Below are 43826 nucleotides of genomic sequence, written 5' to 3'. Positions count from 1 at the left end.
AGGCTAAGTTTTTACTAAAAATAGCAAAAATATTCCTATTCATAGAAATTGAAAGATTTATTCAACAGTCTTTAATATCTAATTATTTTTTTTAATCTTCAAATACTGCTTTACTTATAGGATTGTACGGATTACGAGTCCAAGAAAGTTGATGCTTGGTAAGTTAGTAAAATTTAGTAATATTTTCAAATTGCTCTGGGGAAAACTATAGGTGTTTATAATATTGATACTAACGACGTAACATATAAGAGTTTTACAAGTTAATATAGGATGGGCCACAACTACAGGAGCTGCCGATTTTAATGGTATGGGAGATGATGTTTTTACCGGAGGATGGTATATAGGTGGAAACTATTCTTTAAACCTTGCAGAAAGAAACACTAACTTTAATGTTGGTTATGGCCAAACATACAATGCTGCTGCTGTGCCTATGCCCATACCAGCTAGCCCTTTTCAAGATGGTTTATCAGCATCAGGAGTTAAAAATCAATTAGTTTTTTCTGCTCAACGTGCTTACTTTGACAATAATGTCTTATTTGGACCAGAATGGGCATATCAGAAATTTTATGATGGCAACAAGATGAACACTATTACTTTAGATATTGCTATATATTTATAAAATTCATCTAAATAATCTTAGCTAATAAAAAAGTTTAAAACTTTTGACTCTTTATTATTATCTTCCATTTCAATAATCTTAATCTCGTCCTGCCAATTACGAATCCATGTAAGTTGACGTTTAGCAAGTTGGCGAGTTGCTACTATGCCTTTTTCAACAAATTCATCATAGCTAATATCTCCATCAAGATACTCCCATGCCTGGCGATAACCAACACTCCTAATAGCTGTAGTGTCTTTTGTTAGTTTCGGATTTTTTCTTAGTTCTTGTACTTCATCTAAAAAACCATAATCTAACATTTGCTTAAATCTTAATTCAATATTTTTATGAAGTATTGATCTATCATTTGGGACTAAAGCACAAAGTTTTAGCTCATTTTCTAGAGCACCAATTTTTGTAGTTTTAACAAGCTCAGAATATTTCTGACCACTTATCATAATCACTTCAAGAGCTCTAAATATTCTCTGTTGATCATTAGAATTTAATTTTTGCGCCGACTCAGGATCCATTTTTTTTAACTGTTGATAAAGATACTGTAATCCTTTTGCTTTTTTCTCTAACTCTAATGTTTTCCTTATCTCAGAGTTACTTTCTGGCAGATTTGACAAACCTTCTATTAAACCTTTGAAGTAAAGCATAGTTCCACCAACTAGCAAAACTTCTTTATCTCTAGACCATATTTCTTTCTTAAGCTTATTAACACTTGATATAAACTCTGCTACGGAAAAATTATCCGTAGGCTCTATTATGTTTATAAGATGATGTTTTATGCCTGCTTGCTCTTGTAATGTTGGTTTAGCAGTACCAATATTCATGCCTTTATAAACAAGTGAAGAATCAACACTTATTATTTCAGCATTAATTTTTTTAGCAATAGATATTGATAGAGATGTTTTACCTGAAGCGGTTGGTCCAGCTATAGCATAAATTGATTTATTCATTTAGATACTTTTATAATCTACTTTAACAGGAATTTCTTTTTTAAGAGCTTGTAAATAAAAATTTAACTCTTCTTGTTTATATGCATTAATTACCTGACTAGGAATATCATTTTTCTTATCTGACTTAATCGGCTCAACTTTTGTAACTTTATAAATATAAATATCACCATTACTATCTTGATAAAGATGGTATTGATCATTATTATTAAATAAAACATCACTACTAAAGCCTTTAGAGAAACCTTTTGTTTCAGAATCACTATGTATAGTAGTATTGCTAAAACTTTGGCTTACTTTTTTATTATTTTCTAGATTAGCTAATAATTCTTGTGAATTTTGTATTGCTAACTCTTGTGACTTTTGATCAAGATATGCTTTTGTCACAGTGTCTTTGACTTCATTAAATGTCTGTTGTGTTGCTAATTTTGAATTATCAACCTGATAGATTAAAAGCTTATCATTAGATACAGGGATGCTTGAATATTTACTATTATCCATAAAGAATAAACTATTCTTAATTCCATCCAATGAAGAAGAAGCATTGTTAGTAATACTTGCTGTCTTTGCTTTACCTAACTTAGTTTCTAATTTACCAAATTTAATACTATCAACACTGTTAGCAAAAGAATTAAATTGCTCTAATGCTTCTCTATTCTGAATAATCTTAGTAATAGTCTGTTTGGTTTTATCATCAAATTTTGTGAATAAATCTTGGTGAGTATTAAAATAGTTTATTAATACATCTTCACTAATCTTTTCCTTAGAGATAAAATTATCTTTTGAGATTATAAAGTAGCTAACTTTTTTACTCGCTGGACTAACATATTCAGCTTTATGATTATTATAATATTTCTCTAACTCTTGTGTAGTAGGCTTGATCTTTTCTTTTAAAGAACTAGGAGATATCTTAATATACTCTATTTGTTTATCTACAGAATAAATACTAGATAATGATTTATTCTCATAATCAGTTAAGAATGAAGTCTGTGCTATAGTTTGCGGTATTATTGTAGCTTGTATATTCTGAGTTATTAATTGCTCTAACTTATCCATACCCCCAACATATCCAACTACTTGTTTTAGCTTATCACTAGAGAATTTTCCATTATCATCAAAAAACATTGGATTATTAAAAATAGCTGATTGTAATGCAAGCTTAGATACTGCTATATTCTTTTGAGCTGCTGCTAAAATTAAATACTGATTTATCATCTGTGACAAAATTTGAATTTTTTGTTCTTTAGTCTTAGCACTTTGAGCATATTGTTGGAATTGTTGATAACTTATTTCATTATCTCCAACTTTAGCAACATAAGAACTACTACCTCCCATATTTGTAAAAAAGAAACTCATTCCAGAAATTACAAATATGAAACTTACAGAAATAACTATTATCCAAGTAAATGGTCCTTTTAGTCTGTCATTAAAAGACTGTAACATTTTTAAACCTCAAAACTAATAACTCTAATTAAATTTATAAATATTATAGATAAAAAAAAGGCATACTGTTAAGCATGCCCTTTAAAAAACTTAATTTTTCAAAAGTTTTTTTATTTTACTGCATCTTTAAGACCTTTACCAGCCTTGAAGCTTGGAACTTTAGAAGCAGCAATTTGAATTGTCTCACCTGTTTTAGGGTTTCTACCTTCTCTAGCGCTTCTTTCTTTAACTTGAAAAGTACCGAATCCTACAAGTGTTACGCTGTCACCTTTCTTAAGAGCTTTAGTTATCGCTTCAATAGTAGCGTCTAAAGTACTCCCAGCAACTTCTTTAGTAACATCAGCTTCTTTAGCTATAGCACTTACTAGTTCACTCTTGTTCATCTTTAAAACTCCTTTTGTTTTATAAATCGATATATACCAATTAACTTTATAACACTAAAAATATATGGTTTCAACATAAAAATACTAAAAAACCCTCTCTAAAACCTCTTTTATGTTATTTACGGGGGTTATTTCGAGTTTTTCTGTAATTTCTTTATCAACCTCTGCAAGGTTTTTAACATTCTGTTGAGGTATTAAAACTTCTTTAATCCCACCTCTCAAAGCAGCTAAAAGCTTCTCTTTTAAGCCTCCTATAGGTAGTACATCTCCACGTAATGTTACCTCACCTGTCATTGCGATATCATTTCTTACCGGTTTATTTGTATATACCGATACTAAAGCTGTTGTCATTGCAATACCAGCACTTGGCCCATCTTTAGGAGTTGCTCCCTCAGGTACATGAATATGAACATCTTTTTTCTCATAAAAATCATCTTCTAATTTATAATCTTTAGAGATCGAGCGCATCACACTAAATGCAGCATCTATAGATTCTTTCATAACATCTCCTAAGCTACCTGTATATTTAACTTTACCTTTACCAGGCATAGCTAAAGCCTCAATAGTTAAAAGCTCTCCGCCCACAGATGTCCAAGCAAGACCAGTAACTTGACCCACTTTTGCTTTAGCATTCTTAACACCATAATCAAACTGATGAACACCTAAATATTCTTCAAGATTATTATGAGTTATTGAAACTTTACCATGTTCAGGATCTTTAAGAAGGTTCTTAACAGCTTTACGACAAATTCCATCTATCTTTTGCTGTAAATTTCTCACCCCTGCTTCTCTAGTATAATATCTAATTACATCTAAGATAGCTTTTGGCGTAAAAGTAATTTCTTTCTTAGTTAGACCATTATTATCCAAAGACTTTGGCACAAGATATTGTTTAGCAATAGCTTGCTTTTCAAGTTCTGTATACCCAGACAAATGAATAATCTCTAATCTATCTCTTAATGCTGGATCAATATCTAAAGAGTTTGCTGTAGCAACAAACATTACTTTTGATAAATCATAATCTATTTCAAGATAATGATCATTAAAAGTACTATTTTGCTCTGGATCTAATACTTCTAGCAATGCCGCTGATGGATCACCTCTAAAGTCAGAAGAAATTTTATCAATTTCATCTAGTAAGAAAAGAGGGTTCTCAGTTTTAGATTTAATTATCTTTTGGATAATTTGTCCTGGCATAGAACCAATATAAGTACGACGATGTCCTCTAATTTCAGATTCATCACGAACTCCGCCTAATGCCATACGCACATATTCACGTCCTGTTGCTCGGGCTATAGATTGTCCAATTGATGTTTTACCAACTCCTGGAGGCCCTACTAGACATAATATAGGAGCTTTAGTATTACTATCTCTTTTTATTTGAACAGCTAAATGCTCAAGTATTCTTTCTTTTACTTTTTTTATACCATAATGATCTTTTTCTAACACTTTCTCAGCTAAATTAATATCTTTTTTAACTTTGGCTCTTTTACCCCAAGGTAACGAAAGAATAGTCTCAATATAGTTTCTTGATACAGCTGATTCTGAAGAAGATGGTGGCATTGACTTAAGCTTTTTAAGCTCTTTTAAACACTTTTCTTTTGCCTCTTCAGACATTTTTGTATTTTCAATTCTTTTTTTAAGCGCAGAAACTTCAGACTCCTCATCGGCCTCTCCAAGCTCTTTATAAATAGCTTTTACTTGCTCATTTAGATAATATTCACGTTGATTTTTATCAACTTGTGATTTTACTCTATCTTTAATTTTAGCCTCAAGCTCAAGTATTTCTAATTCTTCATAAAGACATGAAAGTAACAATAGTGCCTTTTGCTTTATATCGGATGCTTCAAGGATCTTTTGTTTCTTAACAATTTCTGAATTAAGGATTGTTGCTACCTCATAAATAAATTTATGTGGCTCTTCAGTATTAATTAAAGTAGCTAGAGTTTCTTTAGAAACTTTACCACTAATATCAACAAACTTCTTAAGCGAATCAGAGATTGACACTAATATAGCTTTTAACTCTTTATCAATACGATCAGGATTATAATTATCATCAATATATAAACTATCTAAACTTGCATAAATACAATCATTTTCAAGTGTATATTTAGATACTAACCTTTTTGCGATCCCCTCAACAATAACTTTTAAACTACCATCAGGAAGTTTCATGATCTGAACAATCTTAGCTAATGTTGCTATTTCATAGATATTATCTATAACATCGCCTGAGCTAGAGCCATTTTTTTGGGTTGCTAATAAAATATAATTATTATAATTATTTGATGCCTGTTTAACTGCTTCTATTGACTTTTTACGCCCAACATTAAGTGGAATAGTCATTAATGGATATATAACCACATCTCTTAGAGGGATAACAGGAACAACATTTAAGATTTCTGACATAAACTTACTATACTCCTGTAAATTATTTTAGACTATATCTTTTAATTGCTTTTGCTCTTTTGTTTTACTTACTAATACAGGCTCTTCATGTTCTAATATAACTTTGTCATTAATAATAACTTTTTCAATATCTTGTGAAGATGGTATATGAAACATCAACTCAAGTAGAACATTTTCAAGGATAGTTCTTAAACCTCTAGCACCTGTTTTTTTAGTAATTGCTTTTTTAGCTATCTCTACAAGAGCTTCATCTGTAAACTCTATTTCAACATCATCAAACTTAAATAATTTAATATATTGTTTAATAAGAGCATTTTTAGGTTCTTTTAATATTTTAACCAAGTCTTCTTCTTTTAACTCATTTAAAACTGTAACTATTGGCAAACGACCAATAAGTTCAGGAATAAGACCAAACCTTGTTAAATCTTCACTCTCAACTTTTTGCATTAGCTTTTCAGTATCAAGATTATTTTTTTGTCGGATAACATCAGCATTAAAGCCAATACTTACTTTATCCATTCTATGTTTAACAACTCTCTCAATACCTGCAAAAGCTCCTCCACAAATAAATAAGATATTAGAAGTATCAACCTGGATCATATCTTGATTAGGATGCTTTCTACCACCTTTAGGCGGAACAGACGAGACAGTACCTTCAATAAGCTTAAGTAATGCTTGCTGAACACCTTCACCAGATACGTCACGTGTAATAGATGAGCTTTCTGATTTTCTTGCAATCTTATCTATCTCATCAATATATATAATCCCTTTTTCTGCTTTAGCAACATCAAATTCAGCATTTTGCAATAGACGTACAATAATATTCTCAACATCATCTCCAACATATCCAGCTTCTGTGAGAGTTGTTGCATCTGCAATAGCGAAAGGAACGTTTAATTGTCTTGCTAAAGTTTGGGCAAATAATGTTTTACCAGAACCTGTAGGACCTATTAATAAGACATTACTTTTTTTAAGCTCTGTATCATCATCCTGAGTAACCTCAGATGTAATTCTCTTATAATGATTATACACAGCAACAGATAAAACCTTTTTAGCATTATCTTGGCCTACAATATAATCATCAAGGTATTTTTTTATTTCTATTGGTTTTGGCAACTTATCAAAAGTGATATCTTCTATAGTATCACCGCTTGTAGTGCTCTTAATTTTACTTGCACATTTACTCACACATTCATTACAAATATTACCATCTCTACCAGAAATAATACTTTTAACTTCTTGTTGCGATTTACCGCAGAAAGAACAATATAGAATTTTAGCCATATTTAAAATTAGACTTCCTTTATTTTATTTGATTATTGCATCACGAGATTCAATAACATGATCGATCAAACCATACTCTTTTGCTTCTTCTGCCATCATAAAATTATCTCTATCAGTATCTTTGACTATAGTTTCAAAATCCTGGCCAGTATGATGTGCTAATACTTTATTTAATCTTTCTTTAATACGTAAAATATTTTTAGCATGAATCTCAATATCAGATGCTTGACCTCTAAAACCACCTAAAGGCTGATGAATCATAATCTGTGAACTTGGCAAGCTATATCTTTTACCTTTTGCACCACCTGCTAATAAAAGTGATCCCATACTAGCAGCCAAACCAATACAAATAGTATTTACATCTGGTTTAATGAACTGCATAGTATCATAAACACCCATACCTGCTGTAACCATTCCTCCTGGAGAATTTATATAAAAATAAATATCTTTATCAGGATCTTCTGATTCCAAAAATAAAAGTTGTGCGATCACTAAATTAGCTGAATGATCATTTACCTCACCATTTAAAAAAACTATGCGTTCTTTTAATAGTCTTGAATAAATATCAAAAGCTCTCTCACCACCAGCAGTTTTTTCAACAACTGTAGGAACTAAATTATTAGTTATCATTTATAACCTCTCTTTATAAGCTAGCTTAGAATCCAGCTTGTTGAGCCTGCATATTCTCTTTTATAACTTCAAAGAAATCTTCAGCTTTTTCTGAAACTTGCGCTTGCTCTAATACCCAATCAGTAAGCTTATTTTCAATAACTAAAGCTTTTAGATTAGCAATTTCTTTTTCATTTTTCTTAATTTGCTCTTTAGTTTTTTCTGGCTCTTCATAAGCTTGAACCATTTCATCTAATAAGCTATCAACTTCTTCATCTGTAGCTTCAAACTTTTGAGACTTCATAACACTATCAAGCACTAAACTTGTTTCAACTTTTTGTTTCGCATTAGCTTCGAACAGATTATCAGGTAGTTGATTAACATCAAAACCTTGAGCACCACCCATTTGCTTAACTAAGTTTTGCTTAGCAGCATCAATTTCTCTTTTAATTAAAGATTTTGGAGTCTCAAACTCTGCAATCTCTCTTAAGCCTTTGAAAACTTGCTCTTTTACTTTTCTTTGTAAGATGAATTTAAGCTCACGTTGCATATTCTCTTTGATTTCATTCTCAAAAGAGTCAACCCCACCTTTCACACCAAACTTCTTAACAAACTCTTCGTCAACTTCTGGTAGCTCAGCTTGTTGAATCTTCTTAACTGTAATATCAAAAGTAGTTTCTTTACCTGCAAGGTCTTTATTTTGGTAATCTTCAGGGAATGTTACAGTGATAGTTTTTTGCTCATCTTTGTTCATACCGATGATACCATCTTCAAAACCTGGGATCATTTGACCAGAACCAATCACAAGCTCTTGATCATTTGCTGAACCACCTTCGAAAATTTCACCATCTTTTTTACCAACAAAGTCAATAACTACTTTATCGTCTTTCTCAACAGCTCTTTCTACTTCTTTGAAAGTCGCTAACTGTTTTCTTAAATTCTCAATCATTTTCTTAACTTCGCCATCACCTAGTTCAACTATTGGCTTTTGAACTTCAATTTTTTCAAAACCAGTTACTTCAAACTCTGGGAAAAGCTCAAGATTTGCTACAAATTTAAGAGGTTGACCTTCTTTATTCTCTTTAAGATCAACTTCTATACCAGCAACAGCTAACTTTTCATCTTGAATAGCTTTTGAATATTTCTGAGGAATTACATCAGAGATAACTTCCATACGAATTTGCTCACCATACTTTTTCTTAACCATACCAGCTGGTACTTTACCTGGTCTGAAACCATCCATCCTGATAGTTTTTGCAGTTTGGTTAACTCTTTTATTTACTTCAGTATCAACTTCATTTGCTGGAACTTCAATTAGTAATGAGCAATTAATCCCTTCTTTTTTCTCTACAGTAACTTGCATTATTAGGTTTTCCTTTTATTTATTTAACAATTTTCTAGTAGCAAATTTTAACTTTCATCTATTAGATTGTCTATATCTTTATTATCAAATATATGACAAGCTAAAGCTTTTGTTGTAAAATCTAGCTATTTCTAATAAAACTAATACATCTATGGTAACCATTATTATAAGTACTTGTCTACTAATAACGCCATTTATAATAGCTTTTTTACACTCAAGTATCATTTACAACAAACATTATGCTAATGTCTATGCAAACTACTTTATTGCTTTTAATATAAGTCTTATGTCACTTATAAATAGTTATGCTTATTTAGTATATGGAGACAGTATAAGTAAATTTCAAGGATGGATTTTTACTCCAGCTGTTTTTCAGATAGGAATTTTCCAATTATGCTTGTTTTTATTTTCAATTTTAGCACTTTTAAAAAACTCTCAATTTAAAGCTGCTTGTTTACTATTCTTTGTCATTTACACTATTTTAGACTCCTTAACTTTATTTAGTGGTTCTGTTTATCATCAAGCCGTTGAAGTCGTGTTTTTCATTAATCTAATTGCTGCTTTGATATCCTATATTTTATATAGATTTTTGAGTAAAATTAATAATAGGTAATTCAAATACTTATTATCTAATCAAATTCATTTCATAATTAGTCCAGGAGGATAAATCATGAGTACTCAAAAAAAAACACTAGTCATTATAGGGGCTGGCCATGCGGGCATATCAGCAGCATTATCAGCAGCAAAATTAAGAAGTAGACTTAACAAAAAATCAGAAATCGACATTATTGTAATAAGTCGTAATTCATATATGACAATACGTCCACGTATGTACATAAAAGAGCTAGAGGAAGCAACTATAAGAGTTAAGAACTTTTTGACTCCAATAAAAGTACACTTTATTGAAGCTGAAGTAACTAACATTGATAGTCAAAAGCAATCTATTATTATAAGTGATTCTGATAAGCAACAAAAAGAACTGCATTTTGATAGTTTAATACTTTGTGCAGGTAGTGAACTAGCTCAACCTAGAATCAAAGGGATAGAAACTGTCTATAATATAGATACTTATAAAGCTGCTTTACACCTTAGAAATGCATTAACAGATTTCTTACTTAAAGCAGAATCTACTAAATCTCAAAGCAATAAAATTAAAGTGGCTGTGCTTGGTGGTGGAATAACAGGAATTGAGCTTGCGTGCGAACTCCCAGTAACATTAAAAAAACTAACTTTTGAACTTGGATTAAAGTCAAGTTTTGACCTTGAGGTTTCAATAGTTGATCGTGGTGATGTTACTTACTCGCTAGGAGAAGATCCTCGAAAATATCTTGTAGATGCATTTAACCTAGCAAATGTTAAGTGTCTAAACCATGCATCTATTACAGAGGCTACTCAAATTGAAGTTGATAAAGGATCTGTGACAATAAATGATGAAGTTCTTGAATTTAACTTTATCGTTTCTGCATTAGGAATGAAGGCAACAGATCTTAATAAACTATTACCTTATGATAAAGATCCAGCAGGCAGAATAAAAGTTAATCAATACTTACAAACACCAAATGAGAATATCTTTATAGCTGGAGATGCTGCAAATGTAAAAGTTGATGATGAGCACTATGCTGTAATGTCATGTCAACAAGGTAGACCTCAAGGTAGACTCGCTGGACATAATGCAATACATCATTTACTAGGCATTCCAGAAATGGAAGAGTACTATCAGCCAAACTATGTGACATGTGTTGATTTAGGTGAATATGGTGGATTATATACAGAAGGATGGGAAAGAAAAATTAAAAAATTTGGCATGGAAGCCAGAGAAATCAAGAAACATATAAACCTTGAAAGAATATACCCTCCTAATAGAAGAGATGAAATAGGTATTTTTCAAGAAGCTGGAGAGCTTCAATTTATAGCTCCTCATGAGTCTCATGAAATTGCTAAGAAGGCTAAATAAGGTATAATAAATATATAAAAAATGTCTTGTTATTGACAGTACCTAGACTTAATATCTTCAATAGCTTGTGTATACATAGCATCCATTTCTGCTCTTGAACCAACTCCACTACCAATTTCATAAAGTTTACCATCACTAATACCATAAATAGCTGCATGAATAGTAAACTCTAAACCTTTTGCCCAAGCATCTTTAACAACTGTAGTTTTACATAGATTTAAAGCTTGATGAAGTGCATTAAGCTCACACATCATATCCACTTTTCTCTTCATATAAGTCTCTTCATCATCTTTTACGTATGCTAGAGTTTCTTCTATAAATTGCTTATTTTGCTCTTTAACTTCACGAATAGATGTTAACCAGTTATCAATCAAACCATAGCTTTTATCTCTAACAATGGTTTCGACACCACCACAAGCATAATGACCGCAAATAATAATTTTTTTAACCTTAAGAACCTCTACTGCAAACTGTAGTACTGATAAACAGTTCAGATCAGTAAGAGAAACCACGTTTGCAACATTACGATGAACAAATACTTCTCCAGGGATAAGGCCGCAAACCTGATTAGCTGGCACACGACTATCTGAACAACCTATCCAAAGATATTCTGGAGATTGACCTTTTGATAGTGTTTCAAAAAACTCAGGATTTGTTTTTTTGATTTCTTCAGCCCAAGCTCTATTACCTTTTATTAATTCAGCTATATTACTCATTTACGCTCCTCTCTTTATCTGAAATATTTTTCATATATTATACTTCATATACTATATTAGTATATTTTAATGAACAAGTATTTTATTTAAATTTAATACAACTTTATATTGTTACTTCACCTTGCAAAGAAACATTAAAAGCATCTTTAATCTGCTGCTGAGAAATGCCAGGCTGACTTAATAAATAAAAAAGTTTACCTAATGCTGCCTCATCTGTCATATCATACCCAGATACAACTCCAGCATCAACAAGCCCACGGGCTGCTTTATAAGTCTGCATCTCTACACTTCCATATAGACACTGAGTACAATTAACTATCACAACTCCTCTTTGGTTAGCTTTTGCTAACGTCTTATGAATATTAGGATCATCCATCATATTACCAGAACCATAAGTTTTTAAAATTAAACCTTGTAACGGCGGTTCAAGAACAGCTTCTAATATGTCATTATCCATACCTGGAAAAACACTTAAAATCGCAATTTTAGGTACACCAAATGTTTCTAAAGTTGGTAATTCATATGTATCAGATCTTTGCCATAATCTTCTTTTTTTAACATCAATATCAATCCCAACCTTTGCTAAACTAGGATAATTGGGAGAGTCAAAAGCTTCAAAATCTGTAGCGGATATTTTTGTAGTTCGATTACCACGCATAAGTCTTTGATTAAAATAAACACAAACCTCTTTTATATCATCACTACAGGCAAATATTAAACTATTTAAAATATTTGATATAGCGTCAGATCTTATTTTTGATATTGGGATTTGTGAGCCTGTTACAATTACAGGTTTTTGGATCTCTCCTAGCATAAAAGATAATACTGAGGCTGTATAAGCTAGCGTGTCTGTTCCATGTAAAATCACAAAACCATCATAATCTTTATAATTTTTTATTATATCTAAAGCTAGTGATACCCATCTTTTTGGGTTGATATTTGATGAATCAATTAAATTTGTGTACTCTTTGATCTTAAACTCCGGCATATTATATTCATAGAAATCACGAATACCTTCAACAGTTTTAGTCAAATAGCCAGGCTCAACATCATATCCTTGCTCTGTATTAATCATACCAATAGTGCCGCCTGTATATAAAACGAGTATCTTCTTATGGCTAAGATTTTCCATTTTATTTTTTCTCCATTAGTTCTTCAATCGCTTTATTTGCAAGCTCATCAGCCTTTTCATTACCTTGATTACCACTATGACCTTTTACCCAACTCCAAGTAACGTTATGAACTTGGCTTAAACTATCAAGCTCTTGCCACAAATCTTTATTTTTGACTTCTTTTTTAGCTGCAGTCTTCCAACCATTAGCTTTCCAGTTTGCTAACCATTGATTAATACCATTTTGCAAATATTTAGAATCAGTGAAAATAGTAATTTCACATTTTCTTTTCAGAGCTTTTAATGTTTGGATAGCTGCTAAAAGTTCCATTCTATTATTGGTAGTTTCTTTCTCAGCGCCATATATTTCCTTATCAACACCATTATAGCTAAGTATAGCTCCCCAACCACCTATACCAGGATTACCTTTACAAGCTCCATCTGTATAAGCTATAACTTTATTTTTTTTGCTGAAAATCCCCATATATCTCCTTAGCACACTCTCCCCTATATGCTCGTTTTTTCCCTGACTCAGTCACCAAATCAGAAACCTTTAAGCCATCAACTATAAAAAAATTATCTTTTTTAAAGATCACAACATAGTTTTTACTTATTACTCTTTTAAATAAATCGATAAAAATATTACCAGTCGGATTTATTAATTGAACTTTTTTACTAACAAATCCATTTGCTAAAAATTTCGATACTATTCTATAAAGACGAACATCTCCTGAACAGGCTACAATAACTTCACCATCATCTGCCAAACAAAAATGTAATTGTTTAAGAAGAGCCTTCATTTCTTTAAAACAACATGAAAAGTTCTGATCTAAAACTACTAAATCAAAGAATTTATACTCAAATGGCCATGCCTCAACATCAAAAATACAGCCTTTTTTGTATTGTGTTTTTAAGTAACCAGAACAAACGACTTTTTTTAATACATTAATATTATCAAGGTATGCTTGATCATTATTAGTTATAACAAGAGCTTTTTTATACCATCTTTGAGCAAGATATCTAATTATAATTCGCTCTTTTATATTCATAACTTTTAACCTACCAAATTTCTCATTCTATCAAAATAATCAGGACATGTTTTACTTACAGCTTCTGCATTATTGACTATAACACCTTCATTTCTTAATCCTAAGAGAGCTAGAGACATAGCAATTCTATGATCATTATAGCTATCAACTTCTGCTGGTTGGAATTTACTTCTTGATGGTGAAATTAAAATACTATCTTGAGTAGTTTCAATATACATACCTAGTCTTGTAAGTCCTTCAGCCATTGCTGATACTCTATCAGATTCTTGGCCTCGTGTATGACTAAGTCCAGAAATATGTGTATCTGAATTGGCAAAGCAAGCTATTGCAGCTAACGTCATAAAAGTATCTGAAAAGTTGCGCATATTGATATTCACTCCCTTTAACTCTTGTGTACCTGTGACTTCTATACCATCATCATGATATTTAACATTACAACCTATCATTTCTAACACTTCAAGAAATTTAATATCTCCCTGTTTAGAGTTTTTAGTTACATTCATAACTTTTATAGTAGAGTCTGTAATAGCTGCAAATGCCCAAAAGTATGAAGCCGTTGAGACATCCGGTTCAACTATATATTTCCCTGGAGATATATAATTAGATTTCTTAGCATTATATATATTACCATCAACGTTCACATCAGCTCCAAACTCAGCCATAACTTTTACCGTCATATCTAAATATGGTTGCTTATGATCTGTAATCGAATTTAATTCTAATCCTTGTTGCATAAATGGCGCTGCCATAAGTAAGCCAGAAGCAAATTGTGAACTTTTTTTACCATCAACCTCAATACTACCTCCCTCTAAAGAGTTTGCATTAATAGTCATAGGCATTGCGTGGCTCTTCTCATGATATACTGCTTTCATTCCAAGCTCTTCTAAAGGCTTAAGCTGATCTGCAAGCGGTCTTTCCATCATTCTTTGTTTAGCATAAACATAATAATCACCTGATCCTTGCACTGCACACATAGGGATTATAAATCTAGTTAGTGTTCCTGATTCATTACAAAATATCTTCGCGTTCTTATTTTGAAACTCTCCGTTACAACCACGTATATTCAAAGTTTTATTATCTTGATTATGCTCTATACTACAGCCGAGCTCTTTTAATGCTGCAACACATGCTAAAACATCCGTACTATTTGGTAAATTTTCAAAATTAGTTTCGCCACTTGCCATAGCTGCAATAATTAAAGATCTATTTGAGATACTTTTTGAACCATCTAAATAAACATTTTCTGTTATTTTTGATTCTATTTTAGGTATAAAATCCTTCATCACTTTTTAATAAGAAATAAATATATAACCGATATATTATCATAAATAGACTAGTTTTTATTCATCATAATATGCTCTTATTATTAATCATTTTCTTTATATTTGCTAATATAAAATTTAAAAGCATTTAATTAAGTGTAAGAAGCAAAGTAATCAAGATATTATTCTTGTGAAGAATTTAAACTTTTTACTAAAAATATTATTATTTTCTAACTTCTATTTTTAATAGCTTTTTTTAATTTAGCTAAAGCTTCTTCTTCTATCTGGCGAACTCTCTCTGCAGAAATTTTATATTTAGCTGCTAAATCTTGTAGAGTTGCTTTCTTATCTAGTAAATATCGAGACATAATAATATCTTTTGTACGAGTATCAAAGCCACTTAAAACATCTTTTACAATTGCTTTAAAATTATCGTAATAGTCTTGCTGAACTACTTGATGCTCAACATTGGATGATTTATCTTCTAGATATAGACTTTGTTGTGCTGTTTGTTCACCCTCATCATCTTTATATGGAAGATCTAGACTAGCATCACCTTGACACATTCTTTTTTCCATCTCGATAACTGTTTCTTCTTTGACATTAAGCTCCTCTGCTAACTGCTTAATATCATCTGAACTTAACCAGCCAACTTTATCCTTAGAGCTTCGAAGATTGAAAAAGAGTTTCCGTTGAGCTTTTGTTGTTGCTACTTTTACGATTTTCCAATTTTTTAAGACATAATCATGCATTTCAGCTTTAATCCAATGCACTGCAAAAGAGACCAACCTAACACCTTGTTCTGGATCAAACTTACTTACAGCCTTCATAAGCCCAATATTACCCTCTTGGATAAGATCTGCTATTGATAGCCCATAGCCTGAGAAGCTCTTAGCAATTTTAGTCACAAATCTTAAATGCGATAAAACTAATTGTTGAGCAGCATCAAGATCTTTTTTATATTTATAGCGTTTTGCTAATTCCTGCTCTTCTTCTAAAGATAAAATAGGTAAGCTATTAACAAAATTAAGGTATGAATTAAGATTATTATCAGATACAACAGGTAAGGTTTTTGGTTTTGTAGCTGGTAATAACTTTTTTTTAGACATATGGCTCCTACTAAATTTCGGTTTACTGATAGTAATAAGCCTGATTTAATTTATTAATTTGAGCTTGTTGTTTTTGTAAAGCATAAGCAAACTCTTTTTGCATTTGCATCATCATAACGTTTAGTTGAGCTATTTTTTGATCTTGCATATTAGTATATGCTACTAATTTCTCGATTGTATCTTTCTTTTGCATATAGCTAGCATATTTTTGCTGTGCTTGCTTAAGTTGATCTAAACTTACCCAACCAGTGTTTCCATTAGTCTTATTAACAACTTCACACCAACCTGTATTTTTACAATAAAAGATATTGTAATCATCTTGATTTTTAAGCGTAATCTTACCACTAATTTTTGAAGTTGCATCTTCCTTAGTATATATATTCACAAGATCATGATGATTTTTTGTACATTGTTTAGTTTGCTCTTGCTTTGCAACAACAGTTTTGTCACTAGACATTGCTAAACTTACACCAGCTCCGAATACCAAAAGTCCCATTGTCAAAATAATTTTTTTCATAAATTAATTCCTTTTTTTTAATCTCTCAAGTTCATTATACATTATTTAATCGCTATAAATTATTACCAAATATTAAAGTAAAGGAACATCTTCTTTATTTATCTGTTTAGGTAATAAAGACTCTCTATTTAAACCTAAAGCCACAGCTACAACACCTGCGACATAAATAGACGAGTAAGTACCTACTACAATACCTAACATAAGAGCTAAAGAGAAGTAATGTACTGAACTACCACCAAATAAAAACAATACAACAACAACAAGCATTGTTAAACCTGAAGTTAGTATAGTTCTCGATAAAGTATCATTAATACTTCTATTTACAACTTCTATAACACTTGCATTACGCATTTTTCTAAAGTTTTCACGAACTCTATCATAAATTACTACAGTATCATTAAGTGAATAACCAATTACAGCTAAAATAGCAGCTAGAACTGTTAAATCAAACTCCAACTGAAAAGCTGAAAATATACCTAATATAACAATAGGATCGTGTAGTAATGCAATACAAGCACTTACACCAAACTTCATTTCAAATCTAGCACTTATATAAATCAATATACATACCATGGCAATAACTATTGCTAAAACACCATTACTTGCTAGTTCTTTACCAACTTGCGGACCAATATAGTTAATACTCTCTACCTTAGCACCTAAAGTAGTCTCAACTTCATTTTGTAGTTGCTGTTGAGCATCTTCTAAATTTTTAGCTTTAGAGTTAACTTCATTAGGAGCAAATTTGATCAAATAATTATTATTATCTCCAAAAGTTGTTATGGTAGTATTATTAAAGCCAATTTTTTCTAGTTTTTTAGTCATCGCTTCTGAGTCTAGCTTTTCAGACGTATGTACCTGTACTTGATAACCACCTGTAAAATCCAAACCAAGATTTAGACCTTTAGTAAATATAAAAAACAATGAGATAATAATCATAAGTATTGAAAAAGCAGTTGTGTACTTTTTGATACCTAAGAAATCTATCTGTGTCTTTTGTTTAAAAAATTCCATTATAAACCCAACCTAAAATTATATTCCTATAGAAATCTTTTCTAATTTCTTCTTTTTACCATAAACAAAATTAGTCATAGCTCTAGAAACAGTAACTGATGTAAACATAGATGTAACAATACCTATCATCAATGTAATAGCAAATCCCTTAACTGCTCCCGTACCTATAAAGAAAAGTATAACTGCAACAATTAATGTAGTAATGTTAGAGTCAACAATCGTTGTAAATGCTTTTTCATATCCTATATGAATAGCACTTTGACGTGGCATACCTGCACGAATCTCTTCTCTAATTCTTTCAAAAATTAAAACGTTACCATCAATTGACATACCAAGGTTAAGTACTATACCTGCTATACCTGGTAGTGTTAATGTCGCACCAGGAATAATAGACATAACAGCTACAATAAGTATCAAGTTCATAATTAGAGCAACGTTTGCAATAATACCAAATACTCGATAGTAAGCTAAGATAAATACAACAACAGCTAAAAGAGCTACCACTATAGATAGCATACCTTTTTCAATATTGTCTTTACCTAAACTAGGACCTATCTGCTGCTCTTGAACTATATGAACAGGAACCTGTAATGAGCCAGACTTAATCATTAGCGCAAGATTATTTGCTTCTTTCTGATTTAATCCAGTAATTTGAAAATGTGAACCAAGTGCTGACTGAATAGTAGCTACATTTATTAACTTCTCAGTTTTGTTAACTACATTTCTCTCTTTGCCATCTTTTTCTTTAACTTTTTCATAAGTAGTATTTACAAGCATTACACCCATAGGGTTGCCAACATTTTTACCAGTTATCTTTCTAAAACTACTAGCAGCCCCTCTACTTAGTTCAACCATAACTATTGGTGTACCTGTTTGACGATCTACTGAAGGACTCGCTCCAATAATATCAGCTCCACCTGCTACTGCTGCACCTTTTAAACTATAGTAACTTTGGTATCCTCTACCATTATCTAAAGCATAAACTTTATAGCCTTGCTCTTCTGTAGCTAACCTATCTGTCACAGGGCTAACTAAGTAGAAGCTTGCTGTAGATGTACCACCCAAGATCTGCTTAGCCTGAGTAGCATCTTGCATACCAGGGATTTCAATAACTACACGATTCTCACCAGCCTGAGCAACTGAAGCTTCTGCAACACCTAACGCATTAATACGATTACGCATTACTGTTACAACTTGAGATATAGCCCCTTGTTTAAGCTGAAGAAGTTTTGCACTATTATAAGTTACAAATACAGTATTACCTGTACTTGTATATGCTATATTAGGATCTTGATTTTTTGTAAAATCAGAACTTAAATAATGTTTAAGCTTAGTAACATCTGCTGAATTATCTAAAGTTACCGATACATATCCATTAGCAACATAATCTTGAGGTGCTTTAACACTAGATTTTTCATCTGCTTTAGTTGAGCTAGCTACGCCTATATTATTATCTTTAGCTGCTGCTAAAATAACATTCAATGTATTATCTAACTGTGCATTTATTGCTGTTTTTGTATCAGCCTCTAGCATTAGATACATACCACCTCTTAGATCCAACCCTAAATTCATAGGGTTAGCTCCTAATGCTGATAACCAACCAGGAGAATTAGAAAGCATATTCATCGCAATAATATAATTATTATTTAAGCTTCCTTTTAGTATTCTCTTAGCTTTAAGCTGCTCTTCTACATCTTTAAATGTAATTGAGATATTATCTTTATGATCCGTTATATATGCTTTCTCATAAACAACATTATTTTTATCTAAAGTATTTTCAAGCTTAACTAATAACTGCGTACTAACATCACCATCTTTTTGTGATATTTGTAAAGCTGGACTTTTGCCAAAAATATTAGGCACTGCATAGAATACAGCTAATGCTAAAATAACTACTATTAAAAGATTTTTCCATAAAGGAAATTGATTTATAGGAAGACTTTTATTATTACTCATTGAAAAAAAATCCCTTTGTAAAAAAAGAAAAAGTTAAAAGATTTCTAGAATGGCGATTATGCCTTAGTAGCGCCTTTTGGTAAAATATTTGCTACTGCACTTCTTTGAACTTTTATAGTAACATTTTCTGCTACTTCTAAATCTACAAAAGTATCATCAATCTTAGTTATTTTACCTATCATACCGCCACTTGTTACAACTTCGTCACCCTTAGATAGCTCTGATAACATCTTACGTAAGTCTTTATTTTTCTTTTGTTGAGGTCTAATAAGTAAAAACCAGAATATTGCAAAAAATACTACTAACATTAAGATTGAGCTCAATGGACTTCCTGCTGAAGCCTCACTGCCTGCTGCAAAAGAGCTTGAAGTAAATAACATAACAGCCGCTAACGATAATAATATTTTGTTCATCTTTTCTCCCAGAAAATTTAGTTTTTTATTTTTAAACAGATGAATTCTACATTAGTAACACTGTATTATCAATGGATATTTTTTTGCTAAACTACCAGGTGACTATAATATAAAACATCTTTATTCTATATAGAGCTTTTATTAATTTTTATCTAGTATTTGAAACTATAGGGAGTATTCTTTTGCAAAAATTAAAACTTAAGAACTACATAAGTTATGGAATGGGCGACATATTCGGTGGTGGTGCTTTTGCTCTTATAGGTACTTTCTTTATGATTTTCCTAACAAACAATGTTGGCTTATCTCCTGTATTAGCTGGATTACTATTTGGTTTAGGTAGATTTTGGATGGCTATCACAGATCCATTTTTTGGTAACTTATCAGATAAAACAAACTCTCGCTTTGGTAGAAGACGTATTTTCTTTCTCATAGGTATAATACCTATTATAATTACATTTATCCCAATGTGGATGACCCCACTAAAAGTAGGTGTTAATGGTGTCACTGATACACAAGCTTTTATATATTATCTAGTAATGTACTGTATATTTGACGTTGTGTACTCTATGGTTATCACACCATATGCTGCATTAATTGCAGATATGACTCACGAATACAAGGAACGTGTTCGACTATCTGCTTTTAGAATGGGGTTTTCACAATTTTCATCAATACTAGCAACATCTGTAGCTCCAATAATACTAGCTGCTTATACATATAGTGACAAAGCCTATGTCGTTATGGCTACAGTATTCTCAATACTATATGCAGTGGTTTGGATTGCAGTATTTTTAGGAACTAAAGAGATAACCACAAATACTGAAGTAACAAAAAAAGAAAGAGAATCTTTTATATCAAAACTAACTGCTCTACTATCTTCATTTGCATCAGCATTTAAAAATAAATCTTTTCGTGCACAATTAGGCTTATATCTAGCAGCATTTACTGCTTTAGACTTTTTGATGACACTGAGTGTATACTTTATTAAAACATACCTTGAAAGTCCTCAACTGGTATCTTATATAAGTACTATGTGGATTGCTCAAATCTGTGTTTTACCAATATATGTCTTTATTGCTAACAAGTTTAGTAAAGCAACTAGTTATCGTATTGGAGCAACAATCTGGGTTTTATCAATGCTAGGATTATTGATACTAAACCAAACAAATGCATCTGCATTAACTGTTTCTATAGGATTTATCCTAATTGGAATTGGTCTTTCACCATGTTATATGATACCTATGGCTATGCTTAGTTTTGTTACAGAAGTAGATGTATTACTTAGCAAACAAAGAAGAACCGGTGTTTATGCTGGGGCAATGTCTTCTGCACGTAAAATTTCTCAAGGACTTATTGTTTTACCATTTATTGGTTTAATTTTGCAGCTAATTGGCTATAACTCCCACTTAGCTCACCAGTCAGCAAGCACACTCACATCATTGAGGTACGTTTTTATATTTATACCTACAGTGCTGATACTTATAGGCATATATTTCTCAACTAGATTTAAAATAACACCGAAAAACCTCGAAATAATCAAAGGTGAAATTTCTAGATTAGAAAATGGTGGCTCTAAAGACGAAGTAAATGAAGATGTCAGAATCATATGTGAAAACTTGACAGGTTCAAAATACAAAAACTTATATAAATAGGAGATATAAAGAATGTTACAAATTAATCATAGCAGTAATCAGCTAGAAATAATCTACAACAATAGAATATTACTAAAACACAGCGCTGAGAAACCTGCTTTCTTTATTGGTAAGGGTCAAGACTCAATGGAAATGTATCGCGGTAACTTTGACATATCTGACTATGTTATAGAAAGATTACCTTTAATGGATGTTACCTCAAAAAGCAGCAACTCATTTGAATTTTCATACAATGGTAAGCCCGCATTGATTGTATCTCTTAACAGCAAAGATGATCAACTTAAAATATCTTTCGAGACTACAGATAGCTCATTTAATCGCTTTTGGATAAGAGTTAATGCTGATGCTAACGAAAAAGTATATGGTTGTGGAGAACAGCTTTCATATTTTAATCTTAGAGGTAGAAACTTCCCGCTTTGGACATCTGAACCTGGTGTTGGTCGTGACAAGAGCACTCTTGTTACATGGATGGCTGATGTTAAAGATAAAGCTGGAGGAGATTACTACAACACTAACTACCCTCAATCGACTTTCGTTTCTACACACAAATACTTCTGTCATATGGATAGTACAGCCTACATGGATTTTAACTTCAAAAATGACAATTTCCATGAGTTAGAATGTTGGGAGATCCCTCAAAATATTGTATTTAGAACAGCTAATAACTATATTTCTCTATTAGAGAAACTAACTGAGTTTTTTGGTAGACAACCAGAGCTTCCAGAGTGGGTTTATAATGGTCTAATCGTAGGTCTACAAAATGGCACAAAAATAGTTTTAGGAAAAACTAACGATGTAATTAATAAAGGTGTAAAAATAGCAGGCATTTGGGCTCAAGATTGGCAGGGAAAAAGAGTTACGAGCTTTGGAAAACGACTAAATTGGAACTGGCAATGGGATAAAGAAATGTATCCAAACTTGGATAAAGAAATCCCTAAGCTTAAAGAACGAGGTATTAAATTCTTAGGTTACATTAACCCATATCTTGTAAAAGGTTATCCTCTATATAACGAAGCTTTTGAACTAGACTACTTCGCCAAATCAAAAGATGGTGGAGAATACCTGGTAGATTTTGGTGAATTCTATTGTGGTGTTGTAGATCTAACAAATCCCGAAGCTTTCGAATGGTACAAAAATAGAGTAATCAAAAAAGAAATGATTGATTTTGGTCTAGATGGCTGGATGGCAGATTTTGGTGAATATCTACCTGTAGACTGTACGCTATATAGTGGCATAGATGCAAAAAAAGCACATTAATGACTGGCCAAGACTTTGGGCTAAAGCAAACTATGAAGCAATTAAAGAAACTGGTAAGCTTGGTGAAATCATGTTCTTCATGCGTGCTGGATTTAATGGTTTCCAACCATACAACACTCTTTTGTGGGCTGGTGATCAATGTGTTGATTTTAGTCTACATGATGGTCTTGCTTCTGTTGTACCAGCAGCATTATCCGCTGGTATGAGCGGTATGGGATTACATCATAGTGATATTGGTGGTTACACATCTCTACATGGTTTAAAAAGAACTAAAGAGTTGTTTATGCGTTGGAGTGATATGGCAGCATTCACTTGTATTATGAGAACACATGAAGGTAATAGACCTGATGAAAACTTCCAATTTGAAAAAGATGATGAAGCTATAGCTCACCTAGCAAAAATGGTTAAGACATATACAACTCTTAAGCCTTACATCAAATCATTAGTAAATGAAAATCATGAAAAAGGAATACCTGTTCAACGTCCTTTATTTATTCATTATGAAAATGATGAAAATTGTTACGATATACAATATCAATACCTACTAGGTGAAGATCTGTTAGTGGCTCCAGTTCATAAAGAAGGTGTTACAGATTGGAATGTATACTTACCAAAAGGTGATAATTGGATACACATCTACTCAGATAAAGAATATAAAGGTGGTCAAAATGTAACTGTATAAGCAAAAATTGGCTATCCTCCAGTATTCTATAAAGAAGGTTCTGCTCATAGTGAACTTTTTGCATCACTTAAAGATATTAAATAATACTTTCAATAATTATAAATATAATCATACACGACTATGTATCTTAACTTAATTTTAAGAAGGAGCAAGTATTTTTAAGAAAGATACATAAATGGCTATAAAATATTATCATTTATGAAAAGTGTGAAAGAATTTATTTTACTACGATATATTTTTCTTATTAATTGCTTGATAGGAACTCTTCAGCTGTAACAACTTTAGAGATATGAGCTAGGCTTTCAAGACTCTTGTTATGACCTTCTTCAGTACCTGCATTACATGCATCCGAAATAACTGTTATATTATAGTCTCTATCATGCAACTCTCTTACTGAAGACTCAATAACATGCTCAGTAGACACTCCAAAAACTATAATATTCTCAATCTTATTCGCTCTTAAAATAGCTTCACAATCTGTAGCATATACAAAACTAATTCTATGCTTAGTTATAACTATATCATGATCTTGAACATCTATATCTTTATGAAATTCTGTAGCCCATGTGCCAAGCTGAAGTACTTTATATTCTGGTGCTTGACCAAAGATAGGCGAATTTCTTGGACATTCATGATAGTCCTTGCTAAAACCTACTTTAACATGCGCAACTTTAATATCATTTCTACGAGCCCATGCTATAATCTTATTAGCATTTTCTATTGTATGACAGTTTTTAACTCTCTCCGCATTAAATGCTCCAAAAGCACCCTTCTCATCAACAATCTCATTGATAAAATCAGCAGCAATAACTATTGTATTTTTCATTTTAAATTCTCCTTTATTTTATTATTATTTTTTCTTTATGACTGAAAATATGCTAGTAGCACAAACAATCAATATACCTAATACCTCAACTAAGTTTAACCCTTTATTGTATACACATGCATCAAGAATCGCAGCAACAACTACCGAAAAATACATTCCCGGAGCCACAAAAGATGGATCTGCTGTGTATTTAAAAGATTTAACTCTAAAAAGTTGAGCACTTACACCAAATATTACAGCTGCAATTCCTGCCCAAATTAATGGAGCATTAGTGAAACCATAATGAATTCCTGCAAATGTAATATGAGTAAATGGCAAACCAATCAACATAAGAATACTTATAAAAGTAAATATCCATAGGTTCATTGTAAATAAATTTTCCTTCTGGCTTGCTGTATGTAACACAACTTGTGAACCAGCATTTAGGACTCCTGCAACTAGAGCACTTAAAGCCCATATATCAGCATGACCTCCAGACCCACTTCCTAAAATCAAGTAAATCCCAAAAAAACTTATTACTAGTAATATCCATGTACTTACACCTATCTTCGCCTTATGGAAAATCCATCTAATAATTGGTATAAATAATGGACTAGTATTAAATAATAATATCGGCAATAGCAATGATGAACTATACAAACCTAAAAATAAAAAATATTGTGCTGTAATACTTAAGATAACCCTGATAAAAATAGGTTTCCATTCAAGAGGACGAATTCTACCATATGATGAAATACTTACAATCCACCACATCAATATAGCACTGCCTACAAAAAATACTAGCATCACCGCATATATAGAACAGCTTGACATCATAAACTTAGTTGCATATCCCACAAAAGCAATAGAAGTTGCTGACAGAAGCATTAAAAACATAGCAAAACTATCTTGCATCAATCTCATGACACGATACTCCGTTTATAAAACAATAATCTAATGATAAACTATTGCTATTAGAAGTAAAACGTTTTAAACTTACCTTAAAGTAAGAAAAACTTACATTACAATGATAAAGAAAAATGATTTACCTCCTTTAAATTCTCTAGTTGTTTTTGTTGCAGTAGTAAAATGCGCAAGTTACTCTAAAGCAGCTGAAGAGTTATGCATGACACACTCTGCAGTTAGTCAATCTATTAAAAAACTTGAATCTTTTTTAAATAAACGTTTATTTATAACAAGTAAAAAAAATGTAGTAATAACAGAATTAGCTATGAGCTACTATAATTACATTGATACTTTTATTAACAACATATATGATGTCTCAAAGAGGTTTAGACAAACAGAAAACCAAACCTTTTCCTTAAATTGTATGTCGACACTTTCTGCGAATTGGATTATACCTAAATTTGATCAGTTTATCGAACAGTTCAAAAAATTTAATATTCAACTTACATCACTTGGACGCAGAGTTAATTTTGATTACGATGATATTGATCTAAGTATTGAATATGGTAACGAAAGTAAATTTATAGATAATTATAAGAAAAAAATTACAGATGGTGAATTAGTTCTTGTTTTTAATAACAAAGATAAAAGCTTATCCTGTAAAGACATCATAGCTAATAATAGACTCATCTACATCGATGAAAAAATGAGGATGAATGACTATTATGAATGGTGCCAATATAACAACATAAATCCAGACATTACTAATAAAATAGTCTTGAAATCTTCTATACAAGCAATACAAGCATGCATAGCAGGTATTGGATATTTTATAACAGAAAAACTCTTAGTTGATGAATATATTAAGAATGACGTTCTATATAAACCAGATCAACTAAACTGTCCAGTATCAAAAGCATATTACTTAATATCTAAAGAGTCAGATTCTGAAATATTTGAAGAAGTATATAAAAACCTATTATTAACCTATGATATATAAATCATAACTATTTATAATTCTCTAGAAACTCTTTTCTAAACTCTTCAAACTTACCTTCTTCTAAAGCTTTACGAATATTTTTCATAAGGTTTTGATAGTAAGTCAAATTATGAATCGTATTTAATCTTGAGCCTAAAATCTCTTTGGTTTTATCAAGATGATGAAGATAGCTTTTACTAAAGTTTTTACAAGTATAGCAATCACAATTAGGATCTAATGGAGAAGTATCTTCTTTATGCTTAGAATTTCTAATTTTAATAACACCTTCAGATGTAAAGATATGACCATTTCTAGCATTTCTAGAAGGCATAACACAATCAAACATATCTATACCACGATATACAGCCTCAACTAAATCTTTTGGCGTACCAACACCCATAAGATATCTTGGTTTATTTTCAGGCATTTGATGAGCAGTATGATCTAATATTCTAATCATATCTTCTTTTGGCTCTCCTACAGATAAACCTCCAATCGCAAAGCCATCAAAATCAATTTCTTTTAATGCTCTCAAAGACTCATCTCTTAAGTGCTCATACATCCCACCTTGGATAATACCAAACAATGCCGATGGGTTATCTCCATGCGCATCTTTAGATCTTTTTGCCCAACGCATTGATAATTCCATAGAATCTTTTGCTTCTTTTTCAGTCGCTGGATATGGTGTACACTCATCAAAACACATTACAATATCAGAGCCTAAATCTCTTTGAACCTGCATAGATATCTCTGGAGATAAAAATACTTTTGAACCATTAATTGGCGATTTAAAAGTTACACCTTCTTCAGTAAGCTTACGCATCTTGCCTAAACTAAATACTTGAAATCCTCCAGAGTCTGTCAAAATAGGCTTATCCCAACCATTAAAGCCATGTAAAGAACCATGTTTTTTAATAATATCAGTACCTGGACGCAACCATAAATGAAAAGTATTTCCCAAAATAACTTCCGCACCCATTTCTTTAAGCTCAACAGGAGATAATGATTTCACAGCTCCATAAGTCCCTACTGGCATAAACGCAGGAGTCTGAATATCTCCTCTAGGAAAGCTTATCTTTCCTCTTCTTGCTTTGCCTTCTTTTTTAATTAAATCGAATTTCATTACAGTCATAAAACCAAACCTTTTGAAATAAAAATTGATAAATATATTTTTTTAAGCTACTAATCGTATAATAAAGCAACAAAAATAGCTAGCCAAGATATTGCCGAGATAGTATTATCTTTTATAATAATTTAAATAATTTTTAAAAAAAATAAAAATAGAGGAAAGTTATGAGCTTTTTAAACTTTAGTGTTCTAATATTTGCATACTTATTAGGATCGATAAATAGTGCAATTATAGTTTGTTATATTTTTAGGTTACCATCGCCAAGAAGTGTTGGTTCTGGTAATCCTGGCACAACGAATGTCTTAAGAATTGGCGGCAAAGTTCCTGCAATAATTACATTAGCTTTTGATATTCTAAAAGGTTTAATTCCGGTAGTTATTGCAAAAATCCTAACAGGTAGCGAATTTATTGCAGCATGCACAGCTTTATATGCTATCTTAGGCCATGTTTTTCCTATATTTTTTGGCTTCAAAGGAGGCAAAGGTGTCGCAACACTTATAGGCACACTATTTGGCTTTAGCTGGATATTAGGATTAGTATTTGTAATAACATGGTTATGCGTAGCTATAATAACTCGATACTCTTCATTATCTGCATTATTGGCTACTGTTATAGCAAGTTTCTCTGTAATATTTACATCAGACTTCCAAACAGCCGCTCCTTTTTTAATAATAGCCATTATTATCCTTGTTAAACACAAAGGTAATATTCAAAGATTAATTAATGGGCAAGAAAGTAAAATAGGTGATAAAGCGAAGGCGAAAAATGATAAAAATTAAAAATCTAAAAAAAGAATATCGTACAAATAATATTAGCAATCTTGTTCTTGATAATATTAATCTTGAAATTAAGCAAGGTGAAATATTTGGAATAATTGGTCATAGTGGCGCAGGGAAAAGTTCTCTATTAAGATGTTTAAATCTGCTAGAGCAGCCTACTGATGGATCTATTTTTATAGCAGACGAAAATATAACTAAAAAAAATCCAAAACAATTAAGAGCTTTTCGTAAAAAAGTCTCTATGATATTTCAGCATTTCAATTTACTCTCATCTCGAAATGTTTTTGAAAATATTTCTCTACCTCTTGAAATCCAAGGTATCCCAAAAGCTGAAATAAAAAAAAGAGTTCATGAGCTTTTAGAATTAGTAGAATTACCCAATAAAGCTACCGCTTATCCCAAAGAACTTAGTGGCGGACAAAAACAAAAAGTAGCAATAGCTAGAGCTTTAGCTCTTGACCCATTAGTACTACTATCTGATGAAGCGACTTCTGCACTAGACCCTACATCAACAAAGCAAATATTAGCTTTACTAAAAAGACTAAATAAAGAGTTAGGTTTAACCATAGTCTTAATTACTCATGAGATGGATGTAGTAAGAAGAATTTGTGATAGAGTTGCAATTATAGATAAGGGTCGTATTGCAGAAATGGGAAATACTTTAGATATTTTCTTAGATCCTCAGACAGCTGTAACAAGATCTTTTGTTGAAACTAGTATTCATACTAAAGTGCCTGATTTTATGGCTAAGAAACTTCATGATAACCCTTATAGTAATGATCACACATACCCAGTTGTTCAGCTTACCTTTTACGGAGATAAAGGTAAAATGCCGATAATTGCTGAAATATCTCGCCAATTTAATGCTACAGCAAGTATTATCCAAGCAAATATTGAGACAATTCAAGAACAAATAGTTGGAATTGCAATTTGTCATATTACAGGTGAGCGTCAAGATTGGGAAAATGCTCTAAGATTTCTTTCAAACCAAGATGTTAATTTAAAGGTGCTAGGCTATGCAACAGCAGACAATATTTAGTTTACATGAGTTTAACCAGATAGCCATATCCACATGGGAAACTATTTTTATGGTTTTCATTGCTACTTTAGTAGCTGTTATAGGTGGAATATTATTAGGTATATTACTATATATTACTCAAGATAGTAAAAACATATTAGTTAAAGGATTTAACAAAGGTTTTAGTGCAATAATTAATATTACGAGAAGTATTCCATATATTATTTTACTTATTTTACTTTACCCATTAACAAAGTTAATAGTAGGTACAACTATTGGAACAACAGCATCAATTGTACCACTTGCTATAGCTGCTTTACCATTTTATGCTCGCTTAACTGAATCTGCTCTAAGAGAAGTTGATCACGGTTTAATTGAAGCTGCAAAAGCTATGGGAGCTACTCGAAGCCAAATTATATTTAAAGTATTACTACCAGAATCTAAAAACCTTTTAATTGATGCAGCTTCTTTAACTTGTATATCTTTAATAGGCTTTTCAGCTATGGCTGGTATTGTTGGTGGTGGAGGTCTTGGTGATCTTACATACTTCAAAGGATACAACTATGGCAACTACACATTATTACTTGGTGGTGTAGTAATGCTAGTTATACTGGTACAGCTAACACAATCTTTTGGTAATTATCTACTTGCAGCAAAAAAATTAACATCTCTTTGGATTGTTACAATTATTTTACTAATAGCTAGTGGTACACAACTATACGTAAACGCATCAGCTGCTATAAATCCAAATCAAATAACAATTGGCTATATAACTAGTCCTCCTCAAGATAAAATCATGGAACTTAGTCAAAAGATTGCTAAAGAAAAGTATGGTCTTGATGTTAAGCTAGTTTCATTTGGTGATTATAATCTTCCAAATAGAGCTCTAAATGATAATGAAATCCAAGCTAATGCTTTCCAGCATATACCTTTCTTAGAAAACCAAAATAAGAAATTTGGCTATCATATAGTATCTATTGGAAAAACTTTCCTTTACCCAATGGGTATATATTCGAAAAAATATAAGCATCTTGATGAAGTTCCAGATGGTGCAACTATTGCTATACCTAATGACCCAACAAATCAAGGTCGTGCACTTATGATATTAGAAGATGCTGGATTGATTAAACTTAAGAAAGGCGTCACTTGGAAAGCTACTCCTGATAGTGTAGTTAGTAATCCTAAGCATCTGAAAATTATAGCTTTACAAGCAGATCAGATTCCTAACAATTTAGGGGTTGTAGCTTTAGGTATTATAAATAATGACTATTTATCAAAAGCTGGACTTACACATAAAGATGCGTTATTTGTAGAGCCAACTGATTCTCCATTTACCAATATTATTGCAGCAAATGCAGATCAGAAAAATAACCCTAAGCTTAAAGAATATGTCAAAGCATTCCAAAGCCCTGCTGTTAAAAAATTAGCAGAAAAAGTATATCCAGATGGCGCAGCAATCGCTGGTTGGTAAAAAGTAAAAATTATTGTTTCATAATCTCATATTTATATGTTTTAATTATTCTTAAGTTAAAAAATAAAAGCCTAATTTGTGACAACAAGTATAAACAAGCAAGTTGGATGTATTTTTTTAATAATCGGTACATCTTTAGGTGGTGGTATTCTTGCTATACCAATGATTCTTTCATATTATGGTATTCTTATTGGTTGTATCATAATGTTTCTAATGTGGCTTTTAATGACATATTCAACTCTAGCTGTTGCAGAAGCATGCCTACATTTTGAAAAAGGAATTAGTTATCTAGGTCTTGCTCATAAACTTTTTAAAAAACCAGGGATTATTCTTGTATATATTTGTGCCTTTGGAATTCTCTATGGCATGCTTGCTGCGTATATATCTGCTATAGGAGCATCTTTTGAGAGTTTGTTAAATATTAATTACATAATAATAGAAATATGCTTTGTTATTATCTTTGGAGGCTTTATCTTAAAAGGTACTGGACATGCTGAGTGGTTAAATAGGCTTTTCTTAACTTTAAAACTTATAATCATATTATTTACAATTATCCAACTATTTAAGTCTGTACAGCTAGAAAATTTAGATAAATATGGCTTTAGTAACTTCAAAGAACTAATTATTGCACTGCCTATATTAGCAACAACTTTCTCAGCACATATCATAGTACCTACTGTAGTAAGTTATGTAGGACCTCACTCTAAAGATATTAGACGAATTATCATGATAGCTTCATTTATAATTTTATTAATCTATACTTGTTGGATTATAGCTATCTTTGGTAATATTGCTATTTATGGTAATAAAAATAGTTTTGCTGCGATTCTTAGTGGCTCTTTAAGCTCTGAAGATAGTGTGACTCAACTAATATATATCCTTAAAGCAAATATTAAATCTCATGAAATAATAACATTGATATACAGCTTTATATCAATATCTGTAACTACAGCATTTATTACACTCTCTCTGGCACTAAAAGATCTAATTTTAGACAGATTTAAGATGAATAGCCTATCAAATATAAATAAAAATATACTTCTTGGCTTTTTACTTTTTATCCTACCAATTGCCTTAAACTACTATTTTAAACAGCTTTTTTTAATTGCTCTATCAATTGTAGGACTTTTCTCACTAATCATGCTTGTTTCTTGCCCTTTAAATATGGTTAGAATCCTACGTAATAAAAACTATAACCTAATATACTCTTCAATGAAAAATAGAACTCTTAACACAGCAGCTCTTATTATTGCAATAGTTATCATAATATTCCAAATTATAAGTTATATATTATAGATACTCTTTTTAACCAAAAAAATATAAAATATTAACTTAGGTAAACACAAATGTTAAGGTGATAAAGATGCAACATTCTCAAGGTTTTTTAAAAAAAGTTGATCAAGCAAAAGCAAAGATACAAGAATGTACAGTTGATGACATTTATGAAATGAATAAAAATAACTCTCTTGATGGTATTTTGGTAGATACACGTGAGGAGTCTGAATTTGCAAATGGCTATATCCCAAATGCAATTCATATAAGTAAAGGAATTATTGAAAGTGCTATTGAATCAGCAATACCAAATAAAAATCAGAAAATGTATTTTTACTGTGGTGGTGGCTTTAGATCTGCTTTAGTTGCTGAAGCATTAAAAGAAATGGGATATAACAATGTAATATCTGTCGATGGTGGCTGGAGAGCATGGAATGCTAAAGGATACCCAATTCTTTCACCAAATGAAGCTAGACCTGTAGAATTTTTAAAACTAGTAAATAATGCGAAATCACAAATTAAAGAATGCTCATCTAATGACTTATTTAACAAAATGAACTCGGATAATTTTGATGGAATAATTCTAGATGTAAGAGAAGATTCTGAGTTTAATAGATTTCATATTCAAGGAGCTACTCATCTAAGTAAGGGGCAAATTGAAGTAAAAATCGAAAATCTAGTACCAAACAAAGATCAAAAAATGTACTTATACTGTGGTAGTGGTTTTCGTTCAGCTTTAGCAGCTCTTAGCTTACAGCAAATGGGCTATACTAATGTTGTTTCTGTTGCTGGTGGAATCCAAGGCTGGTTAAATAATAACTATCCTATTACACAAAGTTAAAGTTATGTTTCGAATAGGCCATGGTTACGATGTCCATAAATTTACAGATCAAAAGCAAAATATCATCATTGGCGGTATAGAAATATCCTACCATCTTGGCTTAGAAGCTCATTCTGATGGTGATGTACTTATTCATGCTTTATGTGATGCTGTACTTGGTGCTTTAGGACTTGGAGATATTGGTAGGCACTTTCCTGATACTGATAGCCAATATAAAAATACTGATAGCAAATTTTTCCTAACAGAAATAAAAAAAATGCTAGATGAAAAAAGTTATCATATTGGCAATATCGACTGCACAATAGTTGCTCAAGCTCCAAAAATGCTACCCTATATTGAAACTATGAAATCTTGTTTAGCTAATATCTTAAGTATAGAAATCAATCAGATAAATATCAAAGCTACTACTACTGAAAAATTAGGTTTTGTCGGTAGAAAAGAAGGAATAGCTACTCATGTGGTTTGTTTGATTTGTAAAAATAAATAAAAGGGAGAGACTCCTATGAGCAGAGCTCTTACAAAAATTATAGTTTCTTTAATACTTGGAATAGGTATATCTTTATCAGGATATTTTGTTGCTTCAAGTATTAGACATTTTCATGACTATAGCAAGTTTATTTCGGTTAAGGGACTGTCTGAGAAAAATGTTACTGCTAACAATGCCGTTTGGACTATTAATTATAGTGTCAACTCATCCTCGATAAAAGATCTTTATACTGAACTTCAAAAGTCACAAGATATAATCAAAGATTTTGTAACAAGTAATGGTATATCAACTACTGCAATAACATACGGAGCGATCAACACAAGTAAAAACCAAAATGAGAAAACAAATCTCTATCAATTCAATGCTTATGGAACAATAACTGTAGTTACAAATAAGATTGCTAGTGTTAAAAAATTATCACAAAAGACATTATCTATGATCTCAAAAGGTGTAATAATTACTGATAGTAATGTTGCTTATAACTATACTATTTTGAATACTATAAAACCTGCTATGCTCACAGACGCTATAAAAAATGCTAAAATTGCAGCTGAAAATTTTGCCACTAACTCTAATGTAAAACTAGGCTCTTTAAAAGATGCTACACAAGGCTTATTTACAATCAAAAATAGAGATAATAGCTATGGAGACTCTGATAGTCAAAAAACTATTCGAGTTGTAGTAAATGCTAAATATCTTATAAATGAGTAGTAGCAATTACATAAATGGTAAAAAATCTAAGTAATTTTTATTTTGTATCTTACTCTACTCAAAACATCCTCATTAAGTCTTCTTCTTAATTCTCTCCATTTAGGAATAAATTTACCCATTAATATTTTAAAATCTTCAAAATCTGAATCAAGTTCAGAATGACTGTAGAATATTACCCTATGTTTAAGACAATTTTTCCAAATATTCAATAACCTCTGGCAACTCTGCTTGACAGCAAAAAATTGCCATGTCATTTGCCTCAAGTTTATCTACTATATATTTGACACCTTCAAGCTCACCATGAGAAATATAAGTTTTTGAAATATCAAATCCCTTATCATCAAGATCTTTACGAATTAATAACGGTAACTCCATAGGTTTAGCACCACGTAAATACTTCTCTGTTTCCTTTAAGACAATAAAATCAACATTATGCTTAAGAATAATATCATTTATGCCTGATATTAAATATTTACGATCTCCAGTAGTACCTATCATTAAATAAGTTCTACCTCCTTTATCATATGCTTTCATCATATTCAATAAAGCTTCCATACCAGCTTCATTATGAGCATAATCAACTACTGCCACCTTATTATCCCATTCAAAGATATTTGCTCGACCTCTATTAACCTTAGCATCATTTGAATAACTTTTAAGGCCTTTAGTAATAGTATCTAAATCAACTCCTAGCTTGAATGATAATGAAATAGCAATCATAGCATTTTCTATATTATGCTTAGCAAAACCTTTAACAGTTAATGGAGCATCAGCAACAGCAAGTAGATTTGTCTTAATATCGCCATCAACCCAAACAAAATTACCATTTTCAACAATACAAGCATAATCAGCTTTTGTTAGATAGTATTTCATATCATGAGCTTCAGGATTTTGAGTTACTACTATTTTTGTACAATTAAGCTTCTCGAATCTTTCTTTCATATATGAATTATCAAGATTGATAATAGCATGAGAACCTTCACCCATAGTACGAAAAACAATAGATTTTGCTTCAGCAAGTTCTGCAACAGTCTCAATACCATCTTCACCAAGATGATCCGCTGACACATTCGTTACAGCAGCCGCATTTACAAAACTTTCGATAAGACCTCTTTTTAGAAGTCCTCCTCTAGCAGATTCTAAAAGTGCAACTTCTACTTTCTTATTAGTAAGTACAAACTGATGCCCTGTAGGACCTGAGTAATCACCCTCATCAATCAACTCATCATTTACCTTTACCCAATCAGTAGAAGTATAGCCTGTAAGCTTACCAGCTACTCGACAGATATAATCAGTAAGCCTAATTGTTGTAGTTTTACCATTTGTACCTGTTACTATAATTGCCGGAATATCATATATATCTTGCCATGGAATATCATCGAAAGAATCTTTCTTTAAATCAAACTCATAACACCCTGTTCCAGAACCAATAAAAGCTTTATTCTTATCTCTAAAAGCATTAAAACCTTTTGATTTAGCAAGCTCATAAAGATTACGATAAGTTAAATCTTTATCTTCATCTATTATTGGAATTAGCTCTTTCTTAGCTTCTTCAATAGACTTAAAATTACCGGTTTCAAAACCTTCTCGAGCAGATAGCCAAACAAAATCTATAACATCACATGCAGGCATTGTTATATCAACCGGAGCAGTAAAAGCTAATCTAACTCCATTATTAAAGAATTTATGAGTTATCTTAATTTGCTCCCACCCTAAAGCTGGTAAAAACTTTTCAGCCTCTTGATAGAATAATTTTGTTAATTCTTCTCTATTCTCTACTAGAGGAACATCCAAAACAGTTCCTGTCTCTTTAAAAAATAGATTAGGTCCTACAAGCCTACGTGAATAACCTTCAGGAATCATATTATTTTTCTCCATATACAGACCTAAACTAGTCATTATCCTCTTCTTCATAAACAACTCTTATGCCACTCTCATCAGCAATAATACCAGCTTTTATTACTTCTGATATTTCATGGGATAAGCTAGCATCTTGAGCTATTACAGATGCAGAAAACATTTCTTTCTTTTCAGGTTTTTCATCTTTATCAGACTCTTCATTATCTCTATTAAAGTAAATAATCTGCTTCCAAGTTCTTTTTAGTTTATCTGCAAAAATAACAACCAAATCACCTTCTTCAGCCATAGATAAAGCAGTATCTACAGCTTCTTTTTCACTTTCTATAGTTTTTATATTATCTGCAGATACTCCAGAGTTAATCAGAGATTCTTTAAGTATTCTTGGTACTTCATCAGGAGCTCTACCTCTTAACTCATCATCTCTCTTACAAATAAAATAATCGTAATAAGGAGCAGCTGTAGCAGCTAATTCAACAATATCTTCATCTCTTCTATCACCAGGAGAAGCCAAGACACATATTTTCTTACCAGCAAACTCCATATTATCTATCATTTGACTAACTAGTTTTATCGCTGCTGGATTATGCCCATAATCCATTAATACCTTAAATGGATGCTCTTCAAACCAATTCATACGACCAGGAGCTTGATAGAATGATGTAACAAATGTTCTTAATCCATCTCTAACATCATCTAAACTCATACCCATACTATATGAAATAGCTATAGCAAACATTGCATTTTGAACGTTGTGAATAGCCTTACCTTCCATTGTTGCTGGGATCAAATGAGTCCATAACACAGGAATGTGAATATGATTATCAAAAATTGTAATCATATCACCATTAACACCTTTCTCAATAATACAAGCCTTACCGCCTGCTCGAATATGTTGTTTAACTAATGCATGCTCTGGGTTCATTGTCACATAGAAAATATGCTTAGCTGTAACTTTTGCAGACATTTTTAATACATTAGGATCATCCGCATTTAATACAGCCACATCTTTTGCTGCTTGAACAACTATACTCTTAACTTTTGCCAAGTCATCCAACGTATTGACACCCTTTAAACCAAGATGATCAGAAGCAATATTTAAACATGCACCTACATTACAATAGTCATAGCCCATACCACTTCTAAGTAAGCCGCCTCTTGCCGTTTCTAAAATAGCCATCTCAACGGAAGGATCTTTTAAAACCATTTGTGCCGATGTTGGACCTGTAGTATCACCAGCTACAGTAAGTTTACCATTTATATAAACACCATCCGTAGTTGTCAAACCAACAACTTTACCAGCATTTTTCCACATATGTGCAACCATACGTGAAGTTGTAGTCTTACCATTTGTTCCGGTAATTGCTGCAATAGGGATTCTTGCATTACCAAACTCTTTTGGAATAAGCATATCTATAACAGCGCCAGCAACATCCCTTGGCTTACCTTCACTAGGAGCCACATGCATTCTAAATCCTGGAGCAGCATTACACTCACAAATAGCCCCACCAATATCATGGTATGATTGTGAGATATCATCAATAAGAAAATCAACACCTCCAACATCAAGACCTATTGCTTTAATAGCTCTTTCTGCCATATCTTTATTATCCGGATGTACAATATCTGTAACATCTATCGCAGTACCACCAGTTGATAGGTTTGCTGTAGATCTTAAATAGAAAATTTGACCATCATCTAGAACTGTATTTTCATCATATCCAGCTGCTTTAAGTAAAGTTTTTGCTTGATAATCAAGCTCAAGCTTTGTTAAAACCTTTTCATGCCCAACACCCCTACGAGGATCTTCATTAACAATATCTACTAATTCAGCAATCGTATGTTTACCATCACCTACAACATGACCAGGAACTCTTTTAGCAACAGCTATCAATTTACCATCAACAACTAGCATTCTATGGTCAAACCCTGTAGCAAATTGCTCTAACAATACATAACGAGAAACCTTATTTGCTTCAACAAAAGCTTCTTTGATCTCTTCCATAGTTTTTAGATTTATAGAGATTCCTCTACCATGGTTACCATCTAATGGTTTAACAACTAATGGAAAGCCTAAAATTTTTGCAGCGCGTAAAGCACCTTCTTCTGAAGTAACCATTCTTTGCTTTGGCATAGGAAGTCCTAGACCACTTAAAATAGTATTCGTCTGCTCCTTATCGCATGATAAATCAACCGCTATACTTGTTGTCTTACCTGTAATTGTAGCTCTTATTCTTTGTTGATACTTACCATAACCGAATTGAACCAGAGATTGATCATTTAAACGAAGATATGGAATATCTCTTTTTTTAGCTGCTTCTACTAATGAACCCGTACTTGGACCAAATTCTTTACTTTGAGCAAACTTAATGAATCTTATTTTTTCATATTCAAAATCAAAGTCATCATCATTAAAGCCAACTTCTTTTTTAAGATTCTCTGGTAGTATAGAAAGCAGTAAGTCTTTAGCTAATTCCATTGCTCTAAGACCAACATCTTTTTGCTTATACTCATAGACCATATTATACTGACCAACTTCACCTGTAGATCTTGTACGTCCAAAAGTTACATCACTACCGGCTACACTTTGAAGTTCTAAGATAACATGTTCCCAAATATGTCCCATCCAAGTACCTTCATCCTCTTTAAGTCTACGGATGAAGCCTCCTTGTTCTCTATAAGAACATCCATGTTCTTGAAGTCCTGGCAAACTTTCCACAAGTTTATTTATAAAATCTTCGCCTATTTTAGCTGAAGGCCATTTTTCCAATACTCCAAGATCAATTTCATGTCTTATAACAGGAAAGTTTGCATAAATATTTGGACCAACATAAACATTAGTAGCCAGTATTCTCATTCAGTTCTCCTTAGAGTTCAATATTACACATCAATACTATATACTTCATAATACATAAATTTTTTTTCCAAAAATAGTTAGATTTATATAAAACTTTAAATATTAAGGGTAACTTAATGAAATATGATTTTGGCTTTATTGCTATTGGCGATGAGATAACAGATGGAGATATAACTAACACGAACTCTGGTGTATTTGCAAAACATCTTGTAGCTAAAGATTTTAATGTTGGTTTTCATATCTGTTGTAAAGATGATTCTCAGGATATTATATCTAGCTTAAATTTCCTAAAAAATGATCATAAAAATATTATCACTATAGGCGGCTTAGGCCCAACTGAGGATGATTTAACAACCGAAACAATAGCTTGTTTTTTTAATAAAGATCTTGTACTACATCAAGAGTCTTGGCAAAAACTTGAAAAAAGAATGCTCAAAAAATATGGCAAAATCACTTTAGGTACTGAGAAACAAGCAACTTTCCCAGAGTCTGCAAAGATACTTTTAAATGAAAATGGTACAGCAAATGGTTTTAAGCTTAAATTTGATAATCATAGATTCATCTACGTGTTTCCTGGGCCTCCTAAAGAATGTGTTCCAATGCTTGAAAACCTAAATTTGAATAATAACAAACACAATAAAAAAATCATTCGTAAAATATGGAATGTTTATAATATTGGAGAAAGTTTTTTAGCTGAAAAGCTAGAAACTATAAAAGATGAATATTCTTTTGTCACTTTTAAATATAGAATTACAGACTCCTTCGTAGAGCTTAAATATTTTTATCCAGAAGGATGTCCATATAGCACTGCAATAATGGATAAAGTAGAAGAAATATTAAAAGATTACCTAAATTAAATTCCATTGATTTTTTTATCTATAAACATAGCATCAACACCCCAATTTAGAAGATTTCTAACTTCTTCATCAGTACGTGCAGAATAAACAAAAACTTTACCAAACATTTTTTTGATATAATCTACTCGATCCTTATTTAAACATCCATAATTTATAATCAAAGCAATATAATTATTTTTTATAAAATTCTTATGAACACTATTATTTAAATATTCAAAATCTTTATCCCAATCAGAAACCTCAAAAAGCTTGCCTTTAGTATATATCTTGTCTTGCTCTAAAGCCTTCATTACAATTTCTGAAAAGCTTGATATTAAAATTTTATCTTTTAGTTTCGGATACTTAGTTAAAAACCTTAATGTTGCCAAAACTAAATTAGTACTATAGTTAGTACATGAGTTTGTAACCTTTAACTCTAAATTAGTACAAACATTATTCTTATCAACCCAGTCAAGATATTCTCGTAAAGTCAAAATTCTTGACTTAACTCCTGTTACTGGATGAGTAAGTTCTAATGCTTGTAATTCAAGAATTGTCATTTCCGTAACATTTCTAGTACATCCAGCAAATCTTTGTGGAGTTTTATCATGAAATAAAAATAACTCCCCATCACTACTTATCTGCACATCTGTTTCAAACCAATTAAAACCATGATCTTTAGCATCTTTAAAAGATTCTATTGTATTTTCAATAAAATCTATATTATTCCCTCGATGGGAAATGAATTTATCAATCTTCATAAATTTTCATATAATTAATAACAATCGCGATTATACATCAAATATAATATTTTAATAAAAGCTTTTTTTATCAAAGACATTTGTTTTTCTAAAAAAATATTTATCATGCTATAATTTTCACAATAATATATTTTATTTTGTATTAATGATTAATAACCCTAATATTGATAAAAAGTTAGCATCGTTATTATTGCATCGTAAGCTAATTACAAAACAACAACTTGAAGAAATTAGTTTAGATAGTTCCTTAGTTAAAGTAGGATTTCTGAACTATATAATTGAAAATGAGTTTGTTAATAGCAGAGATTTCATGATTGAGTCTGCTAGTTTGCTTCGCTTACAATATATTGATTTAGCTGCAATCAGCATAAAATTTATACCTCAAAAGTTTTTTGATGTTGATTTTTGTAGAAAAAATCTCTGCCTACCTCTATATATTAAAAAAGATACTGTTTATATAGCTATAGCCAATCCTATAGAAAGTCAGCAAATACTAAAAAAATTACGTAATAAATATGATTGCCCTTTTGTAGCTATTGTTGGAGAGCTTAATCTACTTAAAGAAAAAATTGAAGAATATGAGCAATTTTTAAAAGATGAGGGTCAAAAAGATGATGATTCCAAGTTTAGTGGCCAAATGGAAGATACTGAGCTTGATATTGACTTCGTCGAAGAGGGAGAGAGAGAAGGCGATTCAATAATTGGCAGTGGCGAAGATGAAGAGGCTCCTATTATTAGGTTTATCAATAATACAATTGTTGATGCAATCCAAAAAGGTGCTTCTGATATACATTTTGAACCATATGAAAAAAACTTTCGCATACGCTATAGAATAGATGGTCTATTAATTGAAACATTTAATACCACAAAAAATCTTGGCCCTAAAGTTGTTTCTAGACTTAAAATTATGTCTAGTTTAGACATTGCAGAAAAAAGAATTCCTCAGGATGGTAAATTTAAAATATCATTATCACGTGAAAAAGCCATAGATTTTCGTGTAAGTACATGTCCAATTAGTTTTGGTGAAAAAGTTGTACTGCGTATTATTGATGCTAGCTCAACACAAATACCTATTGAACAATTAGGTTTTTCTGAACATCAAAAACAAACTTATCTAAAGTATATCCAGCAACCACAAGGAATGGTGCTTGTAACAGGTCCTACAGGTTCTGGTAAAACAGTAACACTATATACTGGAATCAATATTTTAAATAAGCCTGAGAAAAACATTTCAACTGCGGAAGATCCTGTTGAGCTTGTTGTAAAAGGTATTAACCAGGTTAATGTAAATAATAAACAAGGCTTAACTTTCGCCGCAGCTCTGAAATCCTTCCTACGTCAAGATCCAGATATAATCATGGTGGGGGAGATCAGGGATATTGAAACTGGATCTATAGCTATCAAGGCTTCACAAACTGGTCACTTAGTAATGTCTACACTACATACAAACAGTGCGCCAGAGACACTCAATAGACTAGTTGATATGGGCTTACCTAGATATAACATTGCGACATCTGTTACTTTAATTATAGCTCAACGTCTAACTCGTAAATTATGTCCAAAGTGTAAATTAAAAGATACAGATACCAACTTCTCTCTACTTGTTGAAGATAGTGGTTTAAATGATGATATTATAAAAAAATGTTTTGAAACCACATTTGAAAATGTAAAAAATGCCACTATATATAAACCTAACCCTAAGGGTTGTCCTAGATGCTTTAAAGGATATAAAGGAAGACTTGGTTTATATGAAGTAATGCCTGTATCTAGAGAAATATCTAAAATGATATTAGAAGATAAAAACACAATGGAAATTGCACAACAAGCTCAAAAAGAATGTGTTGCTACAGTTAGACAATCTGCTCTTGTAAGAGTAGCTGAAGGGCTAACATCAATGGAAGAAGCATACAGAGTAAGTTAAAGGAAAATATTATTATGTTATTTGGTAAAAAAAATAAAGAAGCTATTACTATTACATCATGGAAATATAAGGCTAAACTAAAAAGTGGTAAAACTACTAAAGGAGAGATAGATGCTGATACTAAAGAAAAAGCTGAAATTCAATTAAGGCAAAAAGGTTACTCTAATATAAGTGTCAAAAAGCTTCCTAAAGACTTATTACCTAAAAAAATTTCTTACCAAGATATAACAGATATGACTAGACAGCTTGCAACTATGACAAAAGCTGGAATACCTATAATTAAATCATTTGAAGTTTTTATTATGGGAGTTAAAAAACACCCTCGTTTAAAAGCATTAGCATTACAATTAAAACTATCAATTGAAGGTGGAGAATCTCTTTCAAAAGCATTATCGCACTTTCCAAAAATTTTTGATAAATTATATATAGGTCTTATAACTGCTGGGGAAGAGTCTGGTAATCTTGATTTGATGCTTAATAAAATTGCAGAGCAACGAGAAGCATTACAAAGTATTAAGAAAAAAGTAAAAAAGGCCCTATCTTATCCAATTATCGTTTGTATAATTGCAGCGGGTGTGACGGGTATCCTACTAACCTTTGCTGTACCTGCTTTCTCAGCAATGTTTATCAACTCAGGTAAACCTCTTCCTGCAATTACCCAATTAACAGTAAATGCATCTAATTTTATGCAAAACTCTTGGTGGAAAATTCTCTTATTTATATTTATCTTCGTTACAGCATTTAAATCTTTAAAATTTAAATATCCTAAAATTCAGATCGCTCAAGATCATTTTATGCTTAAAATACCTATTATTGGTGAAGTCATTTTTAAATCTGCTTTAGCTAGATTTGCTAGTACATTAGAAATTACTGTGCAATCAGGAATGAGTTTAACAAGAGCATTAGACATGGTAGCACTAGCAACAGGTAATGCTAAATATGACCAAGCAGCTGTAGATATTAAAAAGAGTATTACTGAAGGAGCTTCATTTAAAGAAGCTATCGTAGAGACTGGAAACTTTCCATTTCTAGTTGAGCAAATGGTCGCTGTTGGTGAAGAGTCAGGAGCCCTAGAAACAATGCTTGGAAACTTAAATAGAGTTTATCAAGAAGAGGTTGATACTCTAGTAGGAAGCTTAAGCTCTATGCTAGAGCCTATAATTATGATAGTTCTTGGTGGTGTAGTTGGTTTCCTAGTTGTAAGTATGTATATGCCTATGTTTCAAATGGGTGATGCTATATAAATTATCAAAGTCTTTTATTTTAATATTTATCTTAAGCTACTTTTTTATAAAATTTTCTGAACTATATACTTTGCTATATTAATCTTACTTGTTTCTCTAACCTTTCTATCTATTATAGATCTTTACTAGTTTACATAGAAAAGACTGTTGAATAAATCTTTCAATTTCTATGAATAGGAATATTTTTGCTATTTTTAGTAAAAACTTAGCCT

At 31.5% G+C, this 43826-nt stretch carries 40 protein-coding genes; 17 read left to right on the top strand and 23 right to left on the bottom strand.

Going from position 1 to position 43826, the window contains the following annotated elements; genetic code table 11:
• Nucleotides 1-307: 307 nt before the first annotated feature.
• Nucleotides 308-619, top strand: a complete 312-nt coding sequence (locus R8535_RS05340; protein WP_329497124.1) for a hypothetical protein — start codon at nucleotides 308-310, stop codon at nucleotides 617-619.
• 17 nt (nucleotides 620-636) lie between these two features.
• Here the strand turns inward: R8535_RS05340 and miaA are convergent, their stop codons facing one another.
• From miaA to tig, 7 genes are all read right to left on the bottom strand, one after another.
• Nucleotides 637-1560 (bottom strand): tRNA (adenosine(37)-N6)-dimethylallyltransferase MiaA, encoded by a 924-nt coding sequence (gene miaA / locus R8535_RS05335; protein WP_329497125.1) that lies wholly within the window; start codon nucleotides 1558-1560, stop codon nucleotides 637-639.
• Nucleotides 1561-3000: a SurA N-terminal domain-containing protein gene (locus R8535_RS05330; RefSeq protein ID WP_329497127.1), complete on the bottom strand. Its 1440-nt coding sequence runs from the start codon at nucleotides 2998-3000 to the stop codon at nucleotides 1561-1563.
• 110 nt (nucleotides 3001-3110) lie between these two features.
• Nucleotides 3111-3383, bottom strand: a complete 273-nt coding sequence (locus R8535_RS05325; RefSeq protein WP_150467747.1) for an HU family DNA-binding protein — start codon at nucleotides 3381-3383, stop codon at nucleotides 3111-3113.
• A gap of 84 nt (nucleotides 3384-3467) precedes the next feature.
• Entirely contained in the window at nucleotides 3468-5792 is a 2325-nt protein-coding gene (lon, locus tag R8535_RS05320) for an endopeptidase La (RefSeq protein WP_329497128.1), read from the bottom strand.
• Between the two features lie 27 nt (nucleotides 5793-5819).
• Nucleotides 5820-7076 (bottom strand): ATP-dependent Clp protease ATP-binding subunit ClpX, encoded by a 1257-nt coding sequence (clpX, locus tag R8535_RS05315; RefSeq protein WP_329497130.1) that lies wholly within the window; start codon nucleotides 7074-7076, stop codon nucleotides 5820-5822.
• A 24-nt stretch (nucleotides 7077-7100) separates the two neighbouring features.
• Nucleotides 7101-7706 carry an ATP-dependent Clp endopeptidase proteolytic subunit ClpP gene (gene clpP / locus R8535_RS05310; protein ID WP_329497131.1) on the bottom strand — a complete coding sequence of 202 codons (606 nt, stop codon included), beginning with the start codon at nucleotides 7704-7706 and terminating at the stop codon, nucleotides 7101-7103.
• Nucleotides 7707-7731: 25 nt separating this feature from the next.
• Nucleotides 7732-9048 (bottom strand): trigger factor, encoded by a 1317-nt coding sequence (gene tig / locus R8535_RS05305; RefSeq protein WP_329497133.1) that lies wholly within the window; start codon nucleotides 9046-9048, stop codon nucleotides 7732-7734.
• Between the two features lie 151 nt (nucleotides 9049-9199).
• Here tig and R8535_RS05300 point away from each other — a divergent pair, with 151 nt between their 5' ends.
• Nucleotides 9200-9661 (top strand): DUF6790 family protein, encoded by a 462-nt coding sequence (locus R8535_RS05300; protein ID WP_329497135.1) that lies wholly within the window; start codon nucleotides 9200-9202, stop codon nucleotides 9659-9661.
• 57 nt (nucleotides 9662-9718) lie between these two features.
• On the top strand, nucleotides 9719-11002 hold the full coding sequence (locus tag R8535_RS05295) for an NAD(P)/FAD-dependent oxidoreductase (protein ID WP_329497138.1): 1284 nt from the start codon (nucleotides 9719-9721) through the stop codon (nucleotides 11000-11002).
• 29 nt (nucleotides 11003-11031) lie between these two features.
• Here R8535_RS05295 and R8535_RS05290 read toward each other — a convergent pair whose 3' ends face one another.
• From R8535_RS05290 to yajC, 10 genes are all read right to left on the bottom strand, one after another.
• Nucleotides 11032-11718 carry a carbonic anhydrase gene (locus tag R8535_RS05290; protein ID WP_329497140.1) on the bottom strand — a complete coding sequence of 229 codons (687 nt, stop codon included), beginning with the start codon at nucleotides 11716-11718 and terminating at the stop codon, nucleotides 11032-11034.
• 103 nt (nucleotides 11719-11821) lie between these two features.
• Nucleotides 11822-12850 carry an asparaginase gene (ansA, locus tag R8535_RS05285; RefSeq protein WP_329497142.1) on the bottom strand — a complete coding sequence of 343 codons (1029 nt, stop codon included), beginning with the start codon at nucleotides 12848-12850 and terminating at the stop codon, nucleotides 11822-11824.
• A 1-nt stretch (nucleotide 12851) separates the two neighbouring features.
• Complete coding sequence (gene rnhA / locus R8535_RS05280) at nucleotides 12852-13313, bottom strand: ribonuclease HI (RefSeq protein ID WP_329497143.1); 462 nt, start codon at nucleotides 13311-13313, stop codon at nucleotides 12852-12854.
• Nucleotides 13288-13878: a class I SAM-dependent methyltransferase gene (locus R8535_RS05275; RefSeq protein ID WP_329497145.1), complete on the bottom strand. Its 591-nt coding sequence runs from the start codon at nucleotides 13876-13878 to the stop codon at nucleotides 13288-13290. The genes rnhA and R8535_RS05275 overlap by 26 nt, the downstream gene beginning before the upstream one ends.
• Before the next feature lie 5 nt (nucleotides 13879-13883).
• Entirely contained in the window at nucleotides 13884-15161 is a 1278-nt protein-coding gene (aroA, locus tag R8535_RS05270; protein ID WP_329497147.1) for a 3-phosphoshikimate 1-carboxyvinyltransferase, read from the bottom strand.
• A gap of 209 nt (nucleotides 15162-15370) precedes the next feature.
• Entirely contained in the window at nucleotides 15371-16249 is an 879-nt protein-coding gene (gene rpoH, locus R8535_RS05265; protein ID WP_329497149.1) for an RNA polymerase sigma factor RpoH, read from the bottom strand.
• Nucleotides 16250-16271: 22 nt separating this feature from the next.
• Nucleotides 16272-16766 carry a hypothetical protein gene (locus R8535_RS05260; RefSeq protein WP_329497150.1) on the bottom strand — a complete coding sequence of 165 codons (495 nt, stop codon included), beginning with the start codon at nucleotides 16764-16766 and terminating at the stop codon, nucleotides 16272-16274.
• A 72-nt stretch (nucleotides 16767-16838) separates the two neighbouring features.
• Nucleotides 16839-17780, bottom strand: coding sequence for a protein translocase subunit SecF (gene secF, locus R8535_RS05255; RefSeq protein WP_329497152.1), 942 nt, complete (start codon nucleotides 17778-17780; stop codon nucleotides 16839-16841).
• An 18-nt stretch (nucleotides 17781-17798) separates the two neighbouring features.
• Entirely contained in the window at nucleotides 17799-19736 is a 1938-nt protein-coding gene (gene secD, locus R8535_RS05250) for a protein translocase subunit SecD (RefSeq protein WP_329497153.1), read from the bottom strand.
• A 56-nt stretch (nucleotides 19737-19792) separates the two neighbouring features.
• Nucleotides 19793-20149, bottom strand: a complete 357-nt coding sequence (gene yajC / locus R8535_RS05245) for a preprotein translocase subunit YajC (protein WP_329497155.1) — start codon at nucleotides 20147-20149, stop codon at nucleotides 19793-19795.
• Nucleotides 20150-20331: 182 nt separating this feature from the next.
• Between yajC and R8535_RS05240 the strand changes: the two genes are divergently transcribed.
• Genes R8535_RS05240 through R8535_RS05230 form a run of 3 tightly spaced genes read left to right on the top strand, consistent with a single transcriptional unit; the run spans nucleotide 20332 to nucleotide 23740 of the window.
• Nucleotides 20332-21801 (top strand): MFS transporter, encoded by a 1470-nt coding sequence (locus tag R8535_RS05240; RefSeq protein WP_329497157.1) that lies wholly within the window; start codon nucleotides 20332-20334, stop codon nucleotides 21799-21801.
• Between the two features lie 12 nt (nucleotides 21802-21813).
• Nucleotides 21814-23058, top strand: a complete 1245-nt coding sequence (locus tag R8535_RS05235) for an alpha-glucosidase (protein WP_329497159.1) — start codon at nucleotides 21814-21816, stop codon at nucleotides 23056-23058.
• Nucleotides 23039-23740 carry a TIM-barrel domain-containing protein gene (locus tag R8535_RS05230; protein ID WP_329497161.1) on the top strand — a complete coding sequence of 234 codons (702 nt, stop codon included), beginning with the start codon at nucleotides 23039-23041 and terminating at the stop codon, nucleotides 23738-23740. The genes R8535_RS05235 and R8535_RS05230 overlap by 20 nt, the downstream gene beginning before the upstream one ends.
• Before the next feature lie 244 nt (nucleotides 23741-23984).
• On the opposite strand, the gene R8535_RS05225 is transcribed toward R8535_RS05230, so the two are convergent.
• Together R8535_RS05225 and R8535_RS05220 are read right to left on the bottom strand one after the other, a co-directional pair.
• Nucleotides 23985-24566, bottom strand: coding sequence for a cysteine hydrolase family protein (locus R8535_RS05225; RefSeq protein WP_329497163.1), 582 nt, complete (start codon nucleotides 24564-24566; stop codon nucleotides 23985-23987).
• A gap of 24 nt (nucleotides 24567-24590) precedes the next feature.
• The gene (locus R8535_RS05220) at nucleotides 24591-25469 is read right to left on the bottom strand and encodes a DMT family transporter (protein ID WP_329497164.1); all 879 of its coding nucleotides are present in this window, start codon (nucleotides 25467-25469) and stop codon (nucleotides 24591-24593) included.
• Between the two features lie 103 nt (nucleotides 25470-25572).
• Here R8535_RS05220 and R8535_RS05215 point away from each other — a divergent pair, with 103 nt between their 5' ends.
• Nucleotides 25573-26451, top strand: a complete 879-nt coding sequence (locus R8535_RS05215; protein ID WP_329497165.1) for a LysR family transcriptional regulator — start codon at nucleotides 25573-25575, stop codon at nucleotides 26449-26451.
• 7 nt (nucleotides 26452-26458) lie between these two features.
• On the opposite strand, the gene tgt is transcribed toward R8535_RS05215, so the two are convergent.
• The gene (gene tgt / locus R8535_RS05210) at nucleotides 26459-27562 is read right to left on the bottom strand and encodes a tRNA guanosine(34) transglycosylase Tgt (protein WP_329497166.1); all 1104 of its coding nucleotides are present in this window, start codon (nucleotides 27560-27562) and stop codon (nucleotides 26459-26461) included.
• A gap of 161 nt (nucleotides 27563-27723) precedes the next feature.
• On the opposite strand from tgt, the gene plsY reads away from it, so the two are divergent.
• From plsY to R8535_RS05175, 7 genes are all read left to right on the top strand, one after another.
• On the top strand, nucleotides 27724-28338 hold the full coding sequence (plsY, locus tag R8535_RS05205; RefSeq protein ID WP_329497168.1) for a glycerol-3-phosphate 1-O-acyltransferase PlsY: 615 nt from the start codon (nucleotides 27724-27726) through the stop codon (nucleotides 28336-28338).
• The gene (locus R8535_RS05200) at nucleotides 28325-29377 is read left to right on the top strand and encodes a methionine ABC transporter ATP-binding protein (protein ID WP_329497170.1); all 1053 of its coding nucleotides are present in this window, start codon (nucleotides 28325-28327) and stop codon (nucleotides 29375-29377) included. Before plsY ends, R8535_RS05200 begins: the two co-directional genes overlap by 14 nt.
• The gene (locus tag R8535_RS05195; protein ID WP_329497171.1) at nucleotides 29355-30827 is read left to right on the top strand and encodes a MetQ/NlpA family ABC transporter substrate-binding protein; all 1473 of its coding nucleotides are present in this window, start codon (nucleotides 29355-29357) and stop codon (nucleotides 30825-30827) included. Before R8535_RS05200 ends, R8535_RS05195 begins: the two co-directional genes overlap by 23 nt.
• A gap of 78 nt (nucleotides 30828-30905) precedes the next feature.
• Nucleotides 30906-32123: an aromatic amino acid transport family protein gene (locus tag R8535_RS05190; protein WP_329497173.1), complete on the top strand. Its 1218-nt coding sequence runs from the start codon at nucleotides 30906-30908 to the stop codon at nucleotides 32121-32123.
• Nucleotides 32124-32190: 67 nt separating this feature from the next.
• A complete protein-coding gene (locus R8535_RS05185; RefSeq protein ID WP_329497175.1) occupies nucleotides 32191-32940 on the top strand; it encodes a rhodanese-like domain-containing protein in 750 nt (249 codons plus the stop codon).
• A 4-nt stretch (nucleotides 32941-32944) separates the two neighbouring features.
• Nucleotides 32945-33427 (top strand): 2-C-methyl-D-erythritol 2,4-cyclodiphosphate synthase, encoded by a 483-nt coding sequence (gene ispF / locus R8535_RS05180; protein ID WP_329497177.1) that lies wholly within the window; start codon nucleotides 32945-32947, stop codon nucleotides 33425-33427.
• Nucleotides 33428-33442: 15 nt separating this feature from the next.
• Entirely contained in the window at nucleotides 33443-34138 is a 696-nt protein-coding gene (locus R8535_RS05175) for an SIMPL domain-containing protein (protein ID WP_329497179.1), read from the top strand.
• 183 nt (nucleotides 34139-34321) lie between these two features.
• Here the strand turns inward: R8535_RS05175 and R8535_RS05170 are convergent, their stop codons facing one another.
• Both R8535_RS05170 and cphA read right to left on the bottom strand, forming a co-directional pair.
• Nucleotides 34322-36001, bottom strand: a complete 1680-nt coding sequence (locus R8535_RS05170; RefSeq protein WP_329497192.1) for a Mur ligase family protein — start codon at nucleotides 35999-36001, stop codon at nucleotides 34322-34324.
• A gap of 28 nt (nucleotides 36002-36029) precedes the next feature.
• Complete coding sequence (gene cphA, locus R8535_RS05165; protein ID WP_329497181.1) at nucleotides 36030-38852, bottom strand: cyanophycin synthetase; 2823 nt, start codon at nucleotides 38850-38852, stop codon at nucleotides 36030-36032.
• 116 nt (nucleotides 38853-38968) lie between these two features.
• On the opposite strand from cphA, the gene R8535_RS05160 reads away from it, so the two are divergent.
• Entirely contained in the window at nucleotides 38969-39709 is a 741-nt protein-coding gene (locus R8535_RS05160; protein WP_329497183.1) for a competence/damage-inducible protein A, read from the top strand.
• Here R8535_RS05160 and R8535_RS05155 read toward each other — a convergent pair.
• Nucleotides 39706-40449 (bottom strand): glycerophosphodiester phosphodiesterase family protein, encoded by a 744-nt coding sequence (locus tag R8535_RS05155; RefSeq protein WP_329497185.1) that lies wholly within the window; start codon nucleotides 40447-40449, stop codon nucleotides 39706-39708. The two genes, R8535_RS05160 and R8535_RS05155, sit on opposite strands and share 4 nt — an antisense overlap.
• Before the next feature lie 145 nt (nucleotides 40450-40594).
• Between R8535_RS05155 and pilB the strand changes: the two genes are divergently transcribed.
• Nucleotides 40595-42370: a type IV-A pilus assembly ATPase PilB gene (pilB, locus tag R8535_RS05150; RefSeq protein ID WP_329497187.1), complete on the top strand. Its 1776-nt coding sequence runs from the start codon at nucleotides 40595-40597 to the stop codon at nucleotides 42368-42370.
• A gap of 14 nt (nucleotides 42371-42384) precedes the next feature.
• Nucleotides 42385-43614 (top strand): type II secretion system F family protein, encoded by a 1230-nt coding sequence (locus R8535_RS05145; protein ID WP_329497190.1) that lies wholly within the window; start codon nucleotides 42385-42387, stop codon nucleotides 43612-43614.
• Nucleotides 43615-43826: the final 212 nt, after the last annotated feature.

This window comes from Francisella sp. 19S2-4 (genome assembly GCF_036281795.1).
Classification (GTDB): domain Bacteria; phylum Pseudomonadota; class Gammaproteobacteria; order Francisellales; family Francisellaceae; genus Francisella.
This window is presented reverse-complemented; position numbering and strand designations above follow the sequence as displayed.

Bases quoted from the DNA above. Each gene is read 5' to 3' on its own strand.
- cphA (WP_329497181.1), bottom strand. From the start codon at position 38,852: ATGAGAATACTGGCTACTAATGTTTATGTTGGTCCAAATATTTATGCA.
- R8535_RS05220 (WP_329497164.1), bottom strand. From the start codon at position 25,469: ATGAGATTGATGCAAGATAGTTTTGCTATGTTTTTAATGCTTCTGTCA.
- rnhA (WP_329497143.1), bottom strand. From the start codon at position 13,313: ATGGGGATTTTCAGCAAAAAAAATAAAGTTATAGCTTATACAGATGGA.
- R8535_RS05275 (WP_329497145.1), bottom strand. From the start codon at position 13,878: ATGAATATAAAAGAGCGAATTATAATTAGATATCTTGCTCAAAGATGG.
- R8535_RS05185 (WP_329497175.1), top strand. From the start codon at position 32,191: ATGCAACATTCTCAAGGTTTTTTAAAAAAAGTTGATCAAGCAAAAGCA.
- R8535_RS05145 (WP_329497190.1), top strand. From the start codon at position 42,385: ATGTTATTTGGTAAAAAAAATAAAGAAGCTATTACTATTACATCATGG.
- lon (WP_329497128.1), bottom strand. From the start codon at position 5,792: ATGTCAGAAATCTTAAATGTTGTTCCTGTTATCCCTCTAAGAGATGTG.
- ispF (WP_329497177.1), top strand. From the start codon at position 32,945: ATGTTTCGAATAGGCCATGGTTACGATGTCCATAAATTTACAGATCAA.
- tig (WP_329497133.1), bottom strand. From the start codon at position 9,048: ATGCAAGTTACTGTAGAGAAAAAAGAAGGGATTAATTGCTCATTACTA.
- miaA (WP_329497125.1), bottom strand. From the start codon at position 1,560: ATGAATAAATCAATTTATGCTATAGCTGGACCAACCGCTTCAGGTAAA.
- clpX (WP_329497130.1), bottom strand. From the start codon at position 7,076: ATGGCTAAAATTCTATATTGTTCTTTCTGCGGTAAATCGCAACAAGAA.
- yajC (WP_329497155.1), bottom strand. From the start codon at position 20,149: ATGAACAAAATATTATTATCGTTAGCGGCTGTTATGTTATTTACTTCA.
- R8535_RS05155 (WP_329497185.1), bottom strand. From the start codon at position 40,449: ATGAAGATTGATAAATTCATTTCCCATCGAGGGAATAATATAGATTTT.
- secD (WP_329497153.1), bottom strand. From the start codon at position 19,736: ATGAGTAATAATAAAAGTCTTCCTATAAATCAATTTCCTTTATGGAAA.
- R8535_RS05200 (WP_329497170.1), top strand. From the start codon at position 28,325: ATGATAAAAATTAAAAATCTAAAAAAAGAATATCGTACAAATAATATT.
- tgt (WP_329497166.1), bottom strand. From the start codon at position 27,562: ATGACTGTAATGAAATTCGATTTAATTAAAAAAGAAGGCAAAGCAAGA.
- secF (WP_329497152.1), bottom strand. From the start codon at position 17,780: ATGGAATTTTTTAAACAAAAGACACAGATAGATTTCTTAGGTATCAAA.
- R8535_RS05235 (WP_329497159.1), top strand. From the start codon at position 21,814: ATGTTACAAATTAATCATAGCAGTAATCAGCTAGAAATAATCTACAAC.
- aroA (WP_329497147.1), bottom strand. From the start codon at position 15,161: ATGAAGGATTTTATACCTAAAATAGAATCAAAAATAACAGAAAATGTT.
- R8535_RS05260 (WP_329497150.1), bottom strand. From the start codon at position 16,766: ATGAAAAAAATTATTTTGACAATGGGACTTTTGGTATTCGGAGCTGGT.
- R8535_RS05170 (WP_329497192.1), bottom strand. From the start codon at position 36,001: ATGATTCCTGAAGGTTATTCACGTAGGCTTGTAGGACCTAATCTATTT.
- R8535_RS05290 (WP_329497140.1), bottom strand. From the start codon at position 11,718: ATGAGTAATATAGCTGAATTAATAAAAGGTAATAGAGCTTGGGCTGAA.
- pilB (WP_329497187.1), top strand. From the start codon at position 40,595: ATGATTAATAACCCTAATATTGATAAAAAGTTAGCATCGTTATTATTG.
- R8535_RS05225 (WP_329497163.1), bottom strand. From the start codon at position 24,566: ATGAAAAATACAATAGTTATTGCTGCTGATTTTATCAATGAGATTGTT.
- R8535_RS05175 (WP_329497179.1), top strand. From the start codon at position 33,443: ATGAGCAGAGCTCTTACAAAAATTATAGTTTCTTTAATACTTGGAATA.
- R8535_RS05215 (WP_329497165.1), top strand. From the start codon at position 25,573: ATGATAAAGAAAAATGATTTACCTCCTTTAAATTCTCTAGTTGTTTTT.
- R8535_RS05160 (WP_329497183.1), top strand. From the start codon at position 38,969: ATGAAATATGATTTTGGCTTTATTGCTATTGGCGATGAGATAACAGAT.
- R8535_RS05325 (WP_150467747.1), bottom strand. From the start codon at position 3,383: ATGAACAAGAGTGAACTAGTAAGTGCTATAGCTAAAGAAGCTGATGTT.
- R8535_RS05330 (WP_329497127.1), bottom strand. From the start codon at position 3,000: ATGTTACAGTCTTTTAATGACAGACTAAAAGGACCATTTACTTGGATA.
- ansA (WP_329497142.1), bottom strand. From the start codon at position 12,850: ATGGAAAATCTTAGCCATAAGAAGATACTCGTTTTATATACAGGCGGC.
- R8535_RS05195 (WP_329497171.1), top strand. From the start codon at position 29,355: ATGCAACAGCAGACAATATTTAGTTTACATGAGTTTAACCAGATAGCC.
- R8535_RS05300 (WP_329497135.1), top strand. From the start codon at position 9,200: ATGGTAACCATTATTATAAGTACTTGTCTACTAATAACGCCATTTATA.
- rpoH (WP_329497149.1), bottom strand. From the start codon at position 16,249: ATGTCTAAAAAAAAGTTATTACCAGCTACAAAACCAAAAACCTTACCT.
- R8535_RS05295 (WP_329497138.1), top strand. From the start codon at position 9,719: ATGAGTACTCAAAAAAAAACACTAGTCATTATAGGGGCTGGCCATGCG.
- R8535_RS05230 (WP_329497161.1), top strand. From the start codon at position 23,039: ATGCAAAAAAAGCACATTAATGACTGGCCAAGACTTTGGGCTAAAGCA.
- plsY (WP_329497168.1), top strand. From the start codon at position 27,724: ATGAGCTTTTTAAACTTTAGTGTTCTAATATTTGCATACTTATTAGGA.
- R8535_RS05340 (WP_329497124.1), top strand. From the start codon at position 308: ATGGGAGATGATGTTTTTACCGGAGGATGGTATATAGGTGGAAACTAT.
- clpP (WP_329497131.1), bottom strand. From the start codon at position 7,706: ATGATAACTAATAATTTAGTTCCTACAGTTGTTGAAAAAACTGCTGGT.